Genomic DNA, 57671 nt, shown 5'->3' with positions numbered 1-57671 from the left:
GACGAACAGGTAGTAGAGGAACTGCCGGCCCCGGAACTCGTACCGGGCGAAGACGTACGCCGCCGTGGCGCCCAGCAGCATGGTCAGGGTGAGCGATCCGGTCACCACGATGGCGCTGTTCAGGAAGTACTGGCCGATGTGCGCCTCGGTCCAGGCCCGCGCCCAGTTCTCGAACCGCAGCGCGCCGGGCAGCCCCCACGGGTCGGAGAGGATCTCCTTGTCGCTCTTGAACGAGCTGAGGAACATCCAGAGCAGTGGGAGCGCGGTCAACGCGCCCCAGAGCAGCAGGAACCAGTGCGAGAAGACGTTGGCGACGCCGATGTCGCGGCGGAGCTTACGGGCCTGCGGCGTTGGCTGGTCCGCCACGGCGGTGCCGTCGGACGCGGTCCTGTCGAGGGTTGTCACGAGTACTCGATCCGATCACGCCGGGCGGCGCGCAGCGCCAGTGCCGCCACCGAGAGGGTCAGGAAGAACAGCACCACGCCGATCGCCGAGGCATAGCCGAACCTGCTCTCGCTGCCGAACGCGGTCTCGTACATCCGCAGGCCGATGACGTCGGAGGAGAAGTTGGGGCCACCGTTGGTCATCTGCTGGATCAGGATGAACCCGTCCAGGGCCGCGATCGCGAGGTAGATCCAGGCGACCTGCACGGTGTCCCAGAGCAGCGGAATGGTGATCTTGCGTAGGGTGGTCCACCGCGACGCCCCGTCGAGCATCACCGCCTCGTAGATGTCGCGCGGGATCGCCGACATCGCCGCCCCGAAGAGCACCACGTAGAAGCCGACGTTACTCCAGACCATCACCGCCAGTACGCACCAGAAGGCGAACCGGGGTTCACCGAGCCAGGCTGGCGTGGGCAGCCCGACGGTGCCGAGGGCACCGTTGAGCAGGCCGCTGTTGGGGTGGTAGACCTCTTTCCACAGCAGGGCGATGATGACCACGGAGAGCACCTGCGGGAAGAAGTAGACCATCCGGTACACGGATGTGCCGCGTACGCCGGTCACCCCCGCCCGGCCCTTGCGACCGCCCATGCTGAGCATCGTGGCGAAGAAGAGGCCGAGCACGATGGTCACCACCGGCACGATCGCGAGCAGCCACGCGTTGTTCTTCAGGGCGTTCCACACCCGTCCGTCGTCCAGCAGGCGCTCGAAGTTGGCCAGTCCGACGGAGTTGGTCTCGGCCGAGTAGCCGAGCCAGTCGGTGGTCGAGATCTGGAAGGCCTGCAGGTACGGCGAGAGCACGAAGATGCCGTAGAGCAGCAGCGGCGGCACCAGGAACGTGATGATCAGCGGGTACTTGCCATGTCTCACGAGAAGGACCTACTCCCCCAGCGGTGGGCCGGTGGGGGCGGACCCGCCCCCACCGGCCGGATGTCACGCGGCCCGCTTGTACTTCTTGACCGCGCTGTCCTGGGCGATCGAGTCGGCGCCCTTCTGGCACATGTCGAGGAACTCGGCCGGGCCGATCCGACCGCTGAAGAACTCGCCGCACGCGGCGTCGACGAGCTCACGCTCCAGCTTGCGGTAGTAGTTGTTGTAGACCCAGTTGAAGCCGTTGCTGCCGGACGCGTCCAGCGCCTTGCTCACGGTGCTGAGGCCGAACGGCAGCTCGACGCCTTCGGTCGACCCGGCCACCACGGTCAGGCTGGAGACCTTCTTGGTGAAGTCCTGGGCGCCCTTCTTCGACAGCATGACCCGGAAGTACTCCAGGCCGCCGGCCAGGTTCTTCGCCTTGGCCGGGATCATGAACGGCTCGCCGGCGGTGCCGCGGATCGCCTCGAACGGCAGTTTGTCGCCGCTGCCCAGGCTGGGCGTCGGCTGGATCGTCATGTTGAAGCCCTCGGGGGTGACCTTCTTCTGCTCGCTCTCCAGCCAGGAGCCGCAGGAGATGAAGGCGGCCTTGCCCTGGCACCACGCGGTCTGCGACTGCACGTGGTCGAGGCCCGGCGAGCCGGAGAGGATGTAGCCGTCCTTGACGATCTGGTGCCAGGCGTCCGCCGCGGCCTTCATCGCGTCGGACTTCCACGCGTTGGGCTCCAGGTTGTCGATCGCGGTGGCGACGGACGGGCCGCCGAACTTGATGGCCGTGGCGATCACCGGCCAGCTCATGTAGCGGGGGTGCTTGCCCGCGTACGTCCACGGGGCGATGCCGGCCGCCTTGATCTGCTTGCACAGGGCGATGTGCTCGTCCCAGGTCTTGGCGTACTGCCAGCCCCGGTCGGCGAAGAGCTTGGTGGAGTGCCAGATGCCGTAGGCGGTGTAGGTGTAGTTCAGCACCATGAACTTGCCGTCGTACGAGCCGACCTCGACGGCGCCCGGCAGCAGCGTGTCCTTGACCGTCTTGCCGGGGATGTCGAGGCTCGGCGCGGCGAGCAGCTCGCCCAGGTCGGCGATGGCGTTCTGGGAGACCAGGCTGTTGAAGTCGATCTGGTCCTTGCCGGAGTTGTTGACCACGTCGGGCGGGGTGCCGTCGACGAAGCGCGGCTGGAGGGTCTTGGCGATCTCCTGCGTCGCGGAGTGGTTGATCTTCGCCTTCGGGTACTTCTCGGTGTACATGGCCTCGTGGGCCTTCGCGTACTCCTCACCGAAGCCGCCGTTGAAGATCACCACCTCGAGGGGCGCGTCCTCCTTCACCCCGAGCGGGTTCTGCTCGCTCTTGGTGCCCTTGTAGGTCTCGGCGTCGCCCTTGTCGCCGCCACCGCCCGTGGCGCAGCCGGCCAGCAGGCCGGCGGCGGGGGTGGCCAGGAGGCCCGCGGCGGCGGTGCGCCGCAGAATGTCACGCCTGTTCATGGTCTCTCCTCGGATCGGTCCGGGCGGCCCGCCGGATGGGGGATGGCGACCGCCGCACGAGGCGCAGGGGAATTTGTCTTCAGTTCACAACATGTTGCTGAAGAATTTCTACGGCAGGAGGGCTCGGACTTCAACCCCCGGGGACCGAACCGTTATCAGCACCGGCCAGTTGGCGCCTGACGTAGCCTCGGGCCATGCGCCGCCTGCGGCAACTCGCCGCGCACACCCCCGCTGGTCGGCAACGCTACGTCGACCTGCTCCGGGCGCTCGCGATCGGCATGGTCGTTCTCGGCCACTGGGCGGTCGCCGCGATCGGCGAGGACCCCGGCGGCCGGCCGACGGGGCGCTCCGCGCTGCCCGAGCTGCCGTGGGCGTACCCGCTCACCTGGATCGCCCAGGTCATGCCGGTCTTCTTCCTGGTCGGCGGGTACGCCAACGCCGCCTCGCTGACCGCACGCCGGGCTGCCGGCGGCGACGCGACCGCCTGGCTGCTGGACCGGGGCGCCCGGCTGCTGCGTCCCACGACCGCGCTGCTGCTGGTGATCGCCGGTGGCGGCGCGCTCGCGTCCCTGCTCGGCGTCGGGGCGCCGCTGGTGCGTACCGTCGGCTGGTTCGCCACGATCCCTCTCTGGTTCCTCGCCGCCTACCTGATCGTGGTGCCGCTGACCCCGGCGATGCTCGCGCTGCACCGGCGCTTCGGCCTGCTCGTGCCGTCGGCGCTGGCCGCGCTGGTCGTCGCCGGCGACGTGGGGCGGGCGCTGGGCCCGGCCGAGCTGGCGGTGCCGAACTACGTCTTCGGCTGGCTGGCCGTGCACCAGCTCGGCATCGCCTGGCGCGCCGCCGACACCCGGCGGCACGCCGACGAGGGGCATCATGCCAACGAGGGACGTCACGGCGACGCCGGGCACGCCGACGAGGGACATCACGCCGACGCTGGACGTCACGGCGCCCGTCCAGGCCCGCACGCCGCGTCCGGGCGGGGCGGTGTCCCACCCCGCCCCGCGGGGGCAGAGTGGCGCCGGTGGCCGCTGTCCCGCCGCGCGGGCGCGGGGGCACTGCTGGGCGGGCTGGGCGCGACGGTGCTGCTGACCACCTTCGGACCGTACCCGGTGAGCATGCTCAACGTGCCGGGCGAGCGCCTGGACAACGCCGCCCCGCCCAGCCTGGCCCTGCTGACCCTGACCACCGCCCAGTTCGGGCTGATCCTGCTGCTGCGCGACCCGGCGGAGCGCTGGCTGCGCCGCTCCCGCCCGTGGCAGGCGGTGATCGCGGTGAACGCGGTCGTGCTCACCGTCTTCCTCTGGCACCTGAGCGCCGCGATCCTGCTGGTCGGCGCGCTGGACGCGGCCGGGATGCTGCCGACCCCACCGGTGGGGTCGGCAGCGTGGCTGGCCTGGCGGGTGCCGTGGGTGCTCATGCTGACCGTGGTGCTGGCCGTCCTGGTCGCCGTCTTCGGCCCCATCGAGGCCCGCACCGGCCGCACCGGCGGGGGTGGCGGCGGCGGTGGCGACGGCGGCGACGGCGGCGGGCGCCCCGGGCGGACCGCCGGGACCCCGGCCGGCGGGAGCGCGCCGGCCGGCCCCCGGTGGCGGGCCACCGTGCGCACCGCGCTCACCGCCGCCGGTTTCGCCGCCGTGGTGTACGCCCTGGTGCTCAACGCCCAGACGCCGAAGACGGCACCGGAGCCGCTGGGGGTGCCGACGCCGGCGCTGGTGGCGTACCTGGCCGGGGCCGGCACGCTGCGGCTGCTCAGATCCGGGTGGGCACGCCGGGGCTGAGCCGCCGTGGCGGGCTGCGGACGCCTTCTTCCCTGCCGCCGCGATGCCTTTCCGCCAGCGGCCGGCACCGGGCTGGCGGCCCGGTCGTTCGTCCCCTCAGCACCGGCTGCGTCGGTACGATCCGGCGGTGCGGACCGGTGAGAAGACGCCACCTGGCGTCCTGGCGCTGCCGACCGGCGCGGCGGGCACGAGCAACGAGACGATCGCGGCCGGCGTACGGGCCTGGGCGGGCTCGGCGCCGCTGCGTGCCCTGGTCGGGCACTTCGGCGGCGACTGGCCGGACGGGGAGCTCGCGGCGGTGCTGGCCGCGCTCGACGCCTTCTCTGCCCGGCACTGGGACTTCCGGGGTGGCCGCGAGCGCCCGGACGCCCGGGAACCCGCCTTCGACCCGGCCACCGCGCGGCTGGTGCTCGCCACCGCCGCCGCGCTGGGCATGGTCCGCCCGGCGGCGCCCGCCCGGTCCGAGTACGCCCACCTGGTCGTGCTCGGCGGGTTGGCGCACGCCTGCCAGCGGAGGGTCGCGTACGCGGCGTGGCTGCTGCGCGCCGGCATCCGGGTCACCGGCGAGGTGGCGGTGCTGGGCAGTTTCCGCCCCCTGTCCGAGGAGGAGTGCCGGAGCCTCAACACCGTCGGCGTCGCGCCCTGCGACACGGAGGTGGCGGCCTTGGACGCGGCGGTGCGGCGCGAGTTCGGGGTGGCCGCCCCCGTCGAGGACGACGGCCGCGACGCCGGGCACCCGCACCACTCCTGGTCGTCGCGCACGTACCGACCCGTGGACCGCCCGCCGGTGCGGGTGCTGGCCGCCCCGTCCAGCGACCCGGCGCGGCGCCGGGCGCACACGGCCGACACCCAGCGTTTCTGGGCCGAGCACGTCCGGCTGCGCGCGGGCGATCCGGTGCTCGTGGTGACCGCGCCGATCTACGTGCCGTTCCAGCACTGCGACGCGCTGCGTACCCTCGCCGTGCCGTACGGCTGCGCGATCGAGACCGTCGGCGTCGACCCGGCCCTGCCCGACCTGGCCGGGCTGCCCGAGCCGGCGCTCACCCCGGGACGCTACCTCCAGGAGATCCGGTCGGCCATCCGGTCGATGCGCGCCCTGCACACGGCGCTCGGCGACAGCTGACCGACGCACGGCCGGGGGCCGGCGTGCGGCGGAGCGCCGCACACCGGCCCGGTGGATCGCGGTCAGTTGACGTAGACGGGGCTGTTGCCCTGGGTGACGTCCCGCACGGGCGAGTACGTCGCGGAGAAGTACGCCGTGCCGAAGCAGAGGCTGGGGCCGGAGAACTTCGTCAGCGTCTGGTTGGTGAAGATGATCGAGTTGGTGGTGGTCGCCGTGCCGGTCAAGCTGTTGGTGCTGGTCCGGTACACGCAGGTGATGGGGCCGAGGAGCGAGTTCAGCACGACGGTGCTCTGGATCGGCGCCGTCGCCGTACCGCTGATCTTGACCACGCCGGCGCTGGTCACCGAGGTCGCGTACGGCAGGTTCTGCACGGCCACGCTCTGCACCCCGGTGGTGCCGATGACGTTGGTGGTGCAGCTGGTGAAGGACTGTGCCGTCAGGCTCTCGGTGGCGGTGCCGGGGGCGACCGGGTTGGTCAGCACCTTGGCGCTGAAGCTGGACGCGGCGCACTTCACGCCGGTGGTGCCCGTGGCGGAGGAGTAGAAGGTGGCGTTGGTGCCGGTCCTGAGGCTGGCCTGGATCACGTCGTTGACGGCGACGGCGGTGCCGCCCGGCGTCGGGTAGGTCAGCACGTTGCTGGCGAACGGTGCCGGCGCGGCGCCGGAGCCGGGAGCGGCGGAGCCCGGGGCGGCGGCGAGACCGGTCAGCAGCGCGAGGGTCGCGAGACCCACGCCGATTCGTCCGTACCTGTGCATGGTTCTTCCTTCCGGGAGGGACGGGGTGATCGGAGGCGCGGGAGGTTGCCCGCGTGGCGATCGGGGCCGTCGCGTGACGGACGGCGGTGGAGGTTGCCGGCGGCCGTCGGCGGCCGGGCGGCGGGTCGCGGGGGTGCTGCGACGTCAGCGGGCAGGCCGGGGTGGCGCACTGCGGCGCGGCCGCGTCACCTGCGTCTTTCCGGCCTTGGGAGGGCGCTGCTGTTCCGCGATAATGGCAGCCATCGAGCCCTCCATTCGATGAGTCGACGGGTGACCATCCGGAAGATCACCAACAGTGATGGGATCCCAACTGAGCGTGCAGAAAGTTATAAACCCCGGAGGGTCGCAAAGTCAATCGATTGGAGAGGCGGACGAGTTGACCACGCAGCGCCGCCCGCAACCGGCGCCGGCACCCCTGCCCGGGGCGCGCCCCGGGCGCGACCCCGATCGCGCGATCAAACGCGGCCCGCGCCGGCTCTCCGCCGAGGCGGTGGCCGCGACCCAGCGCGACCGGCTCTTCGACGGGCTCGTACGGGAGGTGGCGACGAAGGGCTACGACAACGCCCGGGTCACCGACATCTGCCACGCCGCCGGGGTGACCCGACCGGCCTTCTACGCCCTCTTCACCGGCAAGGAGGACGCGTTCCTCGCCGCGTACCGGCATGGCATCGCCGTGCTGTCGCAGCTCATGGAGAGCGCCTACCGGGAGGCCGGACCGACGTGGTCGGACGCCGCCCGCGCCGCGCTGCGCACCCTGCTGGAGGTGCTGGCGAGCGTGCCCGCCTTCGCCCGGATGGCACTCGTCGAGGTGGACGCGGCCGGCCCGGACGCCCGCCGGGAGCGCGACGCCCTGCTCGGCAGTTTCCGCCGGTTCTTCGCCGACGCGGGCCCCGTCCCGACGGCCGCCGACGTGGACCGGGACGCGCTGGTGTCCACCGTGGTCGGCGGGATCCACGCCACCGTCCGCAGCCGGGTGGCCCAGGGTCGCGCGGCGGAGCTGCCGCAACTGCTGCCGGTGCTCACCTACGCGGCCATCGCGCCCTTCCTCGGCACCGACGGCGCGGCCCGGGCGACCCGGGACGCACGCCCGGACGACGGCCCGGGGGCGACCGCGCCGTGCGCGCCGACCGGCGAGGCGGCCACCCTGGCCTGACCGCGACCCGGCCTCCCGACCGGGCTTCCCCGGTCGCCGGACACCCGATCGCCGGACACCCGGTCGGCGGGCAGCCGGCCGCCGGACGCCCGGTCGCCGGACACCCGGTCGCCGGGCAGCCGGCCACGGGGCAGCCGGCCGGAAACCGCAGCGGTTTTTCACTTTGGCCGTATTTGGCAGATACCGCCGCAACCAGCCGCCACCTGCCGTTGACCTGCGATTTACTCGACGGTAACTTCAGCCTGCGCAGACCCCACAGCCGATTTCCCATTGTCGCCGATGAATTGATCTCGAAAGGGAGACGCCATGTCGGATGAGCTCGCACCGATCGAAGCCGATCCGCCGCGCAGCGGCGTACGCTGGCGCCGGTTCGCCGTCACGCTGGGCACCGTCGTGGCGGGCGCCGCCGGCATGGTCGTGCTGACCGCCGAGGGCGTGCTGGGCGCGCAGTTCGCCATCTCCGGCATGCCGTTCACCGTCACCGCCGACAAGCTCACCGGCACGGGCTTCGAGCAGTTCGCCACCCTCGACCAGATGATCCCGGACAGCCCCAACCAGGGCGACACCGGCGGGCAGGTGCTGGTCATCGTCTCGGCGGTCGACAAGGCCGAGCTGACGAACCTCTGCCAGAGCATCAACCTGGGCGGCGTCTACCTGAAGATCACCGCTGGCGGCGACGGCAAGCCGGTCACCGCCCGCACCCTGGTCGTCGACGGCGACGAGGTCGCCGGCAACGCCTCCTTCAAGAACATCAACGTCGGGCAGGACGCCAGCACCCTCGACCAGGTGCCGGGCGTGAAGGGCAACCCCGGCGTCTTCGCCCAGCAGGCGGACACGGTCACCATCACCAACCTGCGGCAGAACAACTACGCCACCACGGCGGCCGTGTTCAACCTGCCCAACCTGCGCATGGCGTTCACCTCCGACGGCTGCTGACGTGACCACCGGACGACACCACCCGGCGCCAGCCGCCCGCCACCCCGGCGGGCGCTGGCGCCGCTGGCGGCGGGGCCGCCCGTTCACCGCCGGAGTGCTGATCGCGCTCGGCGGCGTGGAGATGCTCGTGACCCTGCGCGCGCCGCTCGGGGTGCTGCTGCACATCGGGCCACAGGGGCTGGCCGCGTACCTGGTGCCGGCCGTCCTGGTGCTCTGCGGGGTGCTGCTGATCGCCACTCCGCAGCAGCGGGTCTTCTACGCCGTGCTGTCGCTGCTGCTCGGGCTGGTCTCCTGGCTGACCTCGAACCTGGGCGGATTCGTGGTCGGGATGCTGCTGGCCCTGGTCGGCGGGGCGCTCGCCTTCGCCTGGACCCCCGACAAGCGGCGACCGACCGACACCACCGCCGCACCGGCCCCGGACACCGCGGACCAGCGCGAGGACGAGGACCAGCAGGAGGACGAGGACGGGCGCGAACGCGAGGACGAGCGGGCGGACGAGGACGAGGTCGGCACCGCGCTGCTTCCCGGCGGCCGCCCGGCGGACCCGACGCCCGCCGACCGGGGCTGAGTCAGCCGGCGGTGTCGCGTACCGCCTGGGCGAAGACCTCGGAGCGGTGCTCGAAGTTGCGGAACCGCCCGTAGCTCGGCGCGGCCGGGGAGAGCAGCACCACCCCGTCGGCCGGGGTCAGCTCCCGGGCCCGCCGGACGGCGGCGACCAGGTCGTCGACCACCTCGATACGCACCTTCGGCAGCCCGGCGAGCGCCTCCACGATCCGGGCGCCGCTGTCGGGGATGCCGAGCACGGTCAGCTCGCGCTCCGCGAGGTGCTCGCGCAGCGGCGTGTAGTCCAGGCCCCGGTCGGCGCCGCCGACGATCACGGTCAGCGGCCGCCCCTCGTACGCGTCGATGGCGTGCATGGCCGCGTACGGGCTGGTGGCGAGGGTGTCGTCGACGAAGGTCAGACCGGACGGGTCGGCGATCTCGGTGAGCCGGTGCGCCAGCCCCTGGAACTCGGCGACCGCCACGGCCAGGGTGTCCTTGCGGGCCACCACGTCGACGCCGAGCGCGTCGAGCACGGCGAGGGCCACGCAGAGGTTGCCCTCGTTGTGCCGGCCCACGAGCGGCAGCACCGCGCGCGGGAACAGCGGCCGGTCGCCGAGGTGGAACCAGGGCGTGCCGTCCGCGCCGCCGGCCACGTGGGCGGTGTCCGGCAGACCGGCGCGCACCGCCGCGCGGTCGCCCAGTTCGAGGGCGAGCCTCGGGTCGGCGCCGTTGACCACCACGGTCCGCGGCCCGTGCGCCAGCAGGTTGAGCTTGTCCCGGTAGTACTCGCGCTCGCCGCCGTGCGCGTCGAGGTGCTCCGGGAAGAGGGAGGTGACGACCGCCACCCGGGGCGAGTCGGTCAGGTCGCTGCACTGGTAGCTGGAGAGTTCCAGCACGTACAGCTCCGCCTCCGGCAGGTCCAGCGTCGGCACGCCGATGTTGCCACCGAAGACGTTCGGCCGGTCGACGGCGGCGAGCAGGTGGCTGATCAGGCTGGAGGTGGTGCTCTTGCCCTTGCTGCCGGTGACGCCGACGGTACGGGCGGCGTGGTCGGCCATCCACAGGGCGGTGCCCTGGGTCACGGTCGCGCCGCGCCGGCGCAGCTCCACCAGCCACGGGTGGGTCTGCGGCACGCCGGGCGAGCGGACCACCACCTCGGCGGCGGCCAGCCGGGCGAAGCCCTCCTCGCCGGTGACCAGCGGCGCCGCCTCGGCCAGCGGCCCCTCCCAGGGCAGGCTGAGGAAGTTGGCGCTGTCGTCGACGGCGACCAGCTCGGCCGGGCCGTGCGCGGCGATCGCGGTCACCGCGGCCCGGCCCTCCCGGCCGGCCCCCCAGACGGCGACGGTACGTCCGCGCAGGTCAGACAGGCGCACTGGCTCTCCTCAAGGATGTCGACGGTGAGGCAGGGGCGGGTCCACCACAGCCGGACACGGCCGGACGAACCAGGGCCTAGTATGGCGTGTGCCCAATGAGCAGCTGCGGCGGATGGACGCCTTCACCTTCCCGTCCTACTCGATCGACCTCTCCACCGGGGAGGTGTTGTTCGACTACGCCCTCACCGGCGCCGACGGCGAGCAGCGGTTCACCGAGGTGGTCACCCTTCCCCTGCCGGACGCGCCGCCGTCGGACGAGACCGTGGCGACCCTCGGCCGGGTGCTGGAGCTGCTGCACGTGGTCGCCGGGGTCAGCTACTACAAGGCCGCCGCGCCGCCGCGCCTGGTGCTGCCGGCACCGCTGGGCACGGCCGCCGCCGAGCTGGTCACCGCCGTCTACACCAAGGGCCTCGCGGAGTACGCGTACCGCAACCAGCTGCCGCACGTGCTCGAGCTGCGCCCGGAGGTGCCGGCGGGCGAGGTGTCCCCGCCCCGGGAGTACGACGACTCCGACCGGCGCCCGCTCTCGGCGGTCGGCGGCGGCAAGGACTCCATCGTCAGCCTGGAGGCGCTGCGCCGGGCCGGGTTCGACCCGGTGCCGTTCTCGGTCAACCCCAACCACGTGATCGTCGCCGTGAACGAGGCGTCCGGCCTCACCCCGCTCGCCGCCCGGCGGCGCATCGACCCGGTGCTGTTCGAGCTGAACGCCGCCGGGGCGCGCAACGGCCACATCCCGGTCACCGCGATCAACTCGCTGATCGCCGTCGCCACGGCGGTGCTGCACGGCCTGGGCCCGGTGGTGATGTCCAACGAGCGCTCGGCGTCTGACCCGAACCTGGTCTGGAACGGCCACGAGATCAACCACCAGTGGTCCAAGGGCGTGGAGGCGGAGGGCCTGCTGCGGGCCGCGCTGGCCGAGCACGCCGGGCTGACCGAGCCGTACTTCTCGTTGCTGCGCTCGCTGTCGGAGCTGCACATCGCCCGGCTCTTCGCCGAGATCGACCGCTACGACGACGTGGTGACGAGCTGCAACGCCGCGTTCAAGCTGCGCGACGCCAGCGAGCGCTGGTGCCGCGACTGCCCGAAGTGCCGGTTCGTCTTCCTGGCCATGGCGCCGTTCATGTCCCGCGAGCGGATCATCCACATCTTCGGCGGCGACCTGCTCGCCGACGAGTCGCAGATCCCCGGCTACCGGGAGCTGCTGGGCGTGGACGGGCACAAGCCGTTCGAGTGCGTCGGCGAGGTGGAGGAGTCGGTGGTGGCGTTGAGCCTGCTCGCCGAGCAGGAGCAGTGGCGCGACGCCCCGGTCGTACGCGCCCTGGTCGACGCCGTACCGGAAACGGCCTGGTCGGCCGCCGCCACCTCGGACGTCTTCACCCCGGGCGGCCCGAACCACATCCCCCCGCCCTACGCCAAGACCCTGACCACCCTCACCTGACCCTCCTCCCTCCCGCGCCCGCGCCCCACGGGCCCGGTTGATCATGAAGTTGTTGCGCCTCGCCCCGGCGTGTCGCAGCAACAACTTCATGATCGACGGGGCGGAGGAGGCGGGGCGGGCGGACGGAGCGGGCGGAGTGGGGGCCCGGCAGGGGCTGGGTGGTCAGGGGGTGCGGATGGCGTCCAGGGCCAGTAGGGCGACGTGCAGGGAGAGGCAGGCCTCCACCGAGTCGAGGTCCACGGCCAGGATGCGGCGGATGCGGGCCAGCCGCTCGTAGAACGCCGGTCGGGACAGGTGCGCCGCCCCGGCCGCCGCCGATTTGTTCCGGCCCTGCTCCAGGTACGCGCGCAGCGTGCCGAGCAACTGCTCCCGGGGATGCTGCGCGTCGTAGGCCAGCAGCGCGCCCAGCTCCCGCTCGACGAAGGTCTGCAACCGTGGCTCGTCACGCAGCAGGTGCAGCAGCCCCGCCAGCCCCACGTGCGGTAGCCGGAAGACCGCCAGGTCCCGCCGGTCCCGCCGGGCGGCGTCGGCGACCTGCCGGGCCTCGACCAGCGACCGTCGCGCCTCCCGCAGGCCGGCCACGCCCGAACCGGCCGCGACGAGCAGCCCACCGCCCGTCGACCGGGCCACGCCCCTCGTCCGCCCGCCGGACCGGGCCGATCCGTCGTCACGCACGGGACCGCCCGGGCGAGCCTGTCCGTCGGAGCGACCGGAGTTGCCGGAACGACCGGAACCGTCGGGACGGCCCGAGCCGTCGGAACGGGCGAAGCCGTCGGAACGACCGGAGCCGTTGGGACGACCAGTGCCGTCCGGGCGGGCGGAGCCGTTGGGACGGCCAGAGCCGTCGGGGCGAGTGAGGCCGTTGGGACGAGCGGGGGTGTCCGGGCGGGCGGGGATGTCCGGGCGGGTACGGCGCAGCGCACTCGCGAACGCGGCCAGCGCCCGGTCCTCGGCCGCCGGCTCCGGCAGGGCGAGCAGCACACCGACGGCGTGGTCGTCGACGGGGCTGGACAGGCCGGTCAGCTTCGCCTCGTGCAATGCCTGCCCGACCGCCTCGGCCAGATCACGCAGTCTCGCCTGGCCGGCCTCCGGACCGCCCGCGCCGGGGTCGGCCGGGTGTCCCGGCTCCGGGGCCGGGCCGCCCTCCCCCGCCGGGTCGTCGGCGCGGTGCCGGACCATCACCCCGACGAGGTGCCGCCGTTCCAGCACCACGCCGAGGGCGCGGGCCCGCAGGGCGACCTCGTCCACCGGTAGGGAGTGGTCCAGCAGGGCGGTGAGCAGCGTACGGTGGATCTGCCGCTCCAGGCCCTCGGCGTCCCGCCGGATCAGCCGGCCCAGGGCCAGCGTCGAGGCGGCCCGCTCGACGAGGATGGTCAGTCGGGTGGGCGGGGCCACGCACGGCGCGACGGTCGCGACCGGTACGCCGCCCGCCCCGGTCGGGTCGAACACGCGCCGGCCGGTCGCCAGGTCACCCCCGCCCGGCCAGCGCAGCAGCAGCCGCCCCCAGTCCTGCCCCCGGGCGCCCACTGTGGTGACCAGCCACCCGTTGTCGCCGTCGTACGCGGTCCGCCCCGCCGGTCGGATCCGGCGCGAGTGCTGCTCCCAGCAGTCCAGCAGCAGTTCGGCGCTCTCCCCCGCCGGGTCGTACGCGAGCACCTGCCGGGACAGGTTCTCCAGCACCACGGGGCAGCCGGACAGCTCGGCCGCCTGCCGTACCACCTCGCCGGGGCCGGCGCCCTCCACCGACAGCTCGGTGAAACGCTGGTGGATCTCCTCCGTCGCCCGCAACTCGGTCAGCTGCGCGTCGACGATGAGCGCGTGCACGGCCTCGGTGATCCGGACGAACGGGGTGGCCCGTCGCAGCTCCACAAGAGGCAGTCCGCGCCGCTCGGCGGCGGCGGCCATCACCCGGGGAACCGCACTGACGTACCGGCGGCCCAGCTCGACGACCAGGCCGGAGACGCCCACGTCCGCCAGGTCACCGATGAAGGCACGCACCCCGGCGTCGTCGGCGGGCAGTCCGATGCCGGTGGTGAGCACCAACTCGCCCCCGCCCAGCAACGGGGCGATGTCCGGCACCTCCGTCACGTGCACCCAGCGCACCGGGCGGTCGAGGCCGACATCCCCGGCTACCAGGCGCGGGGCCCCGTGGCGGACCGGGTCCAGCGCGAGAACCTCACGGACGGTAGGAAACACGGGCGACACGCTACCGTCCGTGACGCCAATTCCGCACGGGCAGCGTTCGGTGTCGGGCCAGAGCCGCCCGTTCTCGACCCCGCGCCACCCGGGAGCGGGACCCGCCCGAGCCTGCTTGGGGCGACGGGCGGGTCCGCCTAGGGACAGTCTGGTGAGGACGCGACCACCGTCGCGAGCTGCTCAGTCGACGCCCAACTCCATCGCGGCGCGGTCGAGCGCCTCGTCGGCGGCGGAGGAGACGCCCCGGGACGCGATGGCCTCCGCGCCGCCCTGCGGCATCGCACCGATCAGCCCGGTCGAGGCGGCCTGCGCGGCGCCGACCATCCGCTGTGGAGCCGGGCCGCCGACCATGCCGAGGGTGGCGTACTGCTCCAGCTTCGCCCGCGAGTCGGCGATGTCCAGGTTGCGCATGGTGAGCTGACCGATCCGGTCCGACGGGCCGAACGCCGAGTCCTCCGTGCGCTCCATCGACAGCTTGTCGGGGTGGTAGCTGAACGCCGGGCCGGTGGTGTCCAGGATCGAGTAGTCCTCGCCCCGGCGCAGCCGCAACGTCACCTCGCCCGTGACGGCCGTGCCGACCCAGCGCTGCAACGACTCGCGCAGCATCAGCGCCTGCGGGTCGAGCCAGCGGCCCTCGTACATCAGCCGACCGAGGCGGCGGCCCTCGTTGTGGTAGTTCGCCAGGGTGTCCTCGTTGTGGATGGCGTTGACCAGCCGCTCGTACGCGGCGTGCAGCAGCGCCATGCCGGGCGCCTCGTAGATGCCCCGGCTCTTGGCCTCGATGATCCGGTTCTCGATCTGGTCCGACATGCCCATGCCGTGCCGGCCGCCGATGGCGTTGGCCTCCAGCACCAGGTCGACGGGGCTGCCGAACTCCTTGCCGTTGATCGTCACCGGGCGGCCCTGGTCGAAGCCGATCGTGACGTCCTCGGTGGGGATCTCCACCGAGGGGTCCCAGAACCGGACTCCCATGATCGGGTTGACCGTCTCGATGCCGGTGTCGAGGTGTTCGAGGGTCTTCGCCTCATGCGTGGCGCCCCAGATGTTGGCGTCGGTCGAGTACGCCTTCTCGGTGCTGTCCCGGTACGGCAGGCCGCGTTCCAGCAGCCACTCCGACATCTCCTTGCGCCCACCGAGCTCCGTGACGAAGTCGGTGTCGAGCCACGGCTTGTAGATGCGCAGCTGCGGGTTGGCCAGCAGGCCGTAGCGGTAGAACCGCTCGATGTCGTTGCCCTTGAAGGTCGAGCCGTCGCCCCAGATCTGGACGTCGTCGGAGATCATCGCCCGCACCAGCAGGGTCCCGGTCACGGCCCGGCCCAGCGGGGTGGTGTTGAAGTAGACCCGCCCGCCCGAGCGGATGTGGAAGGCCCCGCAGGTCAACGCCGCGAGGCCCTCCTCGACCAGGGCGGCGCGGCAGTCGACCAGCCGGGCGACCTCGGCGCCGTAGCTGAGCGCGCGACCGGGCACCGAGGCGATGTCGGGCTCGTCGTACTGGCCGATGTCGGCGGTGTAGGCGCAGGGAACGGCGCCCTTGTCGCGCATCCACGCGACCGCGACCGAGGTGTCGAGGCCGCCTGAGAAGGCGATGCCGACACGTTCACCGGTGGGCAGGGAGGTGAGAACCTTGGACACAGGGAAGATTATGCACCAGGGCGCATGGCCATGCAAACGCCGCGCCGACGGGCGCGGATGACCAGACGGCAGACGTACGTCGAGCCGGTTTCGATCGGGTCCGCAAACGAGTCTTGCTGGGGTGATTCCTCCCCGAATAACCTCTGAGCGATGGAAGCCGGGGTCGGGTTCGGGTACAAGATCGAGTGGCTCGCGGTGCGCCTCCGAAGCGCCGAGTCGGTGGCCACGTCGTTGGGTCTGGGCCCGCTCTCACCTGCGACGTGGCAGGACGCGGTGGCGGCCGCCTACGCGGGCGCGTGGCTGCTGACCCCGCCCGTCGAGGGCTGGACGCTCGCCGCCTCCATCGAGGTGCGGGCCCCCGACGACAGTCGGTTCGGGCCGTGGCTGGCGAGCCTGAGCGCGTCCCTGGGCGAGGTCCAGTACTTCGGGACGCACCGCGTGGTGGAATACCACGGCTGGGGTCGCGCGAGCGGCGGCGTCGTGGACCGCGCATACGCCTACCTCGGCGAACGTGGCGAGGTGCTGTTCCACGCAGGTGAGCCGACCCCTGAGGAACAAGCGCTCGGTGTCGGTTTCGTCCCCGACGACGACTGGTGGGACTCGTGGGACGAGGATGACGACGACCCGTGGCCGGACGAGGAGACCGTGCTCACGCTCGCCGGGCGTTGGAGTCTGGATCCGCGAACGTTGGACGGCGCCCAGCTGGCGGGGTCGCCCTGGATCGCCGAACCCACCGGGCGCCCGACCTAGACCGGATCGTCGCGGCCCAGCTCCCAGCAGGCCACGGCGGTGGCGGCGGCCACGTTCAGCGAGTCCACGCCACGCCGCATCGGGATCACCACCCGCGCGTCGCTGGCGTCGATCGCCGCCCGGGTCAGTCCGGCGCCCTCGGCTCCCATGAGCAGCGCCGCCCGGGCCCGCTGCGCCGCGTCGAGCCGCTGGATCGGCATCGCGTCCGGCGCCGGGGTCATCGCCAGCACCGTGAAACCGGCCGCGCGGACGTCGCCGAGCGCGTCCGGCCAGGGCTCCAGCTTCGCGTACGGGATCGCGAAGACCTCGCCCATGCTGACCCGTACGCTGCGCCGGTAGAGCGGGTCGGCGCAGGTCGGCGAGAGCAGCACGGCGTCCACCCCGAGCGCGGCCACCGCCCGGAAGATGGCACCCAGGTTGGTGTGGTTGTTGACGTCCTCGAGGATCACCACCCGCCGGGCCGCCGCCAGCACCTCGGCGGCGGCCGGCAACGGCTTGCGCCGGAACGACGCCAGTACGCCCCGGTGCACGTGGAAGCCGGTGGCCCGTTGCAGCACGTCCTGGGTGGCGGCGTAGACCGGGGCGTCGCCGGTGTCCAGGTCGGCGAGCTGGTCGACCCGCTTGGCGTCCACCAGGTACGACCGGGCCGGGTAGCCGGCCCGCAGCGCCCGGCGCAGCACCAGCTCCCCCTCGGCGATGAACAGGCCGTGCGGCGGTTCCCAGCGGGTACGCAGCTCGACGTCGGTCAGCGCGCGGTAGTCGGCGATCCGGTCGTCGTCGGGGTCGGTGATCTGGTGGATGGGCACCCGACGATTCTGCCGGACGCGCCACGGCCACCCTCGGGCCGCCAGCGACGCTGCCGCCGGGCTGGGCCGGGGCCGGACGACGCGGTGGCGGGCGGGGGTCGCCGAGACCACCACCGCGTGACGCCGGAGTCCGTCGGGTCAGTCCGCCCGGCGGTAGCGCAGCAGCACCGACCGGCCGTCGAAGGTCCGCGAGTCGACCAGGCGCAGGCCCATCCGCTCGCTGGGCGCGAAGACCGGTTTGCCGCCGCCGAGCACCACCGGGTGCACGAAGATCTGGTACTCGTCGATCAGGCCGAGGGTCGTCAGCGCGCCGGCGGCCCCGGCGCCGCCGAGGAGCAGCAGGTCACCGCCCGGCTGCTCCTTGAGCGCGGCGACCTCCATGCCGAGGTCGGCACCCCCGACCACCTGCGCGCCGTGGTCGGCCGCGGTGAGGGTGCGCGAGACGACCACCTTCGGCGTACGCCGCCAGATCGGCGCGAACGCCAGGTCGTGCGGGTGGTCGGAGATCGACTCGACCTGCGGCCAGTAGTCGGCCATGAGTTCCCAGACCCGGCGGCCGTAGAGGAAACCGCCGACCTTCTCGCACTGCGCCAGCGAGTACGCGGACAGTTCGTCGCCCATCTGCGGCCAGTCGAACTCGCCGTTCGGCCCCTCGATGAACCCGTCGAGCGACTGGTGCACCCCGTAGACGATCTCCCGCATGCGCTGCTCCTCCCGGACCCGACGCCCCTCGTGGGCGTCCTCCCTCGATGGTCGGAGCGGCACCGCCGTATCTGACATCCTCGGGCGGAAATTCTTTGGAACCGTCGGCCGTCAGCCGCGGCGTTCCAGCCAGCGGCGCAGGTCGGACTGGCGCTGGTCGTCCGAGGGCGACTGCCGCCGCTCCTCGGCCGGGCGGCGCTGTTCGACCTGCGGGCGCTCCACCGGGCGGCGCGGATCGCCGACCAGTTCGCGGCTCGGGGCGGCGAAGGCCTTCTCCGGCTCACCGTCGACGGCGGTGCCGATGACCCGGGCGACCGCGTCGATCACCTTCGCCTGCACCGCCGCGCCCACCGAGTCGGTCGGGTCGTCGGGGTTGGCGGCGATGCCGGCGACCGCCACCTGCGGGGTGAAGCCGACGAAGGTCTCGGTGGCGTTCTTCTCCGAGCTACCGGTCTTGCCGGCCACCGGCCGACCGTCGAGGATCCGGTTCACCGAGGTGGCCGTGCCCCCGTTGCACTGCGCGAGCGTGGACTGCTGGCCGACCGGGCAGCGGGCGGCGTCGGTGGCGGCCCGGGCCACGTCGGCGTCGAGCACCCGCCGGCAGGACGGGTCGCCGACCGGCACCTTCTCGCCGTCCGGGGCGGTCACCGAGACCACCGGCAGCGGCGCGCAGTAGACGCCCTCGGCCGCCACGGTGGCGTACGCGTTCGCCAGGTCGAGCGGGGTGGTGGCGGCCACGCCCAGCGTGAACGAGCCCCAGTTGGCGGCGTCGTTCTCGGCGAAGGCGGCGTCGGCGTCGGCCCGGAAGGTGATGCCGAGGCGCTGCGCCATCTCCACCACCTTCTCCTGGCCGACCTGCTCGGCCAGCCAGACGAAGTAGGTGTTCACGGAGCGGCCGAAGCCGTCCCACATCATCCGGTAGCCGTTCATCCACTCCGGGTTGGCGTTGGCCGGGCACCACCGGCCGGCGCAGCTGCCCTCGCCCTCGGCGGCGTACCGGGTGGGCAGCCGGCCGGGCGCGTCGAAGCCGGTGGAGAGCGGCTTGCCGGCCTCCAGCGCGGCGAGCATGGTGAAGAGCTTGAACGTCGAGCCGGCCTGGTAGCCGTCCACGCTGTCGCCGCCGGAGATCAGCGGGTTGACGGTGTTCGGGTGGTTGGCCTGCCCGTCCGGGTTGGCGTCGAGGCTGTAGTGCCGGTTGACCGCCATCGCCAGCACCCGGCCGGTGCCCGGCTCCACGGCGGCGATCGGCAGGGCGCGCTTGTTGTCGTAGGAGTAGACGCTCGTGGCCTGCTTCTGCGCGGTGGCCTGGACCTGCGGGTCCAGCGAGGTCACCACCGTGTAGCCGCCGCGGCGCAGGGCCTGCTCCCGCTCCTCGACGGTCGCGCCGAACTCCGGCTGGGCGAGCCACCACTGCCGCAGGTAGTCGCAGAAGAAGCCCCAGTCGTCGTGGCCCTGGGCGACGGCGGTGCAGCCGTTGGGCTGGGCCGTGGGGCGCAGCGTCAGCTTCTCGGCCCTGGCCCGCGCGGCCTCCTCGGCGCTGATCGCGCCGGTCGAGACCATCGAGTCCAGCACGTAGCCGCGCCGCTCCAGCGCGGCGTCCGGGTCGCCGTTGATCGGGCTGTACGCCTCCGGCGACTGCACCAGCCCGGCGAGCAGCGCCGCCTCGCCGAGGGTCAGCTCCGCCGGCGCCTTGGCGAAGTAGCGCTGGCTGGCCGCCGCGATGCCGTACGCCCCGGAGCCGAAGTACGCGATGTTCAGGTAGCGGTTGAGGATCTCGTCCTTGCTCAGGCGCTGCTCCAGCGCCATGGCGTACCGGATCTCCTGGATCTTGCGTCCGACGGTCTGCTCGGTGGCCGCGGCGCGCTCCTCGGCGGTGCGGCCGGGATCGGTCTTGAGCACGTTGCGGACGTACTGCATGGTCAGCGTCGAGCCGCCCTGCTGCCCGCCGCCGGAGACGTTCGACACCACGGCCCGCAGCAGCCCGCGCAGGTCCGCGCCGCCGTGGTCGTAGAACCGCCGGTCCTCGGCCGCCACGATCGCCTGCCGCATGACCGGAGCGATCTCGTCCAGCGGCACGTCGGTGCGGTTGACGTCGTAGAACGTGGTGATCAGCGTCTTGCCGTCGTTGGCGTAGAGGTAGGAGCGTTGCGGTGTGGCCGGGGTCCGCAGCGCCTCGGGCAGCGCCGCGTACGACCCGACCGCCGCCTTGGCGGCGAATCCGAGCAGCAGGTTGCCCGGCAGCGCGGCGACCGCCAGGACCAGGCCGGCGAGTACGCCGGCGAGCAGCACGGTGAACAGCCGCGACAGCGGCGGGCGGGGTGGGGCCATGCTATTCAGGATTGCCGCGAAAGCCGCCAATCGGCGAGCCCGAAGGCTGATTGTCAGGCAATTCACCGGCAAGCGGTCGCTGACCCGGCGATCAACCGCCCAGCAGGGCGCTCCACCGGATGAAACCGGGCAGCAGGAGCACGGCGCCCACCAGTGACAGCAGGGTCATCACCAGCGGAAACCGGGCCCGCCGCAATGCGCCGCGCAGGTACTCCTGGCGGATCTCCTGTTTCTCGGGCTCGCTGAAGTCCCGGTCGATGTAGAGATCCGCGTCGCGCTCGGCCGCCTGGAACAGGTGCGCCGCCCAGGTCAGGAAGCCCGCGGCGACCACCCAGAGCGCGGCGTCCAGGGCCACCTTCCCGGTCGAGACGTCGGTGTCGGGCGGACTGGTGGACACCGACGTGAGCATGTTGATGCCGGCGCCGGCGAAGAGGCCGGCGAGGAAGTTCAGCGTCGACGGCGCCGGTACCGCCGCGGTCATCGCGGAACGTCCCGATCCTCGTCCGGCCAGGGCAGATCCGGCCAGGCCACGCCGCAGACCTGACGACCGAGCCTGTCGATGCGGGTGAGCAGATCACGGCTGGCGTACTCGTCGAGTCCCGCGGCGAGTTCGTCGGCTTCGGCACGGTATTCGAGATGCTGCTGGATCACCCGCTCCACGGTCGGCGGACGTATCGGCCCGTCGCGCTTGACGATCCGCTCCCGGATGGTGGACTCGATCTGCTCGACCGCCTTACGCCACACGCGCAGCTGCCGCGGGGTCAGCGTCGCGCCGGCCGGCGACGTGTCCGATTGGGGACGCACCGCCACCTCCGCGGGCCCGGCCGGCCTGGGCCGACCATTGTTGATCACGTCACCGAACAGCTTCAGGCTCTCCAACTGCACGATCCTCCACACGGTGTCGGCGAGTTGCGACGCGACGAAGGGGATCCGCAGGCGCTCCTCGGGGGCGGTGGGCAGCAGCGTGGGATTCTTCAGTTCCCCGGTCATCCGCTGGAACAGGGTCTTGAGGTGCTCGCGGGTGCCGGCGGCCGTCCCGGTGCACAACAGGTCCGCCTCCAGCACCTGGGACAGGTCGATCTCCCGCCCGGGGACCGTCCACTCGTGCTGGCGTCCCATCAGCCAGGCGTGCGCGGTCTCCATCTCCGGCCGCATCAACACGTTGGCCCGCACCAGCGCGCTCAGGCACATGGCGGTGGTGGCCTCCTCGCGGTTCCACGAGCCGGTGCCGCTACGCCACCAGTTCTCCAGCGGCCCGCCGTCGGTCACCTGACGCAGCAGCCAGTTGCACGCGTCGCGGACCACCGGGTGGTCGGCCCGCAGATTCGCCTGGCACAGACCCAGCACGACCCGCGCCGTCACCCAGGGCACCCGGGCGGGATAGAAGTTTCCGTCCGGCTCCCGGGCGCGGCTGGCCACCGCGACGAGCTGGTCGATGCGGTTCTGGTCCTGGTATTGCGCGGGAGCGGAACCCTCCAGACCGAGCAGCAGGCCGAGCACCCAGTTGCGGTACATCAGCCCCGTGTCCAACTGCTCGGCGGTCGTCCCGGCCAGGTGCGGCGCCGGGCCGAGCAGCACGTCCTCCTCCGCCATCGACTGCTGGATCTCCAGGAAGTCCTGGTAGTCGGCCGTCTCGCCGCCCACCGGCTCGGGTAGCGCGCAATCGGCGTCGTAGCGCCACCGTGCCCGCACCACCCGGGCGATGTCCCACCAGGAGTCCACGTGGTTGAGCTGGTTGAGGGCGCTGGCGGCGAAGACCGAGGCGCCGAGGTTGTCGCCCCAGGACGGGTCGTCGCGGCCGCGTTCGCGCAGCGACCGGCCGAGCCGGATCAGGGTGTCCCACGTGGTGAGGAGGTAGAGGCTGTCGTCGCGCGCCTGCCTCGGCGACACCAGCTGGTCCAGCCGGCCCAGGGTGGCCTTCATCAGCCGCTCGCCGCCGCGTTGCAGGTGCAGCCAGACGTTACGCTCCGGGCTGTCCCACCGGCGGTCGGCGTTCCAGTGCTGGCGGGCGTGGCTCAGGACCAGCTGTGCCCGCCGCCGCGAACCGATCTGGTAGGCGCCGTCGATCTGGTAGATCAGACCGCCGTCGCGCAACTGTTGCAGCGGGGCCAGCATCCGGCCCGCCGTGGCTGCCGCCATCTGCAGCTCCAGCACCCCGAGGCAGGCCAGCCTGTAGAGCACCTCCCGCTGGTCGTCGCTGGTCACCTCCCGCGTGTAGTAGGCCTCCAGGTCCGCCTCGGTCGGCACCACGCCGCGCTGCTCGTAGAGCCCGATCGCGGTCAGCGCGATGTGGGCGTCGTCCTGCGCCAGGTCGCGTACCGTCTGCCGGTGGGCCTCGTCCATCCCGACGTCGACCAGCAACTGGGCGACCAGTGCCCGCCCTTCGGCGCGCACCTGCCGCAGCTCCCGCGTCGGCTCGCCACGGCTGAGGATGTCGGCGGCGGAGCGCCAACTCGTCGCCAGCACCTGCAGGTGCAACCCGAACTCGCCGCGCAGCCGGGCCAGGCAGCCGAACATCTCGTTGAGCACCGGCAGGTTGGCGTGCAGGTTCTCCAGCACCACCAGGTAGCGGTTGGTGCGGCTGCGAGGTTGTTCGAGCAGGGCGACCACGATCGACTCCGGGCCGTCGGCCGGGTCGGTGAGGTTGAGCCAGACCACCCCGTCGCCGGCTCCGAGGCGCTGCTCGGCCACGTTGGCGACCAGCGCCGACTTGCCGCAGCCGTGCTCGCCGATCACCACGACGTCGTTGCCGGCCTCCAGGTGCCGCTCCGCCTGGGCCGATCCGTCCGTCATACGGTGCAGCCGCTGGTAGTACTCCATCGCCCCGGCGTTGGGCAGCTGGGCGTGGCCCACCCGCTTAGGCCGCCACCCGGGGCCGATCGGCTCGGCCCGGTGCAGCGCGTAGCCGAGCAGCACCAGCGGAGTGACCCCGTGCGTGCCGTCCCCACCCGCGACCGCCCGGACCGTCTCCTCCGACAGCCGGACCTCGACGGGACTGCCGGTCGCCTCGACCCGGACCACCAGCTCGTGGCCCACACTCTCCCGGAACTCGGTGGTCGCGCTGAGCACCCGCAGCGTCGCCGGCTGCCCGTCGAGCAGCGCCACCTGCCCCGTCAGATCCTTGTGGGCGGCGGTGAGCAGCTCGTAGGCGCCAGCGTCGGGTCCGAGAGCGGCGACGGTACGCCAGCCGCCGGGCGATGGTTGGGACACCGCCGCCTCCCCTGCTCACCCTGGGTCAACCGGCCATCACCGGACACCTCGATGCTAACCGCCGGACCCTCCACTGTCGTCCCGGAGGGTGGCGCGTAGCCGCAGGTACTGGGTCCGCACCAGTTCGCCGTCCACGTCGCCGACGTCCGAACCGGACAGTCGGAAGCCGCACCGGGCGAACTCCCCGACGACGTCCTCGGCGTCGCCGAGATCGTGGCTGGCCATCCGGCGGGCATAGTGCCGCGCGGCGTCGGAGAGTTCCTCCAACTCGACCGGGAGCAACGCGCGCCAGCCGGCGGCCCGCTCCCGGAAGCGCAGCTCGAAATCGTCGATCAGGTCCGTCACCCGGTGGCGGCCGTCCTGCTCCTCGTTGCTCGGCCACTCGTTGCCGTTGTGCAGCCGTACGGTGGTGACCACCGAGCCTCCCGGGCGCAGCAGCGCCGCCCAGTTGCCGATCACCAGGCCGGCCGAGGCGCGGGTGAACCGGGTCAGGAATGCGTCCGCCACCACCAGGTCGAACGGGCCCTGCCCGGCCACCCGGGCGACCTCGTCGGGGCAGGTGACGTCGGCCTGGTGCACCTGGACGCGGGCGCCGATCTGTTGTGCGTACCAGTGGCAGGCCAGCAGCGGCGTCTGGCACCGGTCCAGGACGTGCACGTCCAGGTCCTCGGGCAGGCCCCCGATCGCCGAGCGCACCGCCTCGAACACGAAGGCGAGGGTGGTGTAGTCGGCGGTGCCGCTGATGAGCACCCGGCGGGCACCGGCACGGACCGCGTCGGCCAGGTGCCGCGCGTAGAAGTCGGCGTGCCACTGCGGGCTGCTCACCATGTCGAACAGGCGGAGGTACTGCCAGGCACGGTGGTACCAGGAGCAGCTGACCTCATCCAGGTACGACGGACCGCACGACATCGGAGCCATCGCGTACAACATCTTGGCCGACTCGAGCAGCCAGCGGGTCAGCTCGGGCCCCGGGCGCCGGGGTGGCGCCGTCCCGGTCGGGCGGCTGCGGCACAGCAGGTCGTCCCAGAGTCGCCGTGCCCGCGCCACGTCCTCCGAGTGCCCGCTCACCACCCACGACGCCAGGCCGTCGCGGCCCACCTCCTGACGCACCACCACCTGGCGGTCGATGAGCCACATGTCCGTCATCGGCACCGACGGGAACTCCCCGGCGATCGACACCGGTACGGTCACCGCGTCGAGGTTGTGCTCGTTGTCCTCGGCGAGCTGGCGGTGCACCTCCGTCAGGCCCACGTCCTCCCCGGGCACCAGGTACACCCGGCGGACCGTGGCCCGCTGGGCGAGCTGCCGGAACACCGCCCGGGAGAACGGATCGGCCGGCCGCGCGGTGGTCGAGTAGGGCACGATCTGGCACAGCTCGTGGTGCACCCCCGCGACCAGCCCCTGGACCAGTTCGTCCACCGCCGCGCCCGGCAGTCGTACCGAGTTGGGGTCGGTGCCCTCGTAGGACGCCCGGTAGAACAGGTTCGCCCGGCGGGCCCGGTCGATCAGCTCGGCGGGCGTGACGGGCGCCGGCGCGGCCTGTCCTCGTTCGGTCATGTCCGCCACGTCTCACTCTCCCGATGCCGTGATGACCAGATGGTTGCCCCCGGGCGCCGAGGCGGCGTCCCGGATGTGCCAACCTGCGTCCCTGACGGCGGCGATGACGTCGAGGTGGTGGAACCTGCGGGACTGGAAGCAACGAACCCGGTGACCGGCCGGCAGGCATGCGCCGTCCAGCGCGGCGGGCCGGCGCAGCACGGCCTCGCCGGTCACCGTGGCGTCGTGCCAGCGCACGACGAAGTCGAGGTCGGCGTCGGACAGCCCGGCGGCGAGCAGCGGCTCCAGCGCCGCGTCCCGGAACTGCCGGGAGCGGTACGGGGCCAGCACCTCGTCGGCGGCCTCACCGGGACGGGCGACCACCACGCTGAGCACCAGGACGTCCCCGCGACGCAGCGAGGCCCGGATGTTCGCCAGCGTGGCGGTCGGCCGCTCCACGTTGCCGAGCGTGTGCCCGAGCAGGCAGACGATCACGGCATCGCGCTCCGGCCGCCACCGCTCGACGCCCCCGGAGGCACCCGCCTCGATGTCCCACACGTGGGAGTCAACGCTCATCCCGGCGCCGGCGAAGCGGGCCAGCCGGGCGCAGGCGATGGCCAGCAGGGTGGCGCTGAAGTCGAGCGCGAGGTAGCGCCGACAGGGATGCCCCAGGGAGGTCAGCCGGCCGAGGAAGGCGCTGCTGCGACCGCCGTTGCCCGGACCGATCTCCGCGACCGCCAACCTGTCGACGCCGGGCCCCCGCGTCGCGATCAGCGCCTCGGCCTCGTACCGGGCGGACGCGAGCATGCTCAGATAGCCCCCGGAGCGGGCGTACGCGTCGTGTGTGTAGGCGGCGCTGCCGGCGTAGGCGTACTTGAGCGGTATCCGGCCGACACGGATCGCGGCCAGCGCGGCACGCCGGTGCCGGTCGGACTCGAAGTGCGACACCCAGGGCCGTTCCGCGGGCCCTGTCGCCGCCCCCGGCACGAGGTCGGTACCCGCGCCGCTCGCACCCGCCGTCCCCATCATCTCCGCCACAGCGTCCTCCGACGAGGTCAGAGCCTACCGCCACACCGAGGGTAGGGTAATGACGCACGACGATGCACCTTTTCACGTTTCACTGTTTCGCGATCTGCCATTAGAACGCCCTTTCAGCGGGGTTTAGCAGACGGCCGGTATCGATGGAACAGACGGACAGCCGATGCCAATTCAACCGAACGGACACTGCGCCGCCGAGAATCCCATGACGCGCACGCTCAGCCCGTCTGGCCGGTGCGGTTGCGCAACTGCTGCACGGCGGCCCGGGCCGCCGTGGTGAAAGTGGTGGCGGTGAACTGGTGCCGCTGCCAGTCGCCGTGCAACCCGCCGATGTCGTCCACCCCCTCCTCCACCAGCAGCACCATGTACTTGCTGAAGGCCAGTGCCGCGCCCTTCTCCTCGATGAGCCAGGCGCTGGTGGCGAATTTCTCGCCGGGTTCGGCGAACTGCCGGGACCGGGTCATCAGCGAAACGAAGAACTCGCACTCCCGGATCCGATTGAGCACCGCCATTCCGACGTACCCGTCGGCCGCCCGCCCCGTGACCACCTCGAAGCCGTCGTCCTCCAGCAGCCCGGTCAGGCCCCGCACGTACCCGTCCTCCTCCTTGAACCGGTACGACAGAAAGACCGTGTTGCGGGAGGGGTTCGGCCGCACCAGCGTCGGGTCCGGCCGCACGTTCTCCAGGATGCGCACCTGGTCGACGTCGTCCACCAACCGCTCCAACTCCGCGTCTCCGGTGCTGCTGGCCCGCTCCCGCACCTCGTCGAGGAGCCGTTCGGCCCGGGACCGGCCGGTGGCCAGCAGTCGGAACGCCTGGCACTTGGTCAGGACCACGTCGATCTCGGCCGCCAGCATGGTCACCGGGGTGCGCTTGTCGAGCGTGAAGGCGTCCCGCAGCCGGCTCCGCTCGCCGTGGTAGAAGGTGGTCGACTGTGCCTCGACCTGGGCGAGGTCGACGTGCAGCACCACGGCGGTGCCCGCACCGAGGCGGGCGAGGGCGAAGCGGCCGGCACGCGGCAGGTCCGCCCCGACGGGATCGAGGACGACCACGTCGAAGTCGCTGGCGGCCGCCTCACGCGTCGCGTCGGCCAGACTCGCGACCGCCACCACCCGCTGCACCAGCAAACTGCTGGAGAGTTCCTGATAGAGCCGACCGGCGGCGGCGGTGTCGGGTTCACACAGCAGAACGGTCAATCGGGGAAGTTCAGCCACGGCACTGGCTCCAGGAGGAAATCGGCGGCACCGGAAAGGAGCACCAATGGTGGCACGCCCGCGAAGCGGATCACCTCCGTAAATACGCCTCCCGACAATGGCCGAACGGACCCGGGCGAGCCGAACGGACGGCGCGCCCCGGGCCAGCGCTTTTCCGCCCCGGGCCGGCCGGAAGTGCCGCATACCGACAATGCCGGCCGCGTCCCGCCCATGATTCGGTCGGACATCCGACAGTACGCCGGCCGGCGATTCCCGCGACTATTCGCCTCCCGCAAACGGTCGCCGGGGCGTCGCCAATTGCCGGACCACTAACGTTCTTCCGAGAAAGCACAGCCGTCGCCGGTTGGGCAGGAACTCACCGCCCGTACCGCCACCGCTGCGCCTGAGCCGAGGGCGACGAGAAGACCGCGGCGGGCCGTCCGGCGGGAGTGGTCGTGGCCGACGGCGGGCCCGGATCAGCCCGCGGCGAGAGGACCGCCCGGCCCGGACGCGGCACCCCCGGCCGGGGCGGCGGCGAGGCTCGCGCTGGCGGCGTCGCGGGCGATGTCGCGGGGCACCAGGCGGCCGGAACGGTAGCCGACGCCGATGCCGGCGATCAGCACGAAGATCGCGCCGAAGGTCTGCAACGAGCCGATCAACGCGCCGCCGAGGCCCAGCAGCGGGGCGGCGATCATCAGCATGACGCCGTCGCCGATGCTGAACATCCCGGAGCGGGCCACCGACCAGCCGGTCAGCAGCCAGCCCAGGCTGTAGCAGGTGGCGCCGACGAGTACGAGCATGCGCGCGGTGGTGCCGAAGACGGGGGTCTGCTCCGCCAGCCCCGCGAAGGGCAGCATGAGCACCGTGCCGGCGATCGAGACGAGCAGGCCGGCGACGGCCGCCCGGCGACTGCGGGTGGCCGCGAGCAGCCCGGTCAGCGCCAGCAGGGCGAGCAGGCCGAGCCACACCGCCGCCACCCAGCCCACCAGGTAGAGGGGCCGGCCGTCGGCCGGATACGGGTCGTTGCCCACCCCGCCGTCGCTGGCCATCGCCACGACGGCGTAGAGGATGGCGTACGTGGGCAGCAGCCACACCGCGCCCCGGGCGAGCCGGCGCAGCGACCAGGCCCAGGTGGCGTTCGTGGCCGGCGCGACCGATGTCGGCTCGACGAAGGGCAGCACCCCGAACCCCCCGCCGGTACGCCGGCTGCCGAGCGGTCCGACGGGATCGTGCGCACCGGGGACCGGGGTCGAGGACCACGCCCGCTTCGCCGGATCGTTCATGCGTCACCTCGCTCGTCCGACGAGCGGCGCGGGACGCGCCGGGGCGCCCCGATGCCTGCTCACCGCCCGTCCTAGGACCGATGGTGGCAGGCGACGGAGCGCCCCATGAGTCTTTCTCGCATTTCCGGGCGGCCGCCCGGACCCGGTCAGCCCCGTTCGCGTTGGTCGGCCGGGTCGTTGAGCAGGCTCGCCGGGGAGACCGGCTCCGGTGCCGGCAGCCCCTGCGGCTTGCCGCCGGTGGCCTGCGCCTCGGCGACGCGTACCTCGTCGTGGATCTGCTGCGCGGCGGCTGCGGCGGCCTGCGCGGCCTCGGCCGCCTCGCGCTCCACCTCGCTCGCGCTGCCGGCCGCTTCCGGCGCCGGCTCGTCGCCGACCATCCGGCTCAGCCCGCCGAGCGCGCCGCCCATGCCCTCCAGCGCCTTGGTCAGCTCGGCCGGCACGATCCAGACCTTGTTCGCGGTGCCGTTGGCGATCTGCGGCAGGGCCTGGAGGTACTGGTAGGCGAGCACCTTCTGGCTCGGGTTCGCCGTGTGGATCGCGTCGAACACCGTACGGATCGCCTTCGCCTGGCCCTCGGCCTGGAGGATGCGGGCCTGCCGGTCACCGTCGGCGCGCAGCACCGCGGCCTGCTTCTCACCCTCGGCCGTGAGGATCTGCGACTGCTTGTGCCCCTCGGCGTTCAGGATCGCCGCCCGGCGGTCCCGCTCGGCGCGCATCTGCTTCTCCATGGAGTCGCGGATGCTCGGCGGCGGCTCGATCGCCTTGATCTCCACCCGGGTGACCTTGATGCCCCACCGGCCGGTGGTCTCGTCCAGCACGCCGGACAGGTGCCGGTTGATCTCCTCGCGGCTGGTCAGCGCCCGCTCCAGGTCCAGCGAGCCGATCACGTTCCGCAGCGTGGTGACGGTGAGCTGCTCGATGGCCTGGAGGAAGTTCGAGATCTCGTACGTGGCCCGGACCGAGTCGACGACCTTGAAGTAGAGGACCGTGTCGATCGAGACCACCAGGTTGTCGGAGGTGATCACCGGCTGGGGCGGGAAGCTGACCACCTGCTCACGCATGTCGACCTTGGTACGCACCGCGTCGACGAACGGGACCAGGATGTTCAGCCCCGGGTTGAGGGTGCGCTTGTACCGGCCGAGCCGCTCCACCACGTCCTGGCGCTGCTGCGGCACGATCCGCACCGCCTTGGCCAGGGTGATCACCCCGACCAACGCGATGGCCATCAGTAGGACCGGGATCACAAGTTCCATGTACTCACCTTTTCGCTTCGGGTAGCTCCCCGGAAGGAGAAACGTCGTCCCGCCACACCAGGGCGGTCGCACCCCGCACCTGGATCACCTGCACCCGTTCGCCGGGGGCGAAGTGCTGGCTCGCGTCGTAGGAGCGGGCCTGCCACAGCTCGCCGTCGATCTTCACCATGCCCCGCCCGGCGTCGACCTGCTCCAGCACGAGCGCCGTGCTGCCCTCGATCGCCTCCACGCCGAAGGGCTGCTCGCCGCTCTCGAGCGCCGAGCGGCGGTGTCTGCGCAGCGTGGGCCGCACGCCCAGCACCGTCAACGCCGACACCGCGGCGAAGACGATCGCCTGCACCTCGACCGGGGCACCGAGCGCCGCCGCTCCCGCGGCGGCCAGGGCCCCGACCGCGAACATGATCAGAAACAGCGTCGTCGTGAAGATCTCAGCGACCGCCAGAACGACACCCAGCACGATCCACAGCACGGCGTCCACCCCCCGATCGTGACACGTCAAAGCACGTGGAGCCCACTCACGAAGATCAGTAAGCTCGGCGGCACGCCGACGGTCACCCCCGGCGGCGCCGGAATCCTTCGAGGAGAGCTCGTGTCCCTGCTACCCGAGACCGCCCGCCAGGTCGACGCCCTCGTCGCCGAGGCGCAGACCGCCGGCCGTACGCCGTCAATGCTGATCGGCGTGGTGCGCGACGGCGCGCTGACGCACCTCGCCACCGCCGGCGAGCACCCGCGCCCCGAGGCCGACCTCCAGTACCGCCTCGGGTCGATCAGCAAGACCATGACCGCCACCCTGGTCATGCAGGAGCGTGACGCGGGTCGGCTGGCCCTGGACGACCCGCTGGAGCGGCACCTGCCCGGCACCGGCGTCGGCGCGGTCACCCTGCGGCAGCTACTCGGCCACGCCAGCGGCCTGCGGCGCGAGCCCGACGGGCAGTGGTGGGAACGCGCCGAGGTCGGGGACCTGACGACCCTGCTCGCCGGGGTGAGCGCGGAGAAGATCGCCTATCCCCCGCACCGGGTCTACCACTACTCCAACCTGGCGTACGGGCTGCTCGGCGGGGTGCTCGAACGGATCACCGGCACCCCCTGGGCCGAACTGCTGCGCCAGCGCGTGCTGGAGCCGCTCGGCATGCGCCGCACCACGTACGCGGCCACCGAGCCGTTCGCCCGCGGCTACGTGGTGCACCCCTGGCACGACACGCTGCGGGAGGAGCCGCGTACCGACACCGGGGCGATGGCGCCGGCCGGGCAGCTCTGGTCCACGGCCGAGGACCTGGCCCGCTGGGCGGCCTTCCTGGCCGAACCGGCCCCGCAGGTGCTGGCGGCGGACACCCTGACCGAGATGTGCGTCCCCGTGTCGATCAGCGACGTCGACACGTGGACCGGCGGGCACGGCCTCGGCCTGGAGCTCTACCGGCAGGGCGAGCGGGTCTACGTCGGGCACGGCGGCTCGATGCCCGGCTACGTGGCCGCCCTGGCGGTGCACCGTCCGTCCCGCACCGGCGTGATCGGCTTCGCCAACTCGTACGGCTTCCGCACCGGCGCGATCGGCAGCGTCGCGCGGCAGGTCCTCACCACCGTGCTGGACGCCGAGCCGGCCCTGCCGCAGCCCTGGCGACCGGCCACCGCCGCCCCGCCCACGGAGTTCGACGAGGTGGCCGGCCGCTGGTGGTGGATGGGGGCGCCGCTCGACCTCACCTGGGACGCGGTCGCGGGCGAGTTGGTCGCCCACGTGCGCGGCGAGCGGATGAGCCGGTTCGTCCCGCAGGGGCCGGACCGCTGGCGGGGTCGCTCCGGCCCGGAGAACGGCGAGATCCTGGCGGTCCTGCGCGACGAGGCGGGGCGGGCGGTGGCGCTCGACATCGCCACCTTCGTCTTCACCCGCACCCCCGACCAGGAGCCCTGACGGCGGACGGAGCCGCCGTCGGCCGGGTGTCCGACGGCGGCTCCATCCGCGGCCGGGGTGCCCGACGGCGGCTCCGTCGGCGGCGGGACACCGCGTCGGCGCTCAGGCCGGCTCGGTGACGAAGTCGATCAGGCGCTCCATCGCGTTGATCAGCGGGGTCTCCACGTCGGCGAAGCTGTCGACCCGGGAGAGGATGAGCCGCCACATGTCCGCGGGCTCGGCGACCCCGAGCGCGGCGCAGACACCCTCCTTCCACGGCCGCCCCGGCGGCACCACCGGCCACGCGGCGATCCCCAGCGCGGCCGGCCTGACCGCCTGCCACACGTCGACGTACGGGTGCCCGGTCACGAGCACGTGCGGGGAGGTGACCTTCGCGACGATCCGGCTCTCCTTGGAGCCGGGAACCAGGTGGTCCACGAGCACGCCGAGGCGACGGCCGGGCCCGGGGGCGAAGTCGCGCACCTCGGCGTCGAGCGCGTCGATGCCGTCCAGCGGCTCCACCACCACGCCCTCGACGCGCAGGTCGTCGCCCCAGATCCGCTCGACCAGGGCGGCGTCGTGGACGCCCTCCACCCAGATCCGGCTGGCCTTGGCGACCTGCGCGCGTACGCCGTCGACGGCGATCGAGCCGGAGGCCGTACGGCGGCGGGCCGCCGGCACCGGGGCGCGGCTCGGTCGGCGCAGCGTCACCGGCTGCCCGTCGAGCAGGAACGCCGCCGGCAGCAGCGGGAAGTTGCGCCGGCGTCCGTGCCGGTCCTCCAGCACGACCGCACCGGCCTCGAAGCCGACCACCGCGCCGCAGAAGCCCGAGTCGGCGTCCTCGACCACGAGGTCCGGCTCGGCGTCCACCTCGGGCGTGACCTTCCGCCGCCGCCAGTCCCCCGCCAACACGTCGTCGCCATACCGCCGCCCCATGCCGATCAAGCTAACCCTCCACCCCCACCCCCGCACCCGACACGCCGCCCACCCCACCCCAGCCCTCCCCTCTCCCCCCACCCGCAGTCCTCTCCCCTCCCCACCCGCCCCGCCCCACCCGCCGCGGCGATCATGCAGTCGTGGTGGTCCGCAAAAGGGGCAGAGATCGACGATCCGCCCACCACAACTGCATGATCGGCGGGAAGGAGAGCGGGCGGGCCGGCAGTCGAGACAGGGGCGGCGGTGACCACGTACCCTTTCGGCATGTCCACCCCCGCAGCGGGCGCGGCCACTCTCACACCGCGCCGGTCCAGCCGGTTCGTTGCCTGGGTACGCGCCTGGCGCGCCGGGCTGGTGCCCTTCGACGAGCTCGGCGACGCCATCGCCGGCGACGAGGAGCACCTGGTCGCCGACGCGCCCGGCACCTGGACCGACGTCCCTCTGCCCCAGGCGCTGCCCACCCTCGCGAAGCTCTCGCCCGACGAGATCCGGCTCGTGCTGCCCGCCCCCGGGGACCCGCGCGGGCTGCCCGGTCCGGGCGACTTCGCCGGTGCGGCGCTGGTCGCCGGTGAGGCGGTCGTCGCCGGGGGCCTGGGACTGATCCCGCACGTACGGAGGCACACGTCCGGATCCGGCGACACCTTCGAGACGGTGCTCTGGCGGGTCTACCCGCTGCCGGCCGACGCCCCGGCCGCCTCCCTCGTGCTGCCCGGCGCGGCCGAGGCCGAGGCCGAGCTGGCGGCGGCCCTGGCCGACACGACCGCCGCGCTGACCCGGCTGGACGTCGCCCAATGGCGGCCCGAGCTGGCCGGGGCGCTGGAGGCGCTCCGCCGGCCGGACGGCGCCACCGACCTGCCGCCCGGATTCGACCCGCGGGCACGGCGGCTCTTCGCCCGGGCCGCCGTGCTCGACCGGGTGCTCGCGTTGGCCGGGCACGCCGCGCCGGGCGGCGCGATCAACAACTACGAGGCCCAGCAGCGCGACGCCGCCCTGCGCCCCCTCACCACCGCCTGCCGGCAGGCTCTGGTCGCCGCCTGCAACGCCCCGCTGCGCCCCTGACGACACCGACACCCAGTCGCCACGACCGCCGGCACCCACCCGCCACGACCGTGTCGCCGCCACTCAGCAGCGGGTACCGGCACTCGGTCGTGGCTACCGTGGGCGCGCCGGCACTCAGTTGCCGCGATCGTCGAGGGCCTGTGCTGCCCACCGGTCCAGGACGCGCGCGAAATCGGTCACCTCGGCCTTGGCGGAGGGCGGCATCGACGCCCGGGACGCCGTCCGGTACTTCACGCACACCCCCAGGTTGCTGACGCGGAAGTAGACCCGCACGTCGCGTTCGTGCCAGCCGTACGCGTCAAGGTCTGTCTCCTCCGAGATGTAGCCCTCGTCCCCGATGCCGGGAAGCCGCTCGCCCTCCGTGGGGCAGCCCCCCAGGTTCGCGGGGAGCAGGGGGTCCTCCACGCTGAGCCGGGTGATCTCCCCGTCGGGTTCCTGGCTGGGCTCCCACGAACAGCTGTTCGTGGACTTGTGCATCGCCCACAGCTTCGCTCTGGGTACCAACGGCGCGATGACCCGGGGATGATCGGTCAGGTACAGGCACGCGTTCGGCGACGCCGTGAACCCTCTGGCCGCCGGCGATCCGGACGACGACGGGGTCACCGTGGCCGACGGGCTGCCGGTCGCCCCGCCCCCGACGGTCTCCCCGCTGTCCACCCGGGCCAGCGCGAGCGCGTAGCCCGCCGCCAACAGGCCGGCTGACGCGAGCATGGCGATGCCGCTCGTGCCGGCAATCCGCGCGCGGGAGAACCGCCGGGCACGCGTACCGCCCTTTGCAGGCGGCAACGACCCGCTCAGCCTCGCGGTCCGCGGGGTCACGCGAACCGTCAGCCGGCTGTCGGCCGTGACGCCGGCGGCGACCTCCCGCAGGCGCGCCGCGGCCTCCTCCGCAGACGGGCGTGCGTCCGGGCGGCGCGCCATCAGGCCGAGCAGCGTCGGGTTCAGCGAACCTGCGCGTTCAGCCGGCGCGGGGTCACGGCTCAGCACGGCGGCGATCAGTTCCGCCGGGTCGTCCGTGTCGTACGCGGGCCGGCCCTCGACAGCGAAGTACAGCGTCGCGCCGAGCGACCACAGATCCGACGCAGGCTCGGCGCCCCGGCCGGTCAGCCGCTCCGGCGGTACGTAGCCCAACGTGCCCAGCACCGAGCCGGTCCCGGTGAGGCCCCGGGTGGCGCCGACGACCGCGGCGATCCCGAAGTCAGTGATCACGGCGCGCCCGTCCCGGTCCAGCAGGACGTTCTGCGGCTTGATGTCACGGTGCAGGATGCCGGCGTCATGGGCGACCTTCAGAGCCGCGAGCAGACCCGCGCCGATCTCCGCGGTCCGCCGTGGACTCAGTGGCCCGTCCTCGCACACCACGGTGTGCAGTGACGGGCCGTCGACCAGGCCCATCACGATCCAGGGGCGACCATCCTCGAGCAGGACGTCGTGGATGGTCACGATGCCGGGATGGTTGAGCCGCCCGGCCGCCCGCGCCTCGATGATCGCCCGCTCCCGGAGCGCCAGGCGTTCGGACTCGTTCAGGCCTGCGGGCAGCAGCAACTCCTTCACAGCCACCTCGCGGTCCAGCAGGGTGTCCTCAGCCCGCCACACCACCCCCATGCCGCCGCTGCCGACCGGCTCGGTCCGCAGGACGTATCGCCCGGCCGCCAAGGTACGCCGCTCCTCCGCCACGCCCGGAACGATAGCGGCGGCACGCCCATCGACGAACATCGACGGCGGCGAAGTCGGGGCTCATGCTGCGGTCGGGGTCACCCGTGCCCGTGCCCGGGGGCGGTCGTCGGGCGGCGGGCCGGGACGCAGCAGGCCGTGGGACAGGTGTCCCACATCGGCAGTTCGCCGAGACGGCGGCGCAGTCGGACCCCGTCCGGTTCGGTCCGCTCCAGGACCAGCTCGCGGACCATCGCCACGAACCGGGGATCGGTGCCGGGGGTCGCGGCCCGGACGAAGTCCAGGCCGACCTGTCCGGCCGTCTGGCGCGCCTCGGTGTCCAGGTCCCACACCACCTCGAGGTGGTCGGAGACGAACCCGATGGGGCTGACCACCACGGCGGTGGTGCCGGCCTCGGCCAGCGTACGGAGGTGGTCGTTGACGTCGGGCTCCAGCCACGGCACCTGCGGCGGGCCGGAGCGGCTCTGCCAGACCAGGTCCCAGGGCAGGTCCGGGGCGGCTGCCGCGTGGACCAGCCGGGCGACCTCGGCGAGCTGCGCCTCGTACCGGCCGCCGTGGGGGCCGGCGTTGGCGGCCATCGAGTTCGGCACCGAGTGCGCGGTGAACACCAGCCGGGTGCCGTCCCGCTTCGCGGGGTCGAGCTGGCCGAGCGCCGCCCGTACGGCGTCGGCGTGCGGCTCGACGAAACCGGGGTGGTCCCAGAACTGGCGGAGCTTGTCGATCGGCGGCGCGTCCGGGCCGACGGCCGCGCGGGCGGCGGCGATGTCCTCCTGGTACTGCCGGCAGGAGGAGTAGCCGCCGTAGGCGCTGGTCACGAATGCCAGGGCGCGGGTGACTCCGTCGTCGCGCATCTGCGCCACGGTGTCGGCGAGCATCGGGTGCCAGTTCCGGTTGCCCCAGTAGACGGGCAGGTCTACGCCGTTGGCGGCGAAGTCCTCCCGGATCGCCGCGAGCAACTCCCGGCACTGCTGGTTGATCGGGGAGACGCCCCCGAAGTGCTGGTAGTGCTCGGCGACCTCCGCCAGCCGCTCCGGCGGCACCCCTCGCCCCCGGGTCACGTTCTGCAGGAACGGCAACACGTCCTCGGGCCGCTCCGGTCCGCCGAAGGACACCAGGACCACCGCGTCGTACGCCATGGGCCCATTCTTCCCGGTCGCCGCGCCCGCCGGGCAGGGCCCCCTGATGCCGCCCGCCGGCGACGCCGCGCCGCTACCGGCCGCAGGGGACCCGCACGCCTCAGGCGCCGATGGCGTGGTACCCGCCGTCGACGTGCACGATCTCGCCCGTGGTGGCCGGGAACCAGTCGGAGAGCAGCGCCAGGCACGCCCGCGCGGCGGGCTCCTGGTCGGTCAGGCTCCAGCCCAGCGGCGCGCGCTCGGCCCAGGCCTGCTCGAACTGCTCGAAGCCGGGGATCGACTTGGCGGCGATCGTGCGCAGCGGCCCGGCGGCGACCAGGTTGCTGCGGATGCCCTGCTTGCCCAGGTGCAGCGCCAGGTAGCGGGAGGCGGACTCCAGCCCGGCCTTGGCGACGCCCATCCAGTCGTAGACGGGCCACGCCTTCGCGGCGTCGAAGGTCAGGCCGACCACCGCGCCGCCGGCGGACATCAGCGGCAGGGCCGCCATCGCCAGCGACTTGTAGGAGTACGTGGAGACGTGCAGCGCGGTCGCCACGTCCTCCCAGGGGGCGTCGAGGAAGCCGCCGCCGAGGCAGCTCTGCGGGGCGAAGCCGATCGAGTGCACCACCCCGTCCAGGCCGTCGACGTGCTCGCGCACGCGGTCGCCGAGCCCGGCGAGGTGGTCGGCGTCGGTCACGTCCAGCTCGATGACCGGGGCGGGCTCGGGCAGCCGCTTGGCGATGCGCTCCACCAGGGAGAGCCGGCCGTAGCCGGTGAGCACGACCTGCGCCCCGTTCTCCTGGGCGAGCTTCGCCACGGAGAAGGCGATCGAGGCGTCGGTGATGACGCCGGTGACCAGCAGCCGCTTACCGGCGAGCAGTCCGGACATGCAGGGATCCCTCCGTAGTTCTCAGTGGCCGCTCGGCAGTGGCCGGTGCCGCTTTGTCAGTGCCCGGTGCCGATCGTCAGTGGCCCATGCCGAGGCCGCCGTCGACCGGGATGACGGCGCCGGAGATGTAGCCGGCGGCGTCGCCCGCCAGCCAGGTCACCACGCCCGCGATCTCGTCGGGCTGGGCGAACCGGTTGGCGGGGATGGCCTTGCGGTACTCGGTCCTGCGGTCCTCGGGCAGGCCGGCGGTCATGTCGGTCTCCACGTAGCCGGGTGCGACCACGTTCGCCGTGATGTTGCGGCTGCCCAGCTCGCGGGTGATCGAGCGGGCCACGCCCACCAGGCCGGCCTTGCTCGCCGCGTAGTTGACCTGGCCGGGGCCGCCGTAGAGACCGACCACCGAGGAGATGAAGATCATGCGGCCCCACTTCGCCCGCAGCATCTTGCCCGAGGCGCGCTTGGCGCACCGGAACGCGCCGGTCAGGTTGGTGTCGAGCACGCGGGTGAACTGGTCCTCGGACATCCGCAGCAGCAGCGTGTCGTCGGTGATCCCGGCGTTGGCGACCAGCACCTCCACCGGCCCCAGCTCGGCCTCGACCGCGGCGAACGCCGCGTCGACCGACTCGCCGTCGGTCACGTCGCAGCGGACCCCGAACAGCCCCTCGGGCGGCTCGCCGCCGCGGTGGGTCACCGCCACCCGGTCGCCCTGCTTGGCGAAGGCCTGCGCGATGGCCAGGCCGATCCCCCGGTTGCCGCCGGTCACCAGGACGGTACGGGCCACGGTTCCCCCTTGTTCAGTGATCACCCGGTCGGTCGGAGCCTAGGCGTTACCGGCAGGTAAGCGCTAACGCCGGGCACGTCGGGGCCGGGGCGTCGCCCGCCGACGGCTGCGGCGAGGCAGGCACGGGCGTCGCCGCGCCACCACCCGGCGGGCTCCTCGGCCGGGCCCGTCCGGCCACTCGGCCAGGCTCCGTCCGGCCACTCGGCCGGGTGCGCCGGCGGACTTCGGCGGGTGTACGATGATCCACGTTTTGCGGGCCGTGCGGCCCGCGTTCCGGGCCCCGCCGACCGCAGGAGGTGATCGCTGTGCGAGATAGCGATCCTCCCAGTCGTGGCCGGGCCGAACGTCAGCCCCGCTGAGCCACGACTCAGCAGGTGAGCTGACCCAGCCACGCTCCCCGCCTCCGCCCGGTCACCGGCCCCACGCCGGATGACCGTGCCGCGCCGCCCGTCGACCGGGCGGCCCGCCGGGAGCCGCCCGGTCACGACTTCGTGTGCGCGTCCTGATCCACCCCCTGCGGTCCGCCCCCGCACGCGCGGACCGTCCAGTCGCCACCCGGAGCCGTCCATGAGCCGCTACGTCGCCCCGCTGGGCTTCACCCTCGCCGCCGTCTGGGTGGCCGTCGTCTTCGTCCTCGCCAGCGGCACCGCCCACTGACCGCCGGCGGCACGGTCTGCTGACCGTCGGCGGCACTTCACCGCCCCCGTCACCTCTGGGCCTGCAAAGCACTCGCCGGGCCGCGCGGCACGGCCGCTGCCTGATCACGACCAGCTCTGCCCCTTCCGCCAGGTCAGATACTCGTCGAAGATCCTTGTGAGGCCGTCGTGCTCCGCCCGTAGCCGCAGAAACTCGTCGAGCAGCCGGAAGAGCGTCTCAACGGCGACCCTGTCGAGCTCAGGGTCCGTCTGAAGCTCCTCGCGTCGCGGCGGCCCGTCCCGGAACGCCTGCCACAGGATCAGCGCCTCCCAGACCAGGTTGTCGCCACTCCCACAGCGGGCCACGAGCCATTCCCGGAACCCCGCGAGCAGCTGCCAGTCGTTGCCAGCCTCGCAACCCCGGATGAAGACCGTGAAATCGTGGAACGAGCCGTCCAACCCGAACATGCCAGGTCGCCGATGCACGTCCGCGAAGAGCTTCCGGTAGTCCATCCCGCCATCCAACCAACCCTCTGCTCGTGCAGCAGCAGGTCAACCATGCACTCAGGCACCGTCGCTGACGGTACGGTTCCCGGCATGACCGGCATCACCATCCATGCCATCAACGAGTCCTTGACCAACTGGCCTTTCCAGTTCACCGCACTGCCGGCGGGCCGGACCGCCGACATGCCCGAGGCATGGCAGCCGATCGCTGCGGCGAAAACCCCGCCGCAACGCATTGCCGCCGCGCTGACATTGTGGCCGCACGACATCCGTGACCTGCTGCCTCGCTTCTCCACCGAGTTCGCGGCTCGGCTGGAGGACGTCGTCGTCGGTCAGGACGACGACGGTGTCCACGTCCTGCTCTACCCCGCACGGGACAAGAGCGGCCGGCTGGTCACCTGGGTCGGCTACGACCCGCGCACCGTCGACGATGACTTCCCCGACTGGGTCGACTTCCCCGAACCGCTGGCCCGGTTCCTCCACCAGGTGCACGCCGGCTTCGTCGCCGAAACACCGGCTTCCTTCGGCCCCACCCGACCCGCTTATATGGAGAACCTCAACGAAGCTCTGGGCGTCCCCGAGGGGATCGACGGATGGGACGCCGACATCCCTCCCACCCGCCTGCTACGCATCAGCAACGACGGTGGCACCCTCCACCACTGCCTGTCTCCTGATCTCCCACTCGGCACCATCGCCATCACCTCCTACGAACTCGACACCGAACCCCTGTGGCCAGCCCTCGACGCCCTCATGACCAGCGGCTTCGATGGCAACCAATGGAGATGACCAGCAACAGCGACACCAACAATCCCCAGATCCACAGTTGACCTTCTCGCCTGCGTCGTAACCGAGTCCCCGGGCGCTCGCTCAGAGCATCCGGGAGGACCACAGCAGGCTGAGTGCGCCGGCGCAGAGCGCCAGCAGCAGGGCCACGCCCGCGTACCACTGGGTGACCTCGCGGGGCTCGGTGCGGAACCCGATCGAGCTGCCCATGTCCTGGTAGACCTGCTTCAGCTCGGTCACCGAGGCCGCCTCGTAGAAGTAGCCCTCGGTGGTCTCGGCCAGGTCGGCCAGGGCCAGCCGGTCCACCGGCACCCGTTGCAGCTGACCGCCGATGTCCACCTGCCCCGAGTCGGTGCCGAAGGCGATGGTCGAGACCGGCACGTTCGCCGCCTGCGCGGCGGCGGCCGCCTCCTCCACCGACCGGCCCGAGGTGCGGTACCCGTCGGAGAGCAGCACGATCCGGGCCGGCGGGATCCCCGCCGCGCCGTCGGCCGGCACCGACCGGATCGCCTCCAGGCAGGTGAACACCGCCTCCCCGGTCGCCGTCGCCTCCGCCAGCACCAGCCCGTCGATCGCGCTGGTCACCGCCTCGCGGTCCTTGCCCGGCGGCACCAGCACGTTCGCCGACTTGGCGAACGAGACCAGCCCCAGGTTGTAGCTCTCCGGAAGCTCGCCGACGAACTGCTTGGCCGCCTCCTGCGCCGCCTCCAGCCGGTTCGGCGACACGTCGTCGGCCTGCATGGACAGCGACACGTCGATGGCGAGCATCACGGTGGCCCGCTCCAGCGGCTCCCGGGTGTCGACCGACGGCCGGGCCAGCGCGGCCGCCAGCACCAGCAGGCAGAGCAGGAACGCCGTCGCCGGCACGTGCCGCCGCCAGCCCAGCCCCTTCGGCGCCAGGGTGCGCAGCAGGTCCACGTTGGTGAACCGCATCGCGTACGACCGGCGGTTCAGTTGCCGCCAGACGTAGAGCGCGGCGAGCACGAGCACCGGCAGCACGGCCAGCAGCCACCACGGTTGCAGAAAGCGGATCATCGTGTCGTCCCCCTGGTACGCGCGTGCCGCTGGGCGGCCACGAAACGCACCATGTCGAGCAGCCAGTCTCGGTCCGTACGCAGTCGCAGGTGGGCCGCGCCCGCACCACGCAGCGCCGCGGAGATCTCCGCCCGCTGGGCGGCCGCCGCCTCGGCGTAGCGGTGGCGCAGCCGCGGGTCGGCGGTCTGCACCTCGTGCAGCTCACCGGTCTCCGGGTCGACCACCGGCAGCACCCCGACGTCGGGCAGCTCCAGCTCCCGGGGATCGACCACCTCGATCGCGACCACGTCGTGCCGGACGCGCAGCTTACGCAGCGGCCGGGCCCACCGCTGCGGCGGGGCGAGGAAGTCGGAGATCACCACCGCCACGCCGCGCCGCCGGGGCGGCCGGTTGAGCATGTCCACCAAGGCGCCGAGATCACTGCGCCCGGGGCGGATCTCGGTGCCGGCGATCGTCCGCAGCAGCGCCTGGGCCTCCTTGCGGCCGGAACGGGCGGGCAGCCGCGTGTAGACGTCCGGGCCGGAGGCCGGGGGCGCGCCGCGCCACCGTCGGGCGGGTGCGCCCGCGCCGCCGCCGCTGCCGATCACCGCGCCGATCCGGTTGCCGCCGCGCACGGTCAGGTGGGCCAGCGCCGCCGCGGCGGCCACCACGACGTCGCGCTTGAGCCAGCGGCCGGTGCCGAAGTCCAGGCTCGCCGAGAGGTCCACCGCCAGCCACGTCTCCAGCTCCCGGTCGGCCACCGTACGCCGGACGTGCGGCATCGTCGTGCGGGCGGTGACCGGCCAGTCCATCCGGCGTACGTCGTCGCCGGGGCGGTACTCGCGGGACTCCCCCGCCTCGCTGCCCGGCCCGGGCAGCAGACCGGCGTAGTCGCCCTGGAGCAGGCCGTCGAGTTTGCGGGTGACCATCAGTTGCAGCCGCGACAGGACGGCTTCGGTGCGGTCGGAGGGGACGTCGGCAGGCCGACGGGCGGGTGAGGTCACGGGCGCTGCCCGGGCCAACCGGCGCCCGGCGGCGCGGCGGTCGGCGTGGGGGTGGCCTGCTGCCGGGGCGCGACCGAGGGCAGCGGGATCGTGGACATCACCCGGTGCACCACGTGGTCGGCGGGCACGTCGTCGGCGAGCGCGTCGTAGCTGAGCACGAGCCGGTGGCGCAGGATGTCCGGCGCGATGTCCTGCACGTCCTGCGGCAGGGCGTAGTCCCGCCCGCGCAGCAGCGCCAGCGCGCGGGTGGCCCGGACCAGACCGAGCGAGGCACGCGGGCTGGCGCCGTACTGGATGAGCTGGGCGACGTCCGGCATCCCGTGCTCCGCCGGGGCGCGGGTGGCCAGCACCAGCCGGACGGCGTAGTCGACCAGGGCGTTGTGCACGAAGACCTGGTCCGCCTTGCGTTGCAGGGCGATCAGGTCGGAGGTGGTGAAGACCGGCGCCGGCTGCGGCGGGGCGACCCCCATCCGGTAGACGATCTCCCGTTCCTCGGCGTCGGTCGGGTAGCCGACGACGATCTTCATGAGGAAGCGGTCCCGCTGGGCCTCGGGCAGCGGGTAGACGCCCTCCTGCTCGATCGGGTTCTGCGTCGCCATCACGAGGAACGGATCCGGCACCCGGTGGCTCTCGCCGCCGATCGAGACCTGCCGCTCGCTCATCACCTCCAGCAGCGCCGACTGCACCTTGGCCGGCGCCCGGTTGATCTCGTCGGCGAGCAGGAAGTTGACGAACACCGGGCCCAGCTCGACGTCGAACTTCTCGCTCGACTGCCGGTAGATGCGGGTGCCCATGATGTCGGCGGGCACCAGGTCGGGAGTGAACTGCACGCGGGCGAAGGAGCCGCCGACCACCTTCGCGAGGGTCTCCACCGCGAGGGTCTTCGCGACCCCGGGCACGCCCTCCAGCAGGCAGTGGCCCCGGGCGAGCAGCGCGACGAACATCCGCTCCACCATCCGGTCCTGCCCGACGATCACCCGTTTGATCTCGAACAGCGCCCGCTCCAGCAGGGTCGCGTCCTCGGCCGGCGTGGTCACCGGCTCGGGTGTCTCCGGGCCCGTCCCGTTCGGCGTCGGGGCGTCGGGCGTGGTCGGCTGGGCCACCGGTCCTCCACAGCATGATCGGTTGTCGCGCGGCGTGGTGCGTATCAAGACTCGCATGCCCGGCTGAGTGCCGAGGTGGGGAGAAGGCGTTTTTCGCCGCGCCGTCCCCCGCAGCCGCGTCGCGGGTCCGCCACGCCGTCCCGAGGTGCGGAATCGCCGGTCGCGGCTGGACACGTACCGGCCCGGCGCGTGTAGCATTCACCCCGTCGCCGGGCGGCTCCCCCCGTGGCCGCCCGGCGCTCAAACTTTCCCGGTGCCGCCGTCCTAGACTGGCCGTGATGAGCGCCCCCTTCCCCGCCGACGAGCCGCTGATCTGCTCGTCCCGCGGCTGCCGAGCCCCCGCCGACTGGGCGCTGAAATGGAACAATCCCCGGCTGCACGACGCCGAACGGCGCAAGACCTGGCTGGCCTGCGCCGAGCACCGCAGCACCCTCGCCGACTTCCTCGACGCCCGCGGCTTCCTGCGGGAGGTCGTAGCGGCGCCCGGATCGCCTACGCTCGAAGGGTGAGCGCGCACAACGGACTTCCCCGGTGAGTGGTGACGGGTCCGCCGGCCCGCCACCGGCGCCGCCCCTCCCGCCGGCGGGCCCTCTCGAGCCGTGGCCGGACACCGTCCGCTGGCAGTCGATCTCGGCCGACCAGATCTGGGTGGAACTGATCCGTCTGGGTACGGTGCTGATCGTCCTCGCCCTCGGACTGGCCGTCAGCTGGGCGGTCAGCGGCAGCGGGTTCCTCGGCGCGGCGGTCGGCGTGGTGCTGCTGTTCGGCGTCCTGCGGAGTGTGACGATCGTCCGCGCCGTACGGGCCTGGGGCTACGCGGAGCGGGAGGACGACCTGCTGGTCCGGCACGGGCTGCTGGTACGCCGGCTCTCCATCGTGCCGTACGCCCGGATGCAGTTCGTCGACGTCAGCGCCGGGCCGCTGGAACGCGCGTTCGGGCTGGCCACCGTGCAACTGCACACGGCCGCGGCGGCGAGCGACGCCCGGGTGCCGGGGCTGCGCCCGGCGGAGGCGTCGCGGCTGCGCGACCGGCTCACCGCGCTGGGCGAGGACCGGGCGGAGGGCCTGTGAGCGACCCGGCCGCCCGGGGCACGGACCGTCCCGGGCCGCCCCCGGCCGAGCCCTCCGTCCCACCGGAGACGGCCGGACCCGTCGTCCCACCGGAGCCGGCCAGGGCCGTCGCTCCGCCCGAGACGGTCGGGCCCCACGTTCCGTTCGAGACGACCGGGCGCCCCGTCCCACCGGAGACGGCCGGGCCCACCGTCCCACCGGGGACGGCGTGGCCGGGCGGGTCCGCCGGGCCCCCGGCGGGCGGCGAACCGCGCCAGCGGCTGCACCCGCTCAGCCCCGCCCTGCACGGCGCCAAGTCCCTGGTCGTGGTGATCGCCGGCCTGTCCTGGTCGACGCTGTCGCGGGTCGGCTTCGGCTGGTTCGCCCTGATGGCGGTCGTACTGGCGCTGGGCGCCACCGTGCTGGCGGTGGTCAGCTGGTATTACACCGGCTACCAGGTGGTCGGCCGCGAGCTGCGGGTGCACGAGGGGCTCCTCTGGCGGCGCACCCGGGCGATCCCGCTGGAGCGGCTCCAGGCCGTCGAGGTCGTCCGCCCGCTGCTCGCCCAGCTCACCGGCCTGGCCGAGCTGCGGCTGGAGGTGGTGGGCGGGGGCAAGACGGAGGCGCCGCTGGCCTACCTGAGCGTCGCCGAGGCGACCGCGCTGCGCCAGCGGCTGCTCGCCCTGGCCGGCCGGGTCGCGGCCGAGGCGAACGCGCCGCCGCCGGCCGGGGTGGCCGCGGGCCCGCCCGGGACGCCGGCACCACCGCCCGGCCGGCCGCTGCACGCCGTGTCGAACAACGACCTGCTGGTCAGCCAACTGTTGACCCCGCAGGCGTTCATGATCCCGTTCGGCGTCGCGTTCATCGTGGCGCAGTTCCTCTCCGAGGACTCCTGGTCGTTCATCGCGGTGGCGAGCACCCTCACCGCCATGGCGGGGGTGCTGCTGCAACCCGTACGGCGGGTGCTGGACGACTGGAACTTCCGGCTCGCCCGGGACGAGGGCACGCTGCGGATCCACAACGGGCTGCTGGAGACCCGCGCGCAGACGGTGCCGCTGGACCGGGTGCAGACCGTCGGCGTGACCTGGCCGTTGCTGTGGCGGGTCAAGGGCTGGCTGCGGCTGCGGCTGGAGGTGGCGGGCTACTCCGCCGGCGAGGCGGACGAGCGCAACCGGCCCGACCGGCTGCTCCCCGTCGGTGACGTCGCCACCGGCGAGGCGATCGTGGCCGAGGTGCTGCCCGGCGTACGGCTGGCCGCGCTGCCGCTGACCCCGCCGCCGGCGCGGGCCCGCTGGCTCAATCCGCTGAGCCGGGGCGTGCTCGGCGCCGGGCTCGACGCCCGGGTCTTCGCCGTCCGCTCCGGCCTGCTCACCCGTCAGGTGGCGCTCGTGCCGTACGCGCGGATCCAGAGCGTGCGGGTCGTGCAGGGCCCGGCGCAGCGGCGGCTGCGGCTGGCGACGGTGCACGCCGACACCGCCGGCGGCGCCGGCGCGGCTGCCCACGACCGGGACCTCGCCGAGGCGTGGGCCCTGGCGGCGGAGCTGACGGCCCGCGCGCGCACCGCCCGCCGGGCGGGCTGATCCCCGCCGGCGGCGGTCAGCGGTCCGCCGTCACCGGCGGCGGCTCGGCGGCGGCCGGCGGGTCGGTCGGCGCGGGATCGGTCGGCGCGGGATCGGGCTCCGCCGGGGTCCGGCGGGCCTTGCGGGCCGCCCACCAGCGCTCCGCCAGGCCGACCGCCAGGAAGGTCATCCCGACGTACGCCCAGCCGACCAGCACGTCGATCACGTAGTGCTCGCCGGAGTAGACCAGGGTGAACGTCATCGCCAGCGGGTACGCCAGCAGCAGCGGCCACCAGCGGCGGCGGGTCTGCCGCAGGAAGAACAGCACCACGAACAGCGCGAACGCGGTGTGCAGCGACGGCATCGCGGCCACCGGGTTGGAGGCGATCTGACCGGCGTTGAGCAGGTTGCCGGCGCCGTGCATGCCGAACGCCTTCCACCCGCGCGTGGAAATCCGGGCGACCTCCTCCAGCAGCCCGTTCTGCGCCGCCCACCAGGGCGGGGCGGCCGGGTAGAGGAAGTAGGTGACCAGGCCGGTGGCGCACAGGAAGCCCCAGCGGCGCATGAAGGCCGCCCACCGCCCCCGGTCACGCAGCCAGAGCACCGCCGCGGCGGCCAGCGCCACCACGAAGTGCGAGAAGTAGACCCAGCTGACGGCGACGTCCCACCAGTGCACCTCGGGCCGGTAGAGGTGCTCCTGGAGCCAGGTCGTGGGCACCTGCCCGCCCGTCGCCCAGCCGAACATCACCCGGTCGGCGACGATCAACTCGTACGCGTGCGGGGTGGCGCCGTTGTCGGCGAAGCCCCGCGACAGGTTGTAGACGGCGAGCAGCAGCACCACCGGCACCCAGTCCCGCGCGAAGCGCAGGTGACTGCGCCACGGTCGGCTGCTGTTCCAGGCGATCGTGCCCGCCCAGATCCACAGGAACGCGTACGCCGGGTCGGTCGGCAGGCCGATGCCGAGCCAGCCGGCGACGAAGGCGACTCCCCACACCGTCATCGCGACCACACGGCGACGCCCCCCGTCGGGCGAGGCGGGCGGCTCGGTGGGGGCGGGGGGCTGGGGGTCGGTGGAGACAGACATCGCGGTCAAGGTTAACGGCGCGGAGGGCATCGACCGACGCCGCCACCCGCCGGTGCGTCTCGTCTAGGCTTCGACCATGCAGGAGCAGCCGGAGCCCGCGCTGACCCCGGGCCTGACCGCCCAGGTCGAGCTGACCGTCGCCGACACCGACACCGCCCAGGCCCTCGGGTCCGGGGACGTGCCGGTCCTCGGCACGCCCCGCGTGGTCGCCCTCGCCGAGGCCGCCACGGTGGCGGCCACCGTCACCGGGCTGCCGGCCGGCTCGACGACCGTGGGCACCCGGGTCGAGCTCGACCACCGCGCGGCCACGCCGGTGGGGCGCACCGTGGTGGCGCGGGCGCGGCTGACCGAGGTCGAGGGGCGGCGGCTGCGTTTCGAGGTGGTCGTCAGCGACGGCGACGACACGGTCGCCGAGGGCCGGGTGGACCGGGTGCTGGTCGACCGGCAGCGCTTCGTGGAACGCGCCGCGCGGTCGTCGTGACCGCCCGCTTCGTGGCGGTCGCCGACGGGGTGCACGTGCTGCGCGAGCCGCTGCTGCACGTCAACGTCACCCTCGTCGTCGGTGACGGGGCCGCGCTGGTCGTCGACACGCTCTCCACCGCCGGGCAGGCCGCCGCGCTGGCCGCCGCCGTCCGGGCGGTCACCGCCGCCGACCTGACGGTGGTGAACACCCACCACCACTTCGACCACTGCTTCGGCAACGCGACCCTCGCCGCCGACCCGCCCCGCCCGGTGTACGCGCACGAGGTCGCCGCCGAGGCGATGCGCCAGCCGGACCGGCTGCGCCGGGAGGCGTACGAGGAGATGCGCGGCGAGCATCCCGCGCTGGCCGGGGAGCTGGTCGGCACCGTGGTGCTGGCGCCCACGCACACCGTACGGGGCGAGACGGTGCTCGACGTGGGCGGCCGGCGGGTGGTGCTGCGCCACCCCGGTCGGGGGCACACCGCCGGCGACCTGGTGGTGCACGTGCCGGACGCCGACGTGCTGGTCGCCGGGGACCTGGTGGAGCAGAGCGGCCCGCCCGCGTTCGAGGAGTCGTACCCGTTGCGGTGGCCCGACGCGGTGGCGGAGCTGCTGCGGCTGACCACCCCGGCCACCGTGGTCGTGCCGGGGCACGGCGAGCCGGTCGACGTCGGGTTCGTCCGCGCCCAGCACGCCGAACTCGTCGAGCTGGCCCGGCTCATCCGCGCCGGGCACGCCGGCGGGGCCCCGCCCGAGCGCGTCGCCGCCGAGGCGCCCTTCGGCGCCCGCGCCGCCCTGCACGCGGTCCGGCGCGGCTACTCCGAACTCGGCACCGCCTGACGCACCACCGTCCGCGCCCACCGGCCCGGTCGAACCCGACAGGCCCGGCGGAAGCGCCGAACGACCCGGCGCGAGCCCGTGGCGGGCGAGGCCGCGAACAGGAGGGCGGCCAGCGGGCGAAGCGGGCGGGGGCCGCGAACGGCCTCCGGCGGCCCCGGACGGGCAGGGCGTGGGAGGGGCGGTCAGCCGGCGAAGCGGGCGAGGACCTCGGCGCGGGTGGGCATGGCGGTCGCGCCGCCGGGCGACTCGCAGACCAGGCCGGCGACGCGCAGCGCGAACGCCACCCGCTCCGGCCAGGCCGCCGGGTCGGTGGGCGCGCCGTCGACCAGCAGGTCCGCCACCAGCGCGCCCATCACCGAGTCGCCGGCGCCGGTGGCGTCCACCGGGTCGACCTTCGGCGCGGGTACGCGTACCGGATCGGTGCCGGCGGCGGCGAGCACCGCGCCGGCGGCGCCGAGGGTGACCACGACGGTCCCCGCGCCGAGTTCCCGCAGGTACGCCGCCACGCCCTCCTCCGGCTCACCGGGGTAGAGCAGCTGCGCGTCGGCGGCGCTGAGCTTGACGAGGTGGGCGCCGGCGGCGAACTCGGCCACCACCTCGCGCAGCCCGGCCAGCGCGGCCGGGCCGTCGAGCAGCCGGGGGCGGACGTTCGGGTCGAAGACCCGCAGCCCGGAGGCGAGCCCCCAGGCCCGGCGCGCGGCGGCCAGCACCGGCGGCTGGAGCAGCACGATCGACCCGCAGTAGACGACGTCGGCGCCCGCCACCAGGTCGGTGTCGAGGTCGTCGGGGCCGAGCAGGCCGTAGGAGGGCGGCTCGCCGTAGAACCGGAAGTCGGGCTCGACGCCGGCGAAGGTGGCCACCGCCAACGCGGTCGGGGCGGGGACGGTGACCGCCCCGGCCAGGCCGACGCCCGCCCGCGTCAGGAAGGCACGGATCCGCCCGGCCAGCACGTCGTCGCCGAGCGACCCGACGAACTGCACCGCACCGCCGAGCCGGGCCACGGCGACCGCCACGTTCAGCGGCCCGCCGCCGACGGCCTGCCGGTAGACCGGCTCCCCGTCGCGCTCGGTGTCGAGCAGGTCGACCAGTGCCTCGCCGAGCACCACCGCGTATCCCATTCCGGCCTCCGTCCACGGCGCGCGCCGAACGATCTTGTCGTACCAGCCTGGCACAGTCGGACGCCATGACGAGCGCTGAAGCCACGGTATCGGCCTACTGGGCGGCGTTGGAGGCACGGGACTGGGCGGCCCTCGGCCGGCTGCTCGCCGACGACATGGTCTACCACCTGCCGCAGACCCGCGAGCGGATCGTGGGCCGGGAGTCGTTCCTGCGTTTCAACCAGGAGTACCCCGACGGCTGGCATCTCACGGTGACCCGGTCGGTCGCCTCAGGCCGGCACGCCGCCACCTGGATCACCTGCGCCCACGCGGGCGAGGAGCTTCCCGCCACGAGCTTCCTCGACCTCGACGAGGCCGGTCTCGTCCGCGAGATCACCGAGTTCTGGCCGGAACCCTACGCGCCGCCGCCCGGCCGGGAGCATCTCGTCGAGCGCTACTGACACATCGAGCAACGGCTATTGCGCGTCGTCGCCGTCCCATGGTGGGATGGCGCTTGCCGGGCGGTACGGGGGCTGCCGTGCCGCCGGCGCCGGGGTTCACCACGCGAGGGCACCCGGCCCGCGAGTCGGGCCGCTGACGGCGCACGTCCGCCGGCCGTCCGCGCCGGGGCACGTCCGCCACGACCGTCTTGTCCGCGTCGCAGCGGGGCGGGCCGGCGCTGCCACCCCGCGCGTTGCCCGTGGGACTTCCGCGTCCCACGAGTGAGGAGAACCCGTGTCCCACCGATCGCGTACCGCCGCGTTGCTCACCGCGGCCGCGACCCTTCTCGTGGGCGCCGTCGCCCTGACGGCGGGGCCCGACCCCGCCGCCGCGCACGGTGCCGCCATGGCTCCCGGCAGTCGGACCTTCCTCTGCTGGAAGGACGGCCTGTCCCCCACCGGCGAGATCAAGCCGAACAACCCCGCCTGCTCCGCCGCCGTGGCCCAGAGCGGGGCCAACTCGCTCTACAACTGGTTCAGCGTGCTGCGCTCCGACGCGGGCGGCCGGACCGTCGGCTTCATCCCGGACGGCAAGCTGTGCAGCGGCGGCAACACCGGCTTCGCCGGCTACGACCTGGCCCGCACCGACTGGCCGCTGACCCACCTGACCGCCGGGGCGCAGATGGAGTTCCGGTACAGCAACTGGGCCCACCACCCCGGCACGTTCTACTTCTACGTGACGAAGGACAGTTGGAGCCCCACCCGCCCGCTGGCCTGGAGCGACCTGGAGGAGCAGCCGTTCCTGACGGTGACCAACCCGCCGCAGCGCGGCTCGGTCGGCACCAACGACGGGCACTACTACTTCAGCGGCAACCTGCCGACCAACAAGAGCGGCCGGCACATCATCTACTCGCGCTGGGTCCGCTCCGACAGCCAGGAGAACTTCTTCGGCTGCTCGGACGTCACCTTCGACGGCGGCAACGGCGAGGTGACCGGTGTCGGCCCCGGCGGCACGCCGCCGCCCAACCCGACGACCCCGCCGCCCAACCCCACCACGCCGCCGCCGAACCCGACGACTCCCCCGCCGAACCCGACCACGCCGCCGCCGCACAGCGGTGACTGCATGGCGGTCTACAAGGTGGTCGGCTCCTGGAACGGCGGCTTCCAGGGCGAGGTCATGATCATGAATCACAGCTCGTCGACGTGGTCGGGCTGGACGGCCAACTGGACGTGGCCCAGCGGGCAGAGCATCAACAGCCTGTGGAGCGGCACGCTGAGCACATCCGGCTCCGCGGTCACCGTGACCAACGTGCCCTACAACGGCACGATCGCCCCGGAGGGCACCACGACCTTCGGCTTCGTCGCCACCACCAACGGCACCAACGCCCTGCCCACGGTCACCTGCTCCGGCCGCTGACCCCTCGGCTGCGGCGAAAGGACGGGAGGTTCGCGTCCCCGGGAACTGCTGGGGACGCGAACCTCCCGGTCGACGAGGGCCGGCCCGGGCTGGTCAGCACGACCGGCCCGGGTGGGGCGGGCGGTCAGCGGACCATCGAACCGACCACGGGCTTGGTGAGCAGGGCGGACTGGTTGCGCTGGATGCCCGGGTCGAGGGTCTTGGCGACGAAGATGGCGTGCCAGATGCAGAAGATCAGCACCGTCCACACCTTGCGGGAGTGGTCGGCCTCCTCCCGCTTGTGCTCCTCCAGCAGCCGCATCGCGTACGACAGGTCGAGCAGGTCACCGGCGCCGGAGGTGGACAGCACGTGCCGGGCCCACTCGTACATCTCGCCGCGCAGCCACACCCGGGTGGGCGTCGGGAAGCCGAGCTTCCTACGGTTGACGATGGCCGGGGGCACCACACCCTGGAGCGCCTGGCGCATCGCGTACTTGGTGGCGTCGGAGCGGGGCGGGAGCTTGAGGTCCACGGGGATCCGCGACGCCACGTCGAAGACCGCCCGGTCCAGGAAGGGCACCCGCACCTCCAGCGAGTGCGCCATCGAGATCCGGTCGGCCTTGACGAGGATGTCCCCGCGCAGCCAGGTGTAGAGGTCGACGTACTGCATCTTGGTGACGTCGTCGAGCTCGGTGCACTCGGCGTAGATGGGCGCGGTGACGTCGGTGTAGCGGACCGAGGGGTCGTAGCGGCGCAGCAGCTGCTGCTTCTCCTCCTCGGTGAACATCCGGGCGTTGCCGTAGTAGCGCTGCTCGATGGGGGTGGTGCCGCGCTCCAGGAAGCTCTTGCCCTTAACCCCCTGCGGGATGGCCTTGGAGACCGCCCGCAGCCCCTTCTGCACCCCGTCGGGCAGCCCGTTGACCGAACTCAACGACAGCGGCTCGCGGTAGATGGTGTAGCCGCCGAAGAACTCGTCGGCGCCCTCGCCGGAGAGCACCACGGTGACGTGCTCGGCGGCCTTCTTGGCCACGAAGTAGAGGGGCACCAGGGCCGGGTCGGCGACCGGGTCGTCCAGGTGCCAGACGATCTTCGGCAGCGCCTCGATCATGTCGTACGGCCCGATCTTGGTCGGGATGGTCGTCACGTCGAGGTGCCGGGCCGAGTCCTGGGCGACGTCGATTTCCGAGTAGCCCGGGACGTCGTAGCCGACGGTGAAGGTGAGGATGTTCGGGTTGAACTCCCGGGCCAGGGCGACCACGGCGGTCGAGTCGATGCCGCTGGAGAGGAACGAGCCGACCGGCACGTCGGAGCGCATGTGCATCCGGACGCTCTCCCGCAGCGTCTCCCGGATCTCGTGGTAGAGCCGCTGCTCGTCGTCGACCGGGGTGGGCCGGAACACCGGCCGGTACCACCGGCGCACGTCGATCCGCCCGCCCGGCGTCCAGGTGAGGTACTCGCCGGAGCCGATCCGGCTGATGCCCTTGTGCAGGGTGCCGGGCTCGGGCACGTACTGGAGGGTCAGGTAGTGGCTGAGGTTGGCCGTGTCGATGCCGGCGTCGCCCTGGTAGTTGGAGTGGGCGAAGGGCAGCAGCGCCTTCTTCTCCGAGGCCAGGTAGAGGCCGTCGGCGGTCTCCAGGTAGTGCAGCGGCTTGATGCCGAAGTAGTCCCGGCCACCGAACGCGCGGCGCTCCTGCCGGTCCCAGATGACGAAGGCGAACATGCCCCGCAGCCGGGTGAGCACCTGCTCGCCCCAGAAGTGGTAGCCGGCGACGATCACCTCGCCGTCACCGGCGGTGGCGAACTGCGCGCCGAAGTCCCGCATCAGCTCCTGGCGCAGCTCGATGTAGTTGTAGATCTCGCCGTTGAAGGTGAGCAGGTAGCGCCCGTTCGCGTAGGACAGGGGCTCTTGGCTGGAGGCCACGTCGATGATCGCCAACCGCTTGTGGGCGAACACCCCGTCCGCGTACCGGCCGGAGGCGTCGCCGACCACCTCGACACCGGTCTCATCCGGTCCGCGGTGGTGCAGGCATTCCAACGCCCCGGCGATGTTGTCGCGGTGGGCGGCGGCGTCGCCGCGCGCACTGAAGAAGGCCAGGAGTCCGCACATGGTCGCCATCTTTCCACGCGGCCCGAGCGGGCGTCGCGGCACCGCTGGGCTCGCCCCCGCGACGACGTCGTACGTCGCCCGGACCGCGTACGGAGCGGCCGGCGGGCGACGCGAACGGGTGGTATCCGTCGCCCAGGGCACGTCCCACCCTCCCGCACCGATCGGCCTCCGAGGCCGCGCGGTACCGTCTGACCTGCGACGATGCGGAGGGGGCGGAGCATGACCGAGGGGCGTACCGGCAGCAGGCCGACGGACGGCACCGAGTCGCACGACCCGGACTTCCCCGAGGCGTTCCTGGCGTTCATGCGGCAGGGCTGGCGGGACACCACCCTGCCGGTCGGCCCGCGACCGGAGGTGCCGAACTACGCCAGGCGGCGCGCCGCGCTCTCGGCGGCCTTTCCGGGCGAGACCCTCGTCATCCCGACCGGCGGTGAGAAGGTACGCGCCAACGACACCGCCCACCCGTTCCGGCCGGGCAGCGACTTCGCCTACCTGACCGGCGACCACGACCCGGACGGGGTGCTCGTGCTGCGGCCGAACGGGTCGGGCCACGACGCCACGCTGTACATGCGTCCCCGGTCGTCGCGGCTGACCGACGAGTTCTTCCGCAGCCGCCACGGCGAGCTGTGGGTGGGCCGGCGGCACACCCTGGCCGAGAAGTCGACCGAGCTGGGCCTGCCCACGGCGGACCTGACCGAGCTGGACGCGACGCTGGCCGACCTGGCGCCGGGCCGCACCCGGGTGCTGCGCGGTTTCGACGCCCGGGTGGACTCGGCCGTGCGTCCGTACGACGGGCCCCGCGCCGAGGGCCAGCCCACCCGTGACCGGGAGCTGGCGATCGCCGTCTCGGAGCTGAAGCTGGTCAAGGACGAGTGGGAGATCGCCCAGCTCCAGGAGGCGGTCGACGCCACCGTGCGGGGCTTCGAGGACGTGGCCCGGGCCCTGCCGGCGGACCGGGGCGTCTCGGAGCGCCTGCTGGAGGGGATCTTCGCGCTGCGCGCGCGGCACGACGGCAACGACGTCGGCTACGGCTCGATCGTCGGCGCGGGCGAGCACGCCACGATCCTGCACTGGGTGCACAACCACGGCAGGACGCGACCGGGCGAGCTGCTGTTGATGGACATGGGCGTGGAGAACCGCAGCCTCTACACGGCCGACGTCACGCGGGTGCTGCCGGTCGACGGGCGGTTCACCCCGCTTCAGCGCCAGGTCTACGACGCCGTGTACGCCGCGCAGCAGGCCGGCATCGACGCCATCCGGCCCGGCGTGGCGTTCCGGGAGGTCCACCTGACGTCGATGCGGGTGCTCGCCGAGGCGCTGTCCGACCTGGGTCTGCTGCCGGTGAGCGTCGACGAGGCCATGGACGGGGAGTCGACGGTGTACCGGCGCTGGACGCTGCACGGCACCAGCCACATGCTCGGCATCGACGTGCACGACTGCGCGAACGCCCGCAAGGAGAAGTACCGGGACGGCACGCTGGGCGAGGGCTACGTGCTCACCGTCGAGCCGGGCCTCTACTTCCAGCCGGAGGACGATCTGGTCCCCGAGGAGCTGCGCGGCATCGGCGTACGGATCGAGGACGACATCCTGGTCACCGCCGCCGGCGCCCGCAACCTCTCCGCCGGGCTGCCGCGCGCCGCCGACGAGGTGGAGACCTGGCTGGCCGAGCAGCGCGAGGCGGGTCCGCGCCTGCCGGACTGATTCCCCGGGGTACGACCACGACGGGCCCCGCCGCCGGTCGCGACGTCCTCACGTCGACGCGCCGGTGGCGGGGCCCGTCGACGTTCACGCTGCTCACCCACTTCCTGCCCGGACCCGGCGGCTTGCCGCACAGTGCCCGAAGTGAGGTGAATGCGGGGTTTTTTCAGATTAACGCCTCTCGCGAGGATCCTTCTCATACGGTGGCTATCAGAGGCTGCAAACCCATTTGTAGCTGGTCGCGCCGCTTCGGGTGGTGCGACCCCGTCTGGCAGCAGGAAAGGGCGGAAGGCTCTGATGTCCAACGAAGCAACGACTCCCGACGGTGGCGCTCCCATGAGCGCACCGACCCGAGGGCGGCGCAAACTCTGGGTGGCTGCGGGCATCGCCGGACTGACCGGCGCGGTCGGCCTGGCGGCACTGGGCGGCCTGGCCGCCCGCGATGACAAGCCCGGCGGCGCGGACCGGTTGTCGGACGCGCAGTCGTCGACCTTGAAGCAGAACGTCAGCGACGCCGGCACGGCCGACCCGGGCTCCGGCGAGAAGGACGACAAGGAGAGCGGCCAGGACGCCCGCGACGGCCAGGAGGACTGGCAGGGCAAGGACCGTGAGGACTGGCAGGGCAAGGACGGCAAGGAGGACCGCGAGGGCCGCGAGGGCCGCGACGGTCGTGAGGGCCGCGACGCCAAGGAGGTCCCGTGTGACACCGACGTGCTGGTCGAGGCGGTGAACAGGGCCATCGAGGACAACGGCGGCACGTTCAAGCTCGCCAAGGACTGCACCTACAAGTTCACCGAGGAGACCGGGAACAACGCCTTCCCCGTCGTCGACCAGCGGATCACGATCCTCGGCAACAACTCCACGTTCTTCCACGACGGCACCGCACTGTTCCGCTTCTTCGAAGTCGCCTCCGGCGGCAACCTGACACTCAAGGACCTCACCCTCAAGGGCGGCCAGATCACCGCGCCCCCGCCACCACCAAGCACCGCCAACGGCGGCGCCCTGCTGGTCCAGGAAGGCGGCGAGGCCACCCTGAAGCACACCAAGCTCATCGACAACCGCGCCACCGGCGTCGGCACCCAGGGCAACGGCGGCGCCATCGCCAACTTCGGCACGGTCGAGATCGACAAGAGCGTCCTCGCCAACAACCACGCCCGCGGCGTCGGCAACGGCGGCAACGGCGGCGCCATCTACAACGAAGGCGACCTCACCGTCCACGACACCCGCATCGACATCAACACCGCCACCGGCAACAGCGCCGTCAGCGGCAACGGCGGCGGCATCGCCAACGAGGACGACGGCAACGCCACCATCGCCTACAGCCAGATCACCAACAACAAGGCCAGCAACGACGGCGGCGGCATCCACAGCGAAGACGACGCCCGACTCACCGTCACCCGCACCAAGATCGCCCACAACACCGCGTGCGACGACGGCGGCGGCATCCACAACGACGGCGACTCCACCATGCTGCTCGAATACGTCATCGTCACCGGAAACAAGGCCACCGACGACGGCGGCGGCGTCTTCCACGACAGCGACAACATCGCCACCATCCGACACACCGTCTTCACCGACAACACCGCCGGCGACAACGGCGGCGGCCTCTACAACGGCGAAACCCTGAACCTGCACGACAGCGAGTTCAAGGACAACCACGCCGAACAGGGCGGCGCCATCTACAACAACAACAACGCCACCCTCACCATCCGCAACAGCAAGATCGTCGGCAACTTCGCCGCCGAAACCGCCGGCGCGGGCGGCATCTTCAACGCCAACAACGCCACCGTCAACCTCGACAACAAGACCATCATCAAGAAGAACGAACCCCGCAACTGCACCAACGTCCCCGGCTGCGCCAACTGAGCCACCACATAACGAAGGGATCCCTTCCCCCGGACACGAGGGAAGGGATCCCTTCCGTGTGGGCACCGGGACAGGACGACCCGCCTCGGGTGGCGAGTACCAACCCGTCGGGGTTCCGGACCTGTTGCGGCGACACGTGGCGCAGGCCGACCGGTTCGGCACGACTGGGCGGTCCCACTCCCGGCCGTCCGAACGTCCCGTGCCGACCCTCTCCACCCCTAACGTGGGTTCCTTTCGGATATGGCCGTGAAGAGAAAAAGATTCTCATACGGTGGTCCTCAGTAGCTACAACCGATTTGTAGCCAGGGCAGCCCGCGGTGGCGGAGCGGCCCTGTCTGGTACGAGGAGAGAGCAGAGAGCTCCGATGTCCAACTACCTTCGCAAGAACGCCGAGAACACCGCGCCGAAGAGCCGGCGCAAGCTGTGGCTCGCCACCGGCGTCGCCGGGCTGACCGGCGTGGTCAGCCTCGCCGGCGTCGCCGCCGCGAGCAGCGCGGGCGCCGTCGGGGTCGACCGTCTCCCGGACCTGAAGTGGTCCACGGCCGAGCAGGTCGCCCAGGACGACGCCGCCGGTCGCGACGACCGTGCGGGCGAGACCGGCAAGGAGCGGGAAGGGCAGGACGCCCGCGGCCAGCACGACTGGCAGGACAAGGACTGGCAGGGCAAGGACCGTGAGGACTGGCAGGGCAAGGACGGCAAGGAGGACCGCGAGGGCCGCGAGGGCCGCGACGGTCGTGAGGGCCGCGACGCCAAGGAGGTCCCGTGTGACACCGACGTGCTGGTCGAGGCGGTGAACAGGGCCATCGAGGACAACGGCGGCACGTTCAAGCTCGCCAAGGACTGCACCTACAAGTTCACCGAGGAGACCGGGAACAACG

Annotated in this window: 49 protein-coding genes and 2 pseudogenes (2 of these 51 running past the window's edge); 20 read left to right on the top strand and 31 right to left on the bottom strand. The window is 72.8% G+C overall.

Annotation, left to right across the window (positions count from 1 at the left end):
* The 3 genes from ACGFIG_RS14220 to ngcE form a co-directional block, all read right to left on the bottom strand.
* On the bottom strand, positions 1 to 405 hold the beginning of the coding sequence (locus ACGFIG_RS14220; RefSeq protein ID WP_393002667.1) for a carbohydrate ABC transporter permease. Its footprint begins 504 nt before the window's first position; the window shows 405 of its 909 coding nt (coding positions 1–405); its start codon is at positions 403 to 405; the stop codon falls past the left edge of the window.
* A complete protein-coding gene (locus ACGFIG_RS14215; RefSeq protein WP_393002665.1) occupies positions 402 to 1310 on the bottom strand; it encodes a carbohydrate ABC transporter permease in 909 nt (302 codons plus the stop codon). Before ACGFIG_RS14215 ends, ACGFIG_RS14220 begins: the two co-directional genes overlap by 4 nt.
* 63 nt (positions 1311 to 1373) lie before the next feature.
* A complete protein-coding gene (gene ngcE / locus ACGFIG_RS14210; protein ID WP_393002663.1) occupies positions 1374 to 2789 on the bottom strand; it encodes an N-acetylglucosamine/diacetylchitobiose ABC transporter substrate-binding protein in 1416 nt (471 codons plus the stop codon).
* A gap of 194 nt (positions 2790 to 2983) precedes the next feature.
* Between ngcE and ACGFIG_RS14205 the strand changes: the two genes are divergently transcribed.
* Positions 2984 to 4567, top strand: coding sequence for an acyltransferase (locus ACGFIG_RS14205; RefSeq protein WP_393002661.1), 1584 nt, complete (start codon positions 2984 to 2986; stop codon positions 4565 to 4567).
* 127 nt (positions 4568 to 4694) lie between these two features.
* Entirely contained in the window at positions 4695 to 5690 is a 996-nt protein-coding gene (locus ACGFIG_RS14200; protein WP_393002659.1) for a hypothetical protein, read from the top strand.
* A 62-nt stretch (positions 5691 to 5752) separates the two neighbouring features.
* Here ACGFIG_RS14200 and ACGFIG_RS14195 read toward each other — a convergent pair whose 3' ends face one another.
* A complete protein-coding gene (locus tag ACGFIG_RS14195) occupies positions 5753 to 6445 on the bottom strand; it encodes a Tat pathway signal sequence domain protein (RefSeq protein ID WP_393002657.1) in 693 nt (230 codons plus the stop codon).
* A 376-nt stretch (positions 6446 to 6821) separates the two neighbouring features.
* Between ACGFIG_RS14195 and ACGFIG_RS14190 the strand changes: the two genes are divergently transcribed.
* The 3 genes from ACGFIG_RS14190 to ACGFIG_RS14180 all read left to right on the top strand — a co-directional run bounded on the left by ACGFIG_RS14190 (position 6822) and on the right by ACGFIG_RS14180 (position 9102).
* Positions 6822 to 7598, top strand: a complete 777-nt coding sequence (locus tag ACGFIG_RS14190; protein ID WP_393002655.1) for a TetR/AcrR family transcriptional regulator — start codon at positions 6822 to 6824, stop codon at positions 7596 to 7598.
* Positions 7599 to 7904: 306 nt separating this feature from the next.
* Positions 7905 to 8534: a DUF6230 family protein gene (locus ACGFIG_RS14185; protein ID WP_393002653.1), complete on the top strand. Its 630-nt coding sequence runs from the start codon at positions 7905 to 7907 to the stop codon at positions 8532 to 8534.
* 1 nt (position 8535) lies between these two features.
* Positions 8536 to 9102, top strand: coding sequence for a DUF6114 domain-containing protein (locus tag ACGFIG_RS14180; protein WP_393002651.1), 567 nt, complete (start codon positions 8536 to 8538; stop codon positions 9100 to 9102).
* A gap of 1 nt (position 9103) precedes the next feature.
* On the opposite strand, the gene murD is transcribed toward ACGFIG_RS14180, so the two are convergent.
* Positions 9104 to 10450 carry a UDP-N-acetylmuramoyl-L-alanine--D-glutamate ligase gene (murD, locus tag ACGFIG_RS14175; protein WP_393002649.1) on the bottom strand — a complete coding sequence of 449 codons (1347 nt, stop codon included), beginning with the start codon at positions 10448 to 10450 and terminating at the stop codon, positions 9104 to 9106.
* Between the two features lie 88 nt (positions 10451 to 10538).
* Between murD and ACGFIG_RS14170 the strand changes: the two genes are divergently transcribed.
* A complete protein-coding gene (locus ACGFIG_RS14170; protein ID WP_393002647.1) occupies positions 10539 to 11888 on the top strand; it encodes a hypothetical protein in 1350 nt (449 codons plus the stop codon).
* A gap of 162 nt (positions 11889 to 12050) precedes the next feature.
* On the opposite strand, the pseudogene ACGFIG_RS14165 reads toward ACGFIG_RS14170, so the two are convergent.
* The 3 genes and pseudogenes from ACGFIG_RS14165 to argG form a co-directional block, all read right to left on the bottom strand.
* Positions 12051 to 12491, bottom strand: a pseudogene (locus ACGFIG_RS14165) (PucR family transcriptional regulator); the annotation flags it as partial.
* A 117-nt stretch (positions 12492 to 12608) separates the two neighbouring features.
* Positions 12609 to 14084, bottom strand: a pseudogene (locus tag ACGFIG_RS14160) (PucR family transcriptional regulator ligand-binding domain-containing protein); the annotation flags it as partial.
* Between the two features lie 180 nt (positions 14085 to 14264).
* Entirely contained in the window at positions 14265 to 15716 is a 1452-nt protein-coding gene (gene argG / locus ACGFIG_RS14155) for an argininosuccinate synthase (protein WP_393002645.1), read from the bottom strand.
* Positions 15717 to 15866: 150 nt separating this feature from the next.
* On the opposite strand from argG, the gene ACGFIG_RS14150 reads away from it, so the two are divergent.
* A complete protein-coding gene (locus ACGFIG_RS14150; protein WP_393002643.1) occupies positions 15867 to 16466 on the top strand; it encodes a hypothetical protein in 600 nt (199 codons plus the stop codon).
* Here ACGFIG_RS14150 and ACGFIG_RS14145 read toward each other — a convergent pair.
* The 11 genes from ACGFIG_RS14145 to ACGFIG_RS14095 all read right to left on the bottom strand — a co-directional run bounded on the left by ACGFIG_RS14145 (position 16463) and on the right by ACGFIG_RS14095 (position 30293).
* Positions 16463 to 17317 (bottom strand): TrmH family RNA methyltransferase, encoded by an 855-nt coding sequence (locus ACGFIG_RS14145; RefSeq protein ID WP_393002941.1) that lies wholly within the window; start codon positions 17315 to 17317, stop codon positions 16463 to 16465. The two genes, ACGFIG_RS14150 and ACGFIG_RS14145, sit on opposite strands and share 4 nt — an antisense overlap.
* 93 nt (positions 17318 to 17410) lie before the next feature.
* On the bottom strand, positions 17411 to 17974 hold the full coding sequence (locus ACGFIG_RS14140; RefSeq protein ID WP_393002641.1) for a dihydrofolate reductase family protein: 564 nt from the start codon (positions 17972 to 17974) through the stop codon (positions 17411 to 17413).
* A gap of 111 nt (positions 17975 to 18085) precedes the next feature.
* A complete protein-coding gene (locus tag ACGFIG_RS14135) occupies positions 18086 to 20302 on the bottom strand; it encodes a transglycosylase domain-containing protein (protein ID WP_393002639.1) in 2217 nt (738 codons plus the stop codon).
* 91 nt (positions 20303 to 20393) lie between these two features.
* Positions 20394 to 20783, bottom strand: a complete 390-nt coding sequence (locus ACGFIG_RS14130; protein ID WP_393002637.1) for a hypothetical protein — start codon at positions 20781 to 20783, stop codon at positions 20394 to 20396.
* Positions 20780 to 23512, bottom strand: a complete 2733-nt coding sequence (locus tag ACGFIG_RS14125; RefSeq protein ID WP_393002635.1) for a hypothetical protein — start codon at positions 23510 to 23512, stop codon at positions 20780 to 20782. Before ACGFIG_RS14125 ends, ACGFIG_RS14130 begins: the two co-directional genes overlap by 4 nt.
* Before the next feature lie 54 nt (positions 23513 to 23566).
* The gene (locus ACGFIG_RS14120; RefSeq protein ID WP_393002633.1) at positions 23567 to 25069 is read right to left on the bottom strand and encodes a class I SAM-dependent methyltransferase; all 1503 of its coding nucleotides are present in this window, start codon (positions 25067 to 25069) and stop codon (positions 23567 to 23569) included.
* Positions 25070 to 25081: 12 nt separating this feature from the next.
* Positions 25082 to 25996, bottom strand: coding sequence for an L-histidine N(alpha)-methyltransferase (locus tag ACGFIG_RS14115; RefSeq protein ID WP_393002631.1), 915 nt, complete (start codon positions 25994 to 25996; stop codon positions 25082 to 25084).
* Positions 25997 to 26304: 308 nt separating this feature from the next.
* Positions 26305 to 27282: a hypothetical protein gene (locus tag ACGFIG_RS14110; RefSeq protein WP_393002629.1), complete on the bottom strand. Its 978-nt coding sequence runs from the start codon at positions 27280 to 27282 to the stop codon at positions 26305 to 26307.
* A 473-nt stretch (positions 27283 to 27755) separates the two neighbouring features.
* Entirely contained in the window at positions 27756 to 28562 is an 807-nt protein-coding gene (locus tag ACGFIG_RS14105; protein WP_393002627.1) for a hypothetical protein, read from the bottom strand.
* A gap of 146 nt (positions 28563 to 28708) precedes the next feature.
* The gene (locus ACGFIG_RS14100) at positions 28709 to 29815 is read right to left on the bottom strand and encodes an SPFH domain-containing protein (RefSeq protein ID WP_393002625.1); all 1107 of its coding nucleotides are present in this window, start codon (positions 29813 to 29815) and stop codon (positions 28709 to 28711) included.
* 4 nt (positions 29816 to 29819) lie between these two features.
* Complete coding sequence (locus ACGFIG_RS14095) at positions 29820 to 30293, bottom strand: NfeD family protein (protein ID WP_393002623.1); 474 nt, start codon at positions 30291 to 30293, stop codon at positions 29820 to 29822.
* Between the two features lie 111 nt (positions 30294 to 30404).
* Between ACGFIG_RS14095 and ACGFIG_RS14090 the strand changes: the two genes are divergently transcribed.
* Entirely contained in the window at positions 30405 to 31721 is a 1317-nt protein-coding gene (locus tag ACGFIG_RS14090; RefSeq protein ID WP_393002621.1) for a serine hydrolase domain-containing protein, read from the top strand.
* A 102-nt stretch (positions 31722 to 31823) separates the two neighbouring features.
* On the opposite strand, the gene ACGFIG_RS14085 is transcribed toward ACGFIG_RS14090, so the two are convergent.
* Positions 31824 to 32636, bottom strand: coding sequence for a DUF3097 domain-containing protein (locus ACGFIG_RS14085; RefSeq protein ID WP_393002619.1), 813 nt, complete (start codon positions 32634 to 32636; stop codon positions 31824 to 31826).
* A 264-nt stretch (positions 32637 to 32900) separates the two neighbouring features.
* On the opposite strand from ACGFIG_RS14085, the gene ACGFIG_RS14080 reads away from it, so the two are divergent.
* On the top strand, positions 32901 to 33695 hold the full coding sequence (locus ACGFIG_RS14080; RefSeq protein WP_393002617.1) for a hypothetical protein: 795 nt from the start codon (positions 32901 to 32903) through the stop codon (positions 33693 to 33695).
* A 114-nt stretch (positions 33696 to 33809) separates the two neighbouring features.
* Here ACGFIG_RS14080 and ACGFIG_RS14075 read toward each other — a convergent pair whose 3' ends face one another.
* From ACGFIG_RS14075 to ACGFIG_RS14055, 5 genes are all read right to left on the bottom strand, one after another.
* Positions 33810 to 35369, bottom strand: a complete 1560-nt coding sequence (locus ACGFIG_RS14075) for a serine/threonine-protein kinase (RefSeq protein ID WP_393002615.1) — start codon at positions 35367 to 35369, stop codon at positions 33810 to 33812.
* 77 nt (positions 35370 to 35446) lie between these two features.
* Entirely contained in the window at positions 35447 to 36502 is a 1056-nt protein-coding gene (locus tag ACGFIG_RS14070; protein WP_393002613.1) for a ferrochelatase, read from the bottom strand.
* A gap of 100 nt (positions 36503 to 36602) precedes the next feature.
* Positions 36603 to 37370: an enoyl-ACP reductase FabI gene (gene fabI, locus ACGFIG_RS14065; protein ID WP_393002611.1), complete on the bottom strand. Its 768-nt coding sequence runs from the start codon at positions 37368 to 37370 to the stop codon at positions 36603 to 36605.
* 76 nt (positions 37371 to 37446) lie between these two features.
* Entirely contained in the window at positions 37447 to 38151 is a 705-nt protein-coding gene (gene fabG / locus ACGFIG_RS14060; protein WP_393002610.1) for a 3-oxoacyl-ACP reductase FabG, read from the bottom strand.
* Between the two features lie 761 nt (positions 38152 to 38912).
* Positions 38913 to 39299 carry a hypothetical protein gene (locus ACGFIG_RS14055; protein WP_393002608.1) on the bottom strand — a complete coding sequence of 129 codons (387 nt, stop codon included), beginning with the start codon at positions 39297 to 39299 and terminating at the stop codon, positions 38913 to 38915.
* Positions 39300 to 39383: 84 nt separating this feature from the next.
* Here ACGFIG_RS14055 and ACGFIG_RS14050 point away from each other — a divergent pair, with 84 nt between their 5' ends.
* Positions 39384 to 40076, top strand: coding sequence for a hypothetical protein (locus ACGFIG_RS14050; protein ID WP_393002606.1), 693 nt, complete (start codon positions 39384 to 39386; stop codon positions 40074 to 40076).
* Positions 40077 to 40157: 81 nt separating this feature from the next.
* Here ACGFIG_RS14050 and ACGFIG_RS14045 read toward each other — a convergent pair whose 3' ends face one another.
* Genes ACGFIG_RS14045 through ACGFIG_RS14035 form a run of 3 tightly spaced genes read right to left on the bottom strand, consistent with a single transcriptional unit; the run spans position 40158 to position 43194 of the window.
* Positions 40158 to 41108: a VWA domain-containing protein gene (locus tag ACGFIG_RS14045; protein WP_393002604.1), complete on the bottom strand. Its 951-nt coding sequence runs from the start codon at positions 41106 to 41108 to the stop codon at positions 40158 to 40160.
* Positions 41105 to 42109, bottom strand: a complete 1005-nt coding sequence (locus ACGFIG_RS14040) for a DUF58 domain-containing protein (RefSeq protein WP_393002602.1) — start codon at positions 42107 to 42109, stop codon at positions 41105 to 41107. The genes ACGFIG_RS14045 and ACGFIG_RS14040 overlap by 4 nt, the downstream gene beginning before the upstream one ends.
* A complete protein-coding gene (locus tag ACGFIG_RS14035) occupies positions 42088 to 43194 on the bottom strand; it encodes an AAA family ATPase (protein ID WP_393002600.1) in 1107 nt (368 codons plus the stop codon). The genes ACGFIG_RS14040 and ACGFIG_RS14035 overlap by 22 nt, the downstream gene beginning before the upstream one ends.
* A 278-nt stretch (positions 43195 to 43472) precedes the next feature.
* On the opposite strand from ACGFIG_RS14035, the gene ACGFIG_RS14030 reads away from it, so the two are divergent.
* The 3 genes from ACGFIG_RS14030 to ACGFIG_RS14020 are packed head-to-tail and all read left to right on the top strand — an operon-like array spanning position 43473 to position 45824.
* Positions 43473 to 43703, top strand: a complete 231-nt coding sequence (locus ACGFIG_RS14030; protein ID WP_393002598.1) for a hypothetical protein — start codon at positions 43473 to 43475, stop codon at positions 43701 to 43703.
* A gap of 22 nt (positions 43704 to 43725) precedes the next feature.
* Positions 43726 to 44265, top strand: a complete 540-nt coding sequence (locus tag ACGFIG_RS14025) for a PH domain-containing protein (protein ID WP_393002596.1) — start codon at positions 43726 to 43728, stop codon at positions 44263 to 44265.
* Complete coding sequence (locus tag ACGFIG_RS14020) at positions 44262 to 45824, top strand: PH domain-containing protein (RefSeq protein WP_393002594.1); 1563 nt, start codon at positions 44262 to 44264, stop codon at positions 45822 to 45824. Before ACGFIG_RS14025 ends, ACGFIG_RS14020 begins: the two co-directional genes overlap by 4 nt.
* 16 nt (positions 45825 to 45840) lie before the next feature.
* On the opposite strand, the gene ACGFIG_RS14015 is transcribed toward ACGFIG_RS14020, so the two are convergent.
* Positions 45841 to 46887 (bottom strand): phosphatase PAP2 family protein, encoded by a 1047-nt coding sequence (locus ACGFIG_RS14015; RefSeq protein WP_393002592.1) that lies wholly within the window; start codon positions 46885 to 46887, stop codon positions 45841 to 45843.
* 76 nt (positions 46888 to 46963) lie between these two features.
* Between ACGFIG_RS14015 and ACGFIG_RS14010 the strand changes: the two genes are divergently transcribed.
* Together ACGFIG_RS14010 and ACGFIG_RS14005 are read left to right on the top strand one after the other, a co-directional pair.
* A complete protein-coding gene (locus tag ACGFIG_RS14010; RefSeq protein ID WP_393002590.1) occupies positions 46964 to 47368 on the top strand; it encodes a thioesterase family protein in 405 nt (134 codons plus the stop codon).
* The gene (locus ACGFIG_RS14005; RefSeq protein WP_393002588.1) at positions 47365 to 48189 is read left to right on the top strand and encodes an MBL fold metallo-hydrolase; all 825 of its coding nucleotides are present in this window, start codon (positions 47365 to 47367) and stop codon (positions 48187 to 48189) included. Before ACGFIG_RS14010 ends, ACGFIG_RS14005 begins: the two co-directional genes overlap by 4 nt.
* A gap of 182 nt (positions 48190 to 48371) precedes the next feature.
* Here the strand turns inward: ACGFIG_RS14005 and ACGFIG_RS14000 are convergent, their stop codons facing one another.
* The gene (locus ACGFIG_RS14000; protein ID WP_393002586.1) at positions 48372 to 49307 is read right to left on the bottom strand and encodes a PfkB family carbohydrate kinase; all 936 of its coding nucleotides are present in this window, start codon (positions 49305 to 49307) and stop codon (positions 48372 to 48374) included.
* Between the two features lie 65 nt (positions 49308 to 49372).
* Here ACGFIG_RS14000 and ACGFIG_RS13995 point away from each other — a divergent pair, with 65 nt between their 5' ends.
* Both ACGFIG_RS13995 and ACGFIG_RS13990 read left to right on the top strand, forming a co-directional pair.
* Positions 49373 to 49747, top strand: coding sequence for a nuclear transport factor 2 family protein (locus tag ACGFIG_RS13995; RefSeq protein WP_393002585.1), 375 nt, complete (start codon positions 49373 to 49375; stop codon positions 49745 to 49747).
* 274 nt (positions 49748 to 50021) lie between these two features.
* Complete coding sequence (locus ACGFIG_RS13990) at positions 50022 to 51143, top strand: lytic polysaccharide monooxygenase (protein WP_393002583.1); 1122 nt, start codon at positions 50022 to 50024, stop codon at positions 51141 to 51143.
* 124 nt (positions 51144 to 51267) lie between these two features.
* On the opposite strand, the gene asnB is transcribed toward ACGFIG_RS13990, so the two are convergent.
* Positions 51268 to 53229, bottom strand: a complete 1962-nt coding sequence (gene asnB / locus ACGFIG_RS13985) for an asparagine synthase (glutamine-hydrolyzing) (protein WP_393002581.1) — start codon at positions 53227 to 53229, stop codon at positions 51268 to 51270.
* 219 nt (positions 53230 to 53448) lie between these two features.
* Here asnB and ACGFIG_RS13980 point away from each other — a divergent pair, with 219 nt between their 5' ends.
* The 3 genes from ACGFIG_RS13980 to ACGFIG_RS13970 all read left to right on the top strand — a co-directional run.
* The gene (locus tag ACGFIG_RS13980) at positions 53449 to 54930 is read left to right on the top strand and encodes an aminopeptidase P family protein (protein ID WP_393002580.1); all 1482 of its coding nucleotides are present in this window, start codon (positions 53449 to 53451) and stop codon (positions 54928 to 54930) included.
* A 333-nt stretch (positions 54931 to 55263) separates the two neighbouring features.
* On the top strand, positions 55264 to 56793 hold the full coding sequence (locus tag ACGFIG_RS13975; protein ID WP_393002578.1) for a hypothetical protein: 1530 nt from the start codon (positions 55264 to 55266) through the stop codon (positions 56791 to 56793).
* A 364-nt stretch (positions 56794 to 57157) separates the two neighbouring features.
* Positions 57158 to 57671, top strand: partial view of a hypothetical protein gene (locus tag ACGFIG_RS13970; RefSeq protein ID WP_393002576.1) — the start only. Its footprint extends 1052 nt past the window's final position; 514 of the gene's 1566 nt are visible here — the first part of the coding sequence; it begins with the start codon at positions 57158 to 57160; its stop codon lies beyond the right edge, outside the window.

Origin of the sequence: Micromonospora sp. NPDC049048, assembly GCF_043197615.1 — a bacterium.
Classification (GTDB): domain Bacteria; phylum Actinomycetota; class Actinomycetes; order Mycobacteriales; family Micromonosporaceae; genus Micromonospora.
This window is presented reverse-complemented; position numbering and strand designations above follow the sequence as displayed.

Bases quoted from the DNA above. Each gene is read 5' to 3' on its own strand.
- ngcE (WP_393002663.1), bottom strand. From the start codon at position 2,789: ATGAACAGGCGTGACATTCTGCGGCGCACCGCCGCCGCGGGCCTCCTG.
- ACGFIG_RS14205 (WP_393002661.1), top strand. From the start codon at position 2,984: ATGCGCCGCCTGCGGCAACTCGCCGCGCACACCCCCGCTGGTCGGCAA.
- ACGFIG_RS14195 (WP_393002657.1), bottom strand. From the start codon at position 6,445: ATGCACAGGTACGGACGAATCGGCGTGGGTCTCGCGACCCTCGCGCTG.
- ACGFIG_RS14185 (WP_393002653.1), top strand. From the start codon at position 7,905: ATGTCGGATGAGCTCGCACCGATCGAAGCCGATCCGCCGCGCAGCGGC.
- ACGFIG_RS14150 (WP_393002643.1), top strand. From the start codon at position 15,867: ATGGAAGCCGGGGTCGGGTTCGGGTACAAGATCGAGTGGCTCGCGGTG.
- ACGFIG_RS14140 (WP_393002641.1), bottom strand. From the start codon at position 17,974: ATGCGGGAGATCGTCTACGGGGTGCACCAGTCGCTCGACGGGTTCATC.
- ACGFIG_RS14135 (WP_393002639.1), bottom strand. From the start codon at position 20,302: ATGGCCCCACCCCGCCCGCCGCTGTCGCGGCTGTTCACCGTGCTGCTC.
- ACGFIG_RS14130 (WP_393002637.1), bottom strand. From the start codon at position 20,783: ATGACCGCGGCGGTACCGGCGCCGTCGACGCTGAACTTCCTCGCCGGC.
- ACGFIG_RS14120 (WP_393002633.1), bottom strand. From the start codon at position 25,069: ATGACCGAACGAGGACAGGCCGCGCCGGCGCCCGTCACGCCCGCCGAG.
- ACGFIG_RS14105 (WP_393002627.1), bottom strand. From the start codon at position 28,562: ATGAACGATCCGGCGAAGCGGGCGTGGTCCTCGACCCCGGTCCCCGGT.
- ACGFIG_RS14100 (WP_393002625.1), bottom strand. From the start codon at position 29,815: ATGGAACTTGTGATCCCGGTCCTACTGATGGCCATCGCGTTGGTCGGG.
- ACGFIG_RS14085 (WP_393002619.1), bottom strand. From the start codon at position 32,636: ATGGGGCGGCGGTATGGCGACGACGTGTTGGCGGGGGACTGGCGGCGG.
- ACGFIG_RS14080 (WP_393002617.1), top strand. From the start codon at position 32,901: ATGTCCACCCCCGCAGCGGGCGCGGCCACTCTCACACCGCGCCGGTCC.
- ACGFIG_RS14070 (WP_393002613.1), bottom strand. From the start codon at position 36,502: ATGGCGTACGACGCGGTGGTCCTGGTGTCCTTCGGCGGACCGGAGCGG.
- fabI (WP_393002611.1), bottom strand. From the start codon at position 37,370: ATGTCCGGACTGCTCGCCGGTAAGCGGCTGCTGGTCACCGGCGTCATC.
- ACGFIG_RS14055 (WP_393002608.1), bottom strand. From the start codon at position 39,299: ATGGACTACCGGAAGCTCTTCGCGGACGTGCATCGGCGACCTGGCATG.
- ACGFIG_RS14050 (WP_393002606.1), top strand. From the start codon at position 39,384: ATGACCGGCATCACCATCCATGCCATCAACGAGTCCTTGACCAACTGG.
- ACGFIG_RS14045 (WP_393002604.1), bottom strand. From the start codon at position 41,108: ATGATCCGCTTTCTGCAACCGTGGTGGCTGCTGGCCGTGCTGCCGGTG.
- ACGFIG_RS14030 (WP_393002598.1), top strand. From the start codon at position 43,473: ATGAGCGCCCCCTTCCCCGCCGACGAGCCGCTGATCTGCTCGTCCCGC.
- ACGFIG_RS14015 (WP_393002592.1), bottom strand. From the start codon at position 46,887: ATGTCTGTCTCCACCGACCCCCAGCCCCCCGCCCCCACCGAGCCGCCC.
- ACGFIG_RS14010 (WP_393002590.1), top strand. From the start codon at position 46,964: ATGCAGGAGCAGCCGGAGCCCGCGCTGACCCCGGGCCTGACCGCCCAG.
- ACGFIG_RS14000 (WP_393002586.1), bottom strand. From the start codon at position 49,307: ATGGGATACGCGGTGGTGCTCGGCGAGGCACTGGTCGACCTGCTCGAC.
- ACGFIG_RS13995 (WP_393002585.1), top strand. From the start codon at position 49,373: ATGACGAGCGCTGAAGCCACGGTATCGGCCTACTGGGCGGCGTTGGAG.
- asnB (WP_393002581.1), bottom strand. From the start codon at position 53,229: ATGTGCGGACTCCTGGCCTTCTTCAGTGCGCGCGGCGACGCCGCCGCC.
- ACGFIG_RS13980 (WP_393002580.1), top strand. From the start codon at position 53,449: ATGACCGAGGGGCGTACCGGCAGCAGGCCGACGGACGGCACCGAGTCG.
- ACGFIG_RS13975 (WP_393002578.1), top strand. From the start codon at position 55,264: ATGAGCGCACCGACCCGAGGGCGGCGCAAACTCTGGGTGGCTGCGGGC.